The sequence below is a fragment of the Neorhizobium phenanthreniclasticum genome (assembly GCF_040066075.1).
In the GTDB taxonomy this organism is placed as follows: Bacteria; Pseudomonadota; Alphaproteobacteria; order Rhizobiales; family Rhizobiaceae; genus Neorhizobium; species Neorhizobium petrolearium.
The window spans coordinates 288,358-344,582 of the sequence record NZ_JBEAAL010000003.1; the positions used below are offsets into that span (position 1 = coordinate 288,358).

The window sequence follows — 56,225 nt, forward strand, 5'->3', positions numbered from 1 at the left end:
ACAAGGGCGGGCCGCTCAGCCAGGGCATTGTGCATGGCAAAGCCGTCACCTGTCCGCTGCATAACTGGGTGATCTCGCTCGAAACCGGAAAGGCGCTCGGTGCTGACGAGGGGGAGGTTCGCACCATCCCCCTCAGAAACGACAACGGCAGGCTCTTCATCGCGCTTGAGACTCTGATGACGGTGGCGGCGGAATAAATGGCAACCGATGTGAAGACTACCTGTCCTTATTGCGGTGTCGGCTGCGGTGTCATCGCTTCCGTGGCGGATGACGGCGTCGTTACGGTAAGAGGCGATCCGGAGCATCCGGCCAATTTCGGCAGGCTCTGCTCCAAGGGCTCCGCGCTCGCGGAAACCATCGACCTGGACGGGCGCGGGCTTTTTCCCGAGATCGGGGGCCAGCGCGCCAGTTGGGACGCGGCACTTGATCTCGTCGCGCAAAAATTCTCGAAGGCGATTGCCGAATACGGACCGGATTCAGTTGCGTTCTACGTCTCCGGCCAATTGCTGACCGAGGATTATTACATTGCCAACAAGCTGATGAAGGGTTTCATCGGTTCGGCCAATGTCGATACCAATTCAAGGCTTTGCATGTCGTCTTCCGTCACCGGCCATCGCCGCGCCTTCGGGTCCGACACAGTGCCAGGTGCTTACGAGGACCTGGAGCTTGCAGATCTTGTAATCCTCACCGGCTCCAATCTCGCCTGGTGCCATCCGGTGATCTATCAGCGATTGGGCGCAGCGAAAGCTGCACGGCCAAGCATGAAGATCGTGGTCATTGATCCGCGCCGCACTATGACCTGCGATATTGCCGACCTCCATCTTGCGATCCGGCCCGATGGCGATGTTGCGCTGTTCATGGGGCTGCTTGCCCATCTGGCGGCCAGTTCCGCGATCGATCAGAACTACATCGCCGCTCATACACAGGGTTTTGCCGAAGCCTTTGCTACTGCTTCGGCGCTCTCTCTCATCGACCTTATGGAGCGCACCGGTCTGCCATCCATGCAGATCCGCGAATTTTTCCGCCTGTTCGAGACGACGAAAAAGGTCGTCACCTGCTATAGCCAGGGCGTCAACCAGTCCTCTTCCGGCACGGACAAGGTCAATGCCATCATCAATTGTCATCTGGCGACAGGCCGCATCGGCCGGCCCGGCATGGGGCCTTTCTCGCTGACCGGCCAGCCGAATGCGATGGGTGGGCGCGAAGTGGGGGGGCTCGCCAACATGCTGGCAGCCCATATGGCAATCGAGAGCGCCGAGGATCGCGATCGCGTGCAGCGCTTCTGGGTCTCTCCAACCATTGCGTCTAAGCCCGGGCTCAAGGCTGTCGACATGTTCCGTGCTGTCGCCGATGGACGCATCAAGGCGCTCTGGATCATGGCGACCAATCCGGCCGTTTCTATGCCGGATGCCGATGCGGTCGAGGCGGCAATCAAGGCCTGTCCGTTCGTCGTGGTCTCGGACATTCTGAGGGAAACCGATACTGCCCGCCATGCGCATGTGCTGCTGCCTTCGCTCGGCTGGGGCGAGAAGGACGGCACGGTCACCAATTCCGAACGACGCATCTCCCGTCAGCGGCCGTTCCTTCCCACGCCTGGCGAAGCGAAGGCTGATTGGTGGCAGGTAGCAGAAGTCGGACGTCGAATGGGCTTTGCCGGCTTCGATTTCCATTCGCCGGCCGACATCTTTGCCGAGCACGCGGCGCTCTCGGCGTTCGAGAACGATGGCGGCCGTGATTTCGATATCGGTGCCTATGTCGGAATCGACCGTCCCGCCTATGACGCCATCGCTCCTTTTCAGTGGCCGCGGTCTGCCGGCATGAAACCCGGCGTGACCCGTTTCTTTGCAGACGGCGGATTCTATCACTCCGATCGCATCGCGCGGTTCATAGCCGTGCAGGCCCCTGCCACCAGCCGCACCAATGAACAATACTCGCTGACACTGAACACCGGCCGTATCCGCGACCATTGGCACACGATGACGCGGACCGGCAAAAGCGCCCGGCTTAGCAGCCACATCGCCGAGCCCTTCGCGGAGATGCATCCAGCAGATGCGATGGAACTTGGCATTCGGGATGCCGATCTGGTCGAACTCGAAAGTCCGTATGGCAAGGCGGTGGTCCGGACACTGGTGACCGAACGGCAGGCGCGGGGAAATATCTTCGTGCCGATGCACTGGAACGACCAGTTCGCCGCCAAGGCCCGTATCGATGCGCTGGTCGCACCCGTTACCGACCCCTTCTCCGGTCAGCCGGCTTCCAAGAATGTCGCAATTGCTGTCCGCCCCTTCAAGGCTGCATTCTATGGTTTCGCGATTTCCGTCGATAGGCCAGCTGTTTCGCAGGCAGAATACTGGGCGCTCGCCAAGGCGGCCGGCGGCTGGCGAATAGAGCTCGCTTTCATGGATGCGATGGAGGACTGGGTGGGCTGGTGCCGTACCGCGTTCGGCATCCCTGAAGAGATCGAACCGCTGGGTTATGCCGATGCTCAGTCCGGGGATCTACGGCTTGTCTTCTTCGAGGGCGAACGACTGATTGCCGCGCTTTTTCTCGCACGCGAGCCGGTTGCAGTCGCGCGCAATTGGGCGGTTGATCAGCTTGCCGCCAAGCATGTCGATCTTCGCAGGCGCTTTGCCGTCGTTGCCGGGCGCCCGGGCGCCGATCAGCCGGATCCCGGTGCGACTGTCTGTTCCTGCTTCTCGGTCGGTGTGAACCGCATCATCTCCGCCATTCGTGGCGGTTGCCACAGCGTTGAGACGGTGGGGAGAGAAACCAAAGCCGGGACGAATTGCGGCTCGTGCCGCGCCGAGATCAGAGGGATCATCAATGGCTGCCTTGCGGCGGCAGCGGAATGACCCGACGAGATCGTCGAGGCGATTAATGTGTGCCGTGGATCGTGGCGTTTGCCGGGCAGGCGTTTTCCTGCGTCGGTTATTGAACTCCAGCGTCGGGCGCCGGCTTTTCCCTGCGGCCCTGATGATCGAAGAAATGCAGTTTTTCCGCTTGCGCCGTGAGTCCGATCTCGCTGCCGAGGGGTGGCGCCATATGGTCATCGCTGGTTACCAGGCACAGCTGTCCATCCGGCAGCGTGACATGGAGAAGCGTGATGGCACCGGTATATTCGCAGAGACTGACTTTGCCGCGCAAGATGCCGTCTCGAGCTTCGCTCACCTTCAGATGCTCGGGGCGCACACCCACGCTCTCAGCCGAAGCCGGAACAATGGCCGCGGGAGTGAGCAACTGCGCATTGGCTGCCGGCAGCACGTTCATCTTGGGACTGCCGATGAACTGGGCGACGAACATATTGGCGGGCCTTTCGTAAAGCTCGCGTGGTGAGCCTACCTGCTCGATCCGCCCGTCGCGGAGCACCACGATCTTGTCGGCCAGTGTCATCGCTTCGATCTGGTCATGAGTGACATAGATCATCGTGGTCGACAGCCGTTTGTGCAGGGCTGCGATTTCCGAGCGCATGTGCACGCGCAACTCGGCATCGAGATTGGAAAGCGGCTCGTCGAAAAGAAACACGTCCGGATTGCCGACGATAGCGCGCCCGATCGCCACGCGCTGGCGTTGACCGCCGGAGAGTTCGCGCGGGTAGCGATCGAGCAGGGCGTCGAGCTTGAGCGTAGCGGCCGCCTCGTTGATGCGCCGCTGGCGCTCCCCTGCCGGTACTTTGCGCACCTTCAGTCCGAAGCCCATGTTGTCCCTGACTGTCAGATGGGGATAAAGGGCATAGGACTGAAAGACCATGGCAACACCGCGCTCGGAGGGTTGGACCTCGTTCACCAGCCGGTCTCCGATCATCAGCTCCCCGTCGCTGATATGTTCGAGCCCGGAAATAAGCCGCAGGAGCGTGGATTTTCCGCAGCCGGAAGGGCCGACGAACACGACGAACTCGCCGTCATCAATCCTTAGATCGACGCCGCGGATGACGTTGACGCTGCCAAAGTGTTTTTCGATGCCTTTGAGCAATAGACTGGTCATGGGAATAGCTTTCTCATCCCTTCACGCCGGAAAGCGCGAAACTCTCGATGATTTGTCGTTGCGCGATCAGATAGACGATCAGGATCGGCACCACGGCGAGACTGGTTGCGGCGAGCTGCAGGTTCCAAAGGGGTAAACCGTAGCTGTCGTTGAAATTGGAGAGCGCGAGCGGCAGTGTGAACATCTCCAGCGAGCTCACGAAAATCAGCGGCTCCAGGAACAGGTTCCAGGAGAAGAGGAAGGTGATGATGGCAACGGCCGCCAGCGCCGGGCGCGACATCGGCAGTGCGATCTGCCACCAGACGCCGAAGCGGGAAAGGCCGTCCATCTTGCCGGCTTCCTCCAGTTCCTTCGGCAGCGCGAGGAAATACTGTCGCATGAGGAACGTCGCCATCACGCCATGGGGGCCGAAGGTCGGCAACAGGATCAGCGGCCAGTGCGTGTCCACCAGACCCGCCCAGCGCATCAGGAAGAAGTTCGGGATGATCGTCACCTCTTCCGGCACCATCAGCGCGGAGATGAGGAACAGCATCAGCAACCCGGCACCCGCAAAGCGCATGCGCGCCAGCGCGTAGCCTGCGAGCGAGGCGATGAGGAGGGTGAGCACCGTCACCAGGATCGCGATATAGAGCGAATTGAAATACTGCCGCGCAAAGGGCTGATAGGTGAAGACCTCGATGAAATTCTGCCAGCGCCAGACACGCGGGATGAGCGTGGGCGCGCCGAAAATCTCGGTCACGCTTTTGAAGCCCGCGGAGACCATCCAGATAAACGGAAAGACGAAGGGAATTGCGGCAATCAGCAAGGCTATCGTCCAGCAGGCGCGATAAAGGATCTGGATCTGGCGCTGTGTCATTCCATGCCCTTTCGTCTCAGCATCACCTGCACGATGGTCAGCGCCATGACGATGACGAACATGATCATGGCGAGCGTCGAGGCGTAACCGACGTTGAAGAACTTGAAACCCTGCTGGTAGATGTAGAAGGCGAGCACCAGTGTGCCGTTTTCCGGACCACCACCCGTCATCTGGTAGATGTGGTCGAACACCTTGAACGAGCCGATGGTGGTGATGACCATGATCACCAGCGTCGTCGGCGCGAGAAGCGGCCAGGTGATCATGCTGAAGATCTGCCGGCGTGAGGCACCTTCAAGACGCGCGGCCTCCTCGTAATCCCGCGGAATGGCCTGCAGCGCCGCAATGTAGAGGATCATGTTGAGGCCGACCATCTTGATGACGCGGGTGATGATCACCGCTGCCATCGCCCAACCGGGCTCGCGCAGCCAGTTGGGTCCGGTGATGCCCACCAGAGCCAGCACCTGATTGATGAAGCCGCCTTCACCCTGCAGCAGGAATTTCCACACGATCGCCCAGGCGATCGCCGAGGTAATCACCGGTGCGAAAAACACCGTGCGGAAGAATACGACCCCGAAGAAGGGTCGCGAGAGCGCAAGCGCAAGCGTCAGGGCCAGCGCCATGTTGAGCGGCACGAGGCCGAGTGCGAAGATGACCGAATTGCGTACGACATGCCAGAAATCGGGGTTCTCCAGCAACGCATTCTCGAAGTTGCGCAGGCCGACGAAAGTCGCCTGCTGGGTCAGCAGGTTCCATTCGGTCAGCGAGTAATAGACAACAGCGCACAACGGGCCGAGGAAGAAGATAAGAAAGCCGATGAAGGACGGGCTGACAAACAGCCACGCCTCCATCATCTCCCTTGCTTTCAGCGTGAGCCAGGGCTTCTGGCTACTGCGCGTCGTCTTGAGGTTGTGAATGATATCGGTCATCTTCGGTCGTGTCAGAGCAGCGGCTGGATCGCCGAGCAGATTCCCTTGATGGCTGCGTCGACATCGGCATTGGCCTTCCACAGGGCATCGACGCGGGGCGCCATGGCGGCGAGAATCTGCGGCGATTTTTCGTGAGCCGGATGCACCCGACCGTTGGCGATTGCCGCTGCGACGTTCTTCATCATTTCCGGCGGAATGAGCTTGTTGCCGTTAATGAAGGCGTCGCTTTCAAGCACGCTCTTACGCGCCGGCGGGAAGAACTGCGCCATGATGGCGACATTCTCCTTGCTGGTCATATGGGCTATGAATTCGGCAGCAATGTCCTTGTTCTTGCCCTGTGCGAAGACGACGAGACCGGCCTGGCCGATCACGGGCGATTCACCACCGGGTCCGGACGGCAGCGGTGCGATGCCCCACTTGAAGCCGGCTTCCGCCATCTTCGATGCGCGCGAGATCTGGTTCACCGTCATGGCCGAATTGCCGGAGAAATAGTCACCCTGTTCGCCGGGCGGCACGATCGACTTGTCCTTGAACACCATATCGTGCAGTTGCTTGACCGCTTTGACCGCCTCGGGCTTGTCGAAGCCGCATTCATGGTTCGACCAGATGTCGCCACCATAGGCCCGGATCGGCGGCAACAAGGCGTGGGTCATGCGCGACGCATAACCTTCGCCGTCCTTGAACTCGAAACCCCATTTGCCGGGATTGGCTGCGGTCAGCTTTTTGGCGACCTCCTGGAACCTGTCCATGTTCCAATCGCCCTTTGCCGCGAGCGCCAATGGGTCATCGAGGCCGGCTTTGTCGAACATGTCCTTGTTGTAATAGATCATAAACGGCGAGGTGGAGAAGGGAATGCCGTATACCGTATCGCCCTTCTGCCAGAGCCCCATTGCCGGTTGAGAAAAGTCGGCGAAGTCATAGCCTTCGGTGGCTTTGAGCGTCGGACCGAGATCCATCAGCAGATTGGCGTTCTCGAAGGCCGGCGCGGCATCCTCCATCATCCAGGCGATGTCGGGCGGATTTCCGCCGGCAACCTGGAAGGTCAGCTTCTGGGTGTAGTCGTTGACCGGCACCGTCTCGAACTTCACGTTGACGTCAGGATGCTTGGCCTTGAAGCCTTCGGCGATGCCGTTGAGCATCTTGAGATGCACCTCGCTGCCTGTCCATACCGTCATGCGAAGATCCGTCGCGAAGGCGGTGGACGTCATTGCGTATAATGTCAGAGCGGATGCTGTTATACCAGCTAGTGTGGCCCTCATGGTTTCCTCCCCTTTGGTCGCTGGTCATCGGCCCTCATCGAGTGAATGCCTTGGCATTCCCTCCGATTGTGGGCAGTTAGCTGCGGCCTGTTTGAACAGGCCACCCTTGCGGCGAATAGATCCGCCACAGTTGTCTTCAAATCCCGCGCGCGCCGATCATCCGGACGCTCCGGGAAGAGTGCCGGGCGCATCACCGATCGACCATCCTCCGTCGACTGGAATGTTCGCGCCCGTGATGTAGCTTGCAGCATCACTGCAGAGAAAAACGAAAGCTCCGACCAGATCCTCCGGCTGGCCCTGTCGGCCCACGGGGATTTTAGCCGTAACCGCCTTGAGGAATTCCGGATCACTGTAGCGTTCGGCGTTGGCCTCGATTTGGATGGCGCCCGGCGAAACGACATTGAGCGTAACGCCGCGATGCCCGACGTCACGGGCAATGGCGCGCACCGCCGTCAATTGTGCCGCCTTGAGCGATGCGTAGACCACGGTTTCGGCCCGGGGCCGTGCCGCCATGATGCTGCCGGTCGCAATCACCCGGCCCCAGCCGCGTTCAGCCATTGGCGGAACAAGCTTGCCCGTGAGGGCCAGCAGCGCCGAAAAGTTGGCTGCGACATGGGCATTGATATGGGCTTCATCCACCTCCTGCCAGGGCAGGCGGCGTTCGATGGCGGCATTGGCGATCAGGATATCGATCGGGCCGTACCGGTTGACCACATTATCTGCAAATGCCGCTATGGCCCGCTGATCGGTAAAGTCCGCCTCAAGCACCGGGGTGTCATCGCCGATCGCGCGCGCTACTTCTCTTGCACCCGTTTCGTTGCCGAAATGGTGAAGGATGACGCCGGCGCCCTGCTCGGCGAGTCCGAGCGCCACAGCCCGGCCAATGCCGGAACTTGCGCCGGTCACCAGCGCACGCCTGCCTTTCAGCGAGAAACACGGCGATGTCATGACGCACCGCCACCTAACTTGTCGGCAACTTCCAGCGATGCGATGTCGGCAGCGTCGAAATGAACCCGTATGCTCTGCTCGGCCAGATCGGCATCGCCGGCGGCAATCGCGTCATAGATCGCCTGGTGGCGGGCGATCGTGGCGCGCCAATCGGCATCGCTGCGGTTGGCCCGGCGCGAAAACAGTTCGGAAACCTCGCGCTGCACGGAGCGCATGCCCTCCATCTGCACGCGGATCATGGCGTTGCCCGTGGCCATGGCAAGGCCGAGGTGGAAAAGAATATCGGCCGCAGTGAAGCCGGCTGGTTCATGCAGCGATGCCTGCATGTCGACCAGTCCCTGCCGCATGGCTTCAAGACCTTCCGGATCGCGACGCTCGGCGGCGAGCCGGGCGATGCCCGTCTCGATTACCCGGCGCATTTCGTTGGCTTCCTGCAGACGCTTCAGGCTGGAACGTACCGCGTAGCCATAGATGCGATCCATCGGCTCGCCGCTGAGCGCCTTGGCGCGCGCGACCTTGCCCTGCTGGGTGAAAATCAACCCGGCTGCCGTCAACTGGCGCAGCGCCTCGCGCGCAATCGGCTTGGAGACGCCGAATTCCCTGGCGATTTCACCTTCCGGCGGCAGAGGTTCGCCGGGCGAAATGCGACCATCGAACAGGGCGGCTGCGATCGCGTCGGACACCCCGTCCGCCAGTCGCGACGGGCTGGCTGGCTTGGATGTGAATACGGGTTTCCGTTCCGGGTTGTCGGTCATTTGTGTCCTCATATTTTTAACACTAGCACAACGGTTTATAACTTAGCAACTAGGTTTATCAGTTGCCAAGATGATAGCTGATCGCTAAAACTAACAAAATCGCCCGAAAGCGGCGACTGAATTGTGGAGGACGACAACGCCGATGGAGCCCGCGCATCCTGCAACCAAGGAGGCGATCCGCATAACGGATGTGATCGCCCATCCCCTGAGTCAGACGCTGCCGAAACCAACGGTAACGTCCTGGGGCACCTACAGTCAGGTTTCGATCGTGCTGGTCGAGGTGCGAACCGATGCCGGTATCATCGGCGTCGGCGAGACGCTCGCGCGGTTCTCACCCAAGGCTTATGCGGAACTGATAGAAACCTCGCTCAAGCCTCGCCTTGTCGGGCAGGATGCACGCAACATCGGTGCATTGTGGCAATCCATGCGCCGCTCGCTCTCCGGCCGCGCCGGCGGCATGCTGATTGAAGCGATCGCGGGAGTCGATATCGCGCTTTGGGACATTCTCGGAAAGGCGGCGGGCCTTCCGGTCGCCAAACTGCTCGGCGGCATGGGGGGCGAGCGAATCGATGTCTATGCCGCCGCCGTGAACTGGGTAGACGACGCCGAAGCCGACAGGGAACTGGAGCGCTATATCAACGAAGGGTTTCCGCGTATCAAGGTGAAGGTAGCGAACCCGGTGAAGGAAGCCTGCCGGCGTATCGAGCGCCTGCGCAAGCGTGCCGGCGATGACATCGGCCTCTGCGTCGATGCGAACTGGGCCTACAATCTCGATGAGGCGATCGAGGTCGGACGGGCACTGGGCGCCAATGGCTATTTCTGGTTCGAGGAGCCCTTGGCGCCGGAAAACGAGCAGGGCTACGAAGAACTGCGCAAGCGTTGCGACGTGCCGATCGCTGCTGGCGAGAGCAACTTCACTGCCGATCAGGCACAGCGGCTCGTCGCCAACCGCACCCTTTCCGTCCTCCAGCCGGATGTCGCCCGCGCCGGCGGCATATCCGAGACGCGGCGCATGGCCGATTATGCCGGCCTGCATGATGTCGCTTATGCTCCCCATATCGGCATGTCCGGCATTATCTGCGAAACGGCAAGCGTTCATCTGGCGGCTGCACTTCCGAATTTTCGGGTCATGGAATGCGAATGCGACCTGAGCCCCTTCAAGCGCGAACTCGCCGATCTCGATCCGGGCTGCCTGCGGCAGAGAAATGGCACGCTTGATGTTCCGACCGGCCCCGGCCTCGGCATCGAAATCAATTGGGACGCCGTAAAGCGGCTCCGCGTGCAGTGAGGCCATGACACGATGACGACACCCTTTCACTCCCCCATGGCCGAAATGACCGAAGCAATGCGCCTGGCCATGCTCCGGGCCGATCCCGCGCTGAGCCGCTTCGACCCGCTGCCGCGCATACTCTCCTTCGACGACTTTTCGCGCGGCCATTGCGGCTGGTCGCAGCTGGTCGGCAATTATGAGGACAGTCTCGATTCCATGCTGCCGGGTTATGCGCAGCATTCCAGCGCCATGCTCTCTACTCTGGGGCATTGGGATGCCGGCTCCCATGGCGGAATGGATTCCTCCTATGCGTTGAAAATTGCCACGAGGGCGCGGCCCGGCGCGCAGAACGTTGCGATCAAACGCCACACGTTTCGGAGGCGCGGACCGATCCGCTTCGAGCTCTTCTTCACCTTCAAGCCTGAAGCGACGGAGCTGAAACTCTCTGAGACCGATGTGCGCTCGATCGGTTTGCTGTTCGACCTTCAATGCGGCGACCGTGACGGCGACGGCGAACGTGTCATGCCTCATCTGCGTTTTCTGAACGCGCTCGACGGCAAGCATTTGCAGAAATGGCAGTACAAGCGCGAAACCACGCGCCTCATGCCGATCGGTAGCGAGGACAAGACCGTCAGCCACTATCACCTTGCCCCCGGGGGATGGCTCGATCTGCCGGATGGCGAGCAACGACTCTGCTACAACGAAATTCCGACCAAAGTGAACTGGAGCTACCTGCGCTTCGACTTCGATCTCGTCTCGATGAAGGCGCTCGGTCTTCAGTGCAACGACCGCAGCTTCGATCTCTCGAACTTCGATTCGATCCGCATTCCGGCCATGAAGAACCTGTGGTGCATGCTGAATTTCTGCCTGTTCGCCGAGACGGACGTCGCCAAGCGCGCCTTCCTGTATGTCGATTCCATCTGCATTTCCGGGGATTTCTGATGCTGCCCGAAAATATCACCGCCGTCGTCTCCCGCAACGAGCGCTGGAGCGGCGATGCCGCGAGCGAGCCCTATGAAGCCGGCTGGGCGCATGAAGCTGTCTTCTTTGTCCGCGCCCTTAAAGATCCGGTCGGCAAGATGCCCAAGGGCTGGGTCGAGATCTCCCCCGATGGCATGCATTGGGTGCCGGAGGGAACGGAATTCGCCATGCCTTTGCAGCGCGACGGCATCGCTGTCGCCCGTCTCAAAGGCTTCGGAAACTGGTTGCGCGTCGCGACGCGTTTCGAGGATGGCGCAGAATGCACCGTGCTGGTTACGCTGCATCTAAAAGCCTGAATGATAAAGGGCAGAGATCTCTCCCCCCTTTATCGTTTCATTCAGCCGAGATAGGCGCCCTGCGCCAGAAGCTCGCGTCGCAGGTCTTCATAATCGACATGTCGAGGGCTCGCCCGGTTGCCCACCGAGAGCGCGGCAGCAATCCCGGCGGCCTGTCCGAGTGCGAAACAGGGCGGCATGACGCGGATGGCGCTCAGTGCCTCATGGGTGGCTGAAACTGCCCGGCCTGATACGAGAAGGCCATCGTGATAGCGCGGCAGCATTACACGGTAGGGTATCTGGTAGATATTGGCTGTGGCCGGTGCATCGCCACCCGTCCCGCCGCCCGATCCTGTCGGATCGTGAATGTCGAGGGGATAGCCGCAAAGGGCAATCACATCTTCGAACGAGCGGCCCGAACGGAGGTCGTCCAGGGTCAGTTCATAGTCGCCATCGATGCGGCGCGTCTCCCGAACGCCGATCTGCGTTGCGGTATCTCTGAGTTCGACCTTTTCGAAGCCGGGGAGATTGTTGCGGAAGAAATCGAGCAATGCCACGGTCTGCTCGCGGCCTTCGATCTCCGCCAGGGTCAACTCCTTTGCATCAGCACCGTTACGGCGGAGCACGCGGCCGGTATTGATGCGCCAGACGCCGGGCTCCATGGTCTTGTAGAGCCCGATGCCACGCCGTGGCGCCGGGAAGCGGCCTTCCGCGGTCGCCTTCGCGACAATCGAGGCGTAAGGCCGGTAGTCCTCCGGGTGAGACCGGACGTATTCCTCAACCACCTGATCGTTGACGTTCTGGACGCGGAAGAACAGGGTCTGCGGCTGGGCAAGGCCGTCGCTGTCTCGCCCCTGTCGCGTGTGCACGCCTGCGAAGTGGGCGACGTCGCCATCGGCGGAGCAATCCACCACGACCTTCGCTCGGGCGGCCCTCAGGCCGCCTTTGCCCGCGCAGACGACACCCAATATCCGCGGATTGACCGCCTCGCAGTCGTCGACAATGGCATCAACGACCATCGTATGCAGCAGCAGGTCGACACCGGCTTCCAGACACATACGCTGCGCCACCACCTTTGCCGCCTCCGGCTCGAAGGGCGTGACCTTGTCATGACCATAGACGATGAAGCCGCAGTAGGCCGATCCGGCCGGAATGGTGCTCGGATGCAGGGCACCCCCAATCGCCATCATGCGCTGCACGAATTCCTCGTATACGCCGCGGATGAGTTGCTGGCTCCCGTCGAGCGAATAGGATGTCATGCACGGGCCGACGAGGCCCGCTGTCAGGTTTCCTCCGAGAAAGCCGTAGCGTTCGATCAGGCGAACTCGCACATTCAGGCGCGCCGCTGCCACGGCGGCCGATATTCCCGAAGGTCCGCCTCCGATGATGAGTACGTCGACGTCATCGAGTTCGGGAATATCGGCCGAATAGGCGTAGCGCTGCTCAGTCTCCTCCATCCCATTGCCCTCCGGTATCAGCGAAACATCGAGCCGCCGTCGACGTCGAGCGCTGCGCCGTAGACGAAGCTGGCCGCGTCCGAGCAGAGGAACAGGATGGCGGCGGCCATATCTTCCGGCCTGCCCATCCGCCGCACGGGCAGATTTGCAGCGATGCGCTCCTTCAGCGAAGGATCGATATGAGCATGCATGGGGGAATCGGTCGGTCCGGGGTTGAGGGCATTGATCCTGACCTTCTTGCCGGCAAGTTCACGCGCTACGGACTTGACCAGCGACAGTGTCGCAGCCTTCGATGCTGCATAGGCGGTGTCGGCGATCAGCCCGCCGCCCCCGTGAACGCCGGCATCCGAGGCCACGCAGACGATGTTGCCGCCTGCCGGATTTTCGAGCATGCGCTTCACGCCGGCCTGCACCGTAAAGAAGGTCCCGAGCAGATTGACGTTCAGCACGCGCTGCCAATGGGCCCAATCCTGTTCGAAGAGGCGCTTGGCGGTGATGATTGCGGCGCAGGTGACGACATTGTCCAGCCGCGCGAGATGAGCATCGCAATAGGCGAAGGCCTCTGCGATGCTCTCGGGATTGCTGACGTCCACCTTAACGGTATGGATCTTCGCTCCGCCTTTCCGCAGCTCCGAACCATAGCGTTCAAGCCCCGCCTCGTCGCGATCGGCCATCACCACTTCTGCTCCTTTGGCGGCAAAAGCGCGGGCGGTTTCCAGCCCCATGCCGCTCGCGGCTCCGGTGATCAGAACGGTTCGTCCGGCGTAACTGTCATCGGCAAAGGGCGTATAGGCTTGGGTCATCGTTAAATGTCCTTGATTGGAGCGCGGCTGGGAAAGACAGAGATGGATGAACAGCACCGATCCAGGGTTGATGTCGTTCAATCTGGGAGATAACTTAGCAACTATGTTTTCTAGTTGTAAAGAGTGCTTTCCGCGGTTTTTGCACGCGTGATCCAGCGGCACCGCCGCGGATACCTATGAGCCGCAAGTCGGCCTGTATTTGAAGCTTGAGTGCCAGCTTTTATTGCGGCATCCATCCCGCCGCCAAGGGATGATCCGAGCCAAGGGGCAGCCGCACGATTTGACTATGGCGAGCCGATGCGTAGATCGCGGTAATGAGCTCGATTGAGTGATAGCTCTCCTGAAGCGTCGGCAGATAGAGGTCGGGCTGGCCCGTGAGGCAGGCATGGATGTCGGCAAACAGGCCGGGGAATCTCGAAAGGGTCTCGGGAATATCGGAGAGGGCCGCATCGATCTCTGCCTGTCGTGGCGGATCGGTGGCCGTGAAACTCCAGGGACCCGCGCCGATCTGGTAAGGTTCCGTGCCCGAGGTTACGGTAACGTGCTCGAAGCACATACGAAGTCGTGAGCTGTTCCCCGCGGCACCCAAAGTGACCGAGGAGGTGACCAGAGCCCCCTCGCTGGTGCGCATGGAAAGGGCGGCGCAATCCTCGGTCTCCACGGGATTGACGCGCGTGTCCAGAAAGGCTGCTATTTCGGTGACATCGCCGACAAGGTGGGTCATCAGATTATGGATATGGCAAGCGTGGCTGACGAGGACGCCACCGAGCTCTCCCTTCCAGGTGCCTCGCCACCGCTCCTCATAATAGGTGGGGCCACGCTGCCAATGGGTCTCCAAGGCCACCAAATAGGGCTTTCCCAACAAGCCGCGTATCTTCAACTCGTGCGCTGCACGATAGCCGGCTCCATAGCGATACTGAAATACTGGGAAGACCTGTCTGCGCATCTCCGCCGCGAGGTTCGCAATGCGCCGAACGTCGGCAATCGAACCTGCCAACGGCTTTTCGCAGACCACGTGCTTCCCGGCCTCCAGCGCGGCCAGGGTCATCGAGGCATGCAGTTGAGGCGGCAGGCAGATGTCGACGAGATCCACTTCGGGATCTGAGAGGACCTGGTTTATGTCCCGAATGGAGCGGCTGCCAGGCGCCTGTTCGGCGGCCTCTACCGCGCGGGCGAAGTTGAGATCGCAGACATAACGCACCTCGAATAGTTCTGGCAGCGTTGCATAAGCGGCCACGTGGGCTTTGCCGATGCCCGCCCCGACGACTGTCACCCGGATGCGATCGCTCATCGAGTTGCGCCGCCTTCCGCCAAAAGCTGTGCCTGCAGCGCCAGTTCGGTCGCAAGGAACGCATGGGATTGAGACATGGCGGTCTCGGTTCGGTTTTTCACATCCGCGGCAAATCTTCCGAAGAAAGGTTTGCCCGCGCCTTTGGCATCGAACCGCTGGACGCCGGATTTGTCGGCGAGAAAGACGTGATCCCCACCGGGTTGGCCCGCGATATCGATATATTTGCGCAGTTCGATATAGCCGTCGGTCCCGAGAATTGTCATCCGCCCGTCTCCCCAGACGGGAAGGCCATGTGGCGTCAGCCAATCCACCCGTGCATAACCACGGCCCCCATTGCCTTCCAGCAGCGCTTCGCCGAAGTCCTGGAAATCCGGCCGATCCGGATTCGCAACATTGGCCACATGAGCGGAGATCACCCGAACTTCGGTCGACCCGGTAAAATGCAGGAACTGGTCGAATTGGTGGGCGCAGATATCGGTCAGGATGCCACCGCATCGCGCCCGGTCCCAGAACCAGCCCGGCCGGAGATTTGCATTGAGACGGTGCGGCCCGAGCCCCACCGTCTGGACCACCCTTCCAATTCGGCCTTCGGCAATCAGGCGGTCCGCCAAGGTGGCGCTTTCAACGGACACACGCTCGGAGAAAGAGACAAGCCAACGGCGTCCGGTCTCCGCCACAGTTGTACGGATATCCGCAAGCTGCTTCAGGCTCGTGCAGCCGGGTTTATCGACCAGCACATCCTTTCCATGGATCATGGCCGAGACGGCAATTCCTCCACGCTCGCTGTTGATGCCTGCAGAAAGAATGAGATCGATACTCGCGTCTTCCAGAATGGCCTGCATCGGTCGAAGCGGCATATCCGGATAGGTGTCCTGGAATGCCGTGCGTGCCTCATCAGGGGTCTCATCGCCCGTTGTCCACGCGACGAGCGTGGCGCCGGCCTCCCGCATGCCATCTATCATGCCGTAGATATGCCCGTGGTCTATGCCGATGACGCCGATGCGAAGGTCGAAGGCCATGAGGACTATCCTTTGAGGTGGATGCCGCGAGCCCGCAGCATCGACTGGATATTGACGAGCGAGCCAGTTTCGATGGAGGCGTTGGCGGCGATGCCGGTGAGAATGGACCATGCGCCGGCGACATGGTCGGAAGCGCGGCCATAGCGGTCCGGCTCCATGCCTTCCGGATCAAAGATATATCCGAGCATGACCGGATCGGCACCGCCGTGGTCGCCCTTCGCCTTTGGAACCTGGACCAGGCGTGGCGGCTCTCCAGCCAGGTGCAGTTCGGTGGTGATGGCATCTTCGTCCGCATGCGCGCGCTTGCCGCCGAACACGCCGTGGACTTCCACATGGCGATGGGTGATGTCGCCCTTGGTTCCCTGGAATTTGATCTCCAGCCCTTCCCATGGCGAATAGGCGGTCAGGGTGTAATTGGCCGTGACGCCGGACGCATAGCGAATATGCGCCTGCATCGTATCCTCGATGCCGATCTCCTCGTCGAAGACGCAGCGATCGCGGAAGTAGCCGTCTTCGCCTTCGGCCTCGAGGTAGAGCGCGCGAAGGTTCTCGTCGGCCGACAGATCGAGCTCGAAATCGCATCTGGCGGCCACGGGACAGCCCGTGCAGCGTGGGCCGCGGCCTGCAAGCCCCAGTTCGACCGCCGTTTCCGGGCGATAGAAAACCCGCTTGCCGGATGCCAGAACCTCGGTCGGCACCGAGCCGAGCCACCAGTTGAGCAGATCGAAATGATGCGTGGATTTATGGACCAGCAGCCCACCGGAGTTCTCCTTCTGCCGGTGCCAGCGTCGGAAATAGTCGGCGCCATGAACGCGGTCGAGATGCCAGCGGAAATCGACGGCCGTCACCGTTCCGATCGTGCCGGACGCAATGAGCTCCTTGATCTGGGTGCGGGCAGGAGAATACCGGTAGTTGAAGGTGACCGTGACCTTCCGGCCGGTCCGCCTCTGGGCATCGACAATCTGCTTGAGGCGGGAAAGGTCGATCGTCAGCGGTTTTTCACAGATGACATCGCAGCCGGCCTCGAAAGCACGGACGATATAGTCGGCATGCAGGAAGTCGGGCGTTGCCACGACCACCGTATCCGGCTTCTGTTCCGCAATCAGGCGGTCGAAATCGGAAGCAAGATAGGTCGCGACGCCGTTCGTTCCCGGTTTGGGGACTGCCTTCGCTGCTTCTCCCAATCGACGGGCATTGCTGTCGCAGAGCGCGACGATCTTGTGCTTGTCTGCGTAATCTTCGATCACGGAATCGCGGAACATCTGATGCCGCGAGCCACATCCGACAATGGCAATCTTCACTGGACCAGGCTTTCGTTCTGAGTGGGCTCGACGCGCTGACCGGCGCTATCGAAATAATGGAGGTCGAAGAGGTCGAAGCCGATCGTCACCGGATCGCCCATGCGACAGGGATTGCGGCCGCTATCGCTGGCAAGCAGAACCTGGCCCGAAGGCAGGGCCACATGCAGCAGTGTCTCGCTACCAAGATATTCCACAAGCCGGATCGTTCCCTCGGTCGTGACATCGCCGCCGCCCACCCGCAATGACGAAGGGCGTACGCACAGGGTCATGACTTCGCTCGTGGCTGTAAGAGCAGGAATGGCGAACCGGGGCAGGTCGGCAATGTCGACGAGGGTTTCACCTGCCTCACGCAACACCTTTGCCTGCAGCATGTTGATCTTGGGCGAGCCGATGAAGCCGGCAACGAAAAGGTTCTGGGGCCGGGTGTAGAGCTCCTGCGGCGTTCCAACCTGCTCGATCTTGCCGCCTCTCAGCACCACGATGCGGCTTGCCATGGTCATGGCTTCCACCTGGTCATGCGTCACATAAATCATTGTCGTTCCGAGACGCGTATAGAGTGAAGCCAGTTCGGCCCGCATCTGCACACGCAGCTCGGCATCGAGGTTGGAAAGCGGTTCGTCGAAGAGGAAGAGCTGCGGCTCGCGCACGATAGCGCGACCGATCGCCACGCGCTGCTTCTGCCCGCCTGAAAGCTGGCGCGGCTTGCGGTCCATCAACTGCTCGATCTGCAGGATGCGAGCTGCCTCGGCCACCCGGTGTTCCACTTGCTGGCGTGGAACGTTGAAATTCTGCAGGCCGAAGGCGAGGTTTTTCCTGACGTTCATGTGGGGGTAGAGAGCATAGCTCTGAAACACCATCGATAGCTCGCGTTTGGACGCGGGCAGGTCGTTGACGATCCGTCCGCCGATGGCGATTGTTCCTTCGCTGATGTCCTCCAGGCCGGCGATCATGCGAAGAAGGGTGGATTTCCCGCAGCCCGAAGGGCCGACAAGGACAAGAAATTCGCCGTCGCGAATATCGAGGTTCAAACCCTGGATGATGGACAGCGCCCCGTAGCGCTTGCCGACGTTTCGAAGCGTCAATCCTGCCATGCGTCTTGTTTCCTATTTCATGCCGGAGGTGGCGATGCCACGAACGATGAGTTTCTGGAACAGGACGAAGAAGATCACGACCGGCACCAGCGAAAGCACGGACATCGCGAACATCTGGCCGTAGGCCGACTTGCCTTCCTGATCGAGGAAGAGGCGCAGCGCCAGCGGCACGGTATAGCTCTTGATGTCGTTGAGGTAGATCAGCGGCGCGAGGAAGTCCTCCCAAACCCAGATCAGCGAAAAGATAGCGGCCGTGCCCATCGCGGGCAGGGAAAGCGGCAGGATAATCGCCCAGTAGATCTTGAAGGGCGAACAGCCGTCGATCATCGCAGCCTCGTCCAGCTCCCGGGGCAGCTGACGAAAAAACTGCACCATCAGGAAGATGAAGAAGGCGTCGGAGGCCAGGAAGCGAGGCACGACCAGCGGCAGATAGGTATCCACCCAGCCGAGCCGAAGGAACTGCACATATTGGGGAATGAGGACCACATGATAGGGGATCATCAAGGTCATCATCATCAGCGCGAAGAGGAAACGGCGGCCCGTGAAGCTCAACCTGGCGAAGGCATAGGCCGCGAAGGAGCAGGAGATCAGGTTGCCGATCACCGAGAGCACAGTGACGATCGCCGAATTGACGTAGAAGAGTGTGAAGGACTGCGGCAGCGCGTTCCAACCCTCCGTGTAGTTGTCGAAGCGGAACTCCGACGGCCAGAGCGTCAGGCTTCCGAAAATCTCGTTTTCCGGCTTGAAGGAAGAAGCGAGCAGCCAGAACAGCGGGTAGAGCATCACACAGGAGACGCCGATCAGAAAGATGTGCTTCAGGATGCGTCCGTTGCGTGCCCGCTTGCCTCGGCGCAAGCGCATTTCATGCGCAATCTTGGCGGCTTCCTCCATCTCGACGGACAGGTCCATATCAATCGCGCTCGTTCTCATAATGCACCCAGTATTTCGAGGTGAAGAAGGCGATCGCCGTAAAGACCGCGATGATGACGAGAAGCACCCAGGCAAGCGCAGAGGCATAGCCCATGCGGAAGAATTTGAAGGCCTCGTTGAAGAGGTACACCGTATAGAACAGCAGGCTGTCGGCCGGCGCTCCGGTGCCGTTGGAGATGATGAAGGCACTCGAAAAGGTCTTGAAGGCTTCGATCGTCTGCAGCACCAGGTTGAAGAAGATGACCGGCGCGAGAAGGGGCAGGGTGATCCGCGTGAACTGGCGCCAGCGCGGCGTTCCATCGATCTCCGCTGCCTCGTAGAGGTCGCGCGGTATGCCCCCGAGGCCGGCGAGGAAGATCAGCATCGGTGAGCCGAACTGCCACATGGCTAGGATCACTAGAGTATAGAGCGAGGTATCGGGATCGGTGATCCAGGCGGCGCCTTGAATTCCGACGAGGGCCAGAACCTGGTTGACGACGCCATCCTCGGCAAAGAGCTGGCGCCACAATATGGCGATCGCGATCGAGGCGCCGAGCAGGGACGGCAGGTAGAAGATCGCCCGATAGAGGCCGATGGTGCGCAGGCCGTGGTCGAGCAGCATGGCGACGCCGAGCGCCACGATCAGTCGCGCCGGCACCGCCAGCACCACATAAGTGAAGGTCACATCCAGCGCCTTCCAGAAGCGCCGGTCCCGCGTGAACATATATTCGTAATTACCCAAGCCTATCCAGCGCGGGTCGCTCACCATGTCATAGCGGGTGAACGAGAAATAAAGCGACGCCAGGATAGGCCCCAGGGCAAGCAGGAAAAACCCGACCAGCCAGGGCAGAAGAAAAACATAAGCCGGCGCATTGCGGGCAAAGAAACGCTTCATCGAGACAACCTTGTTGTCGGAAGGGAGGTCCCGGATGGAACAGCCGGGGCCTCGGTTCAGGCGGTCACTACTGGGCGCGGTCGACGATATCCTGTGCATCCTGGATGAACATGCCAGCGGCTTCCGCGACCTCCATCTTACCGAGCACTACGTCGGTGCCGGTGCGCATGAAGGCGTCTCGAACCTCGCCGGCACCCTTGGGCGCGGGGAGGGGGAGCGGCCCGACCTTGCTCTGGATCGCATCGAAATAATCGACCGAGAGCTTCTCGACTTCGGTGAGTTTCGGCGCCAGCGCGGCACGGACCTTCGGCGAGCAGGGGATGCCGCGCTCCAGGCCCAGAATGCCGGTGATTTCCGGATCGTTGACCCAGGCGTTCATATAGGCGATCGCAGCCTCGGTGTCCTTTGCGTCACGAGTGAGCGACAGGAACATGGACGGCTTGATGAACTGGCCCTGCTTGCCGCCAGCCTTGTGGGGTATCATCGCGGCGCCGATCTTGTCCTTCGATACTGCCTGAATTCCGACAAGCTGGTTGGACCAGAAATGCGACATGGCGGTGTCGCCGACGGGGACGCCCGACTCGGCAATCGGCGGATCGAGAATGACGGTCTTGTTCTTGTCGCGCACGACGTCGGCCTTGCGCAGGTCGGCCCAGAACTGCCACCATCCGGACACGTCCTCGGCCGTCGCGGTGACCTTCCCCTCCGGCCCATAGAATTCCCGGCCGTTCTGGCGCACCCAGGCTTCGAAGGCTTCGATCATCAGGGAAAGATCGTCCGAGCCCTTCATCTTGCCGCCGGACTTGGAGGTGATCGCTTCGCAGGTCTTGGAAAAGTCATCCCAGGTCCAGTTGATCAGATCCACATCGATGCCGGCCTCCTGGAAGGCACGGGTATTGTGGACCATCACCTGGCTGTTGGAGCCGATGTTGAGTGCATAGAGCTTGCCGTCGACCTTGCCGCCGTCGAGCGGCCCCTGATCGAAGTCTGCGATCATGAGGCTCTTGCCGGCGAATTCGTCAAGCGGCTTGAGCGCGCCGCGATGGACGTATTCGAACAGGAACCGGTAATCCATCTGCACCAGATCGGCCATGTTCCGGCCGGCTGTCTGGGTCGCCATCTTGGTCCAGTAATCGCCCCAGCCGATCGTCTCGCCGGAAACTTCGATGCCGGGGTTCTTCTTTTGGAAGGTGTCGATTACGGCAAAGGTGCGTTTGTCACGTTCGGGATTCCCCCACCAGTAGTGTCGGATCGACCGATCCGCGGCGATCACTGGCATCGGAAATGCAGCAGCGGCGGTCGCCGCGCCTATCGTGCCCAAGAGGGCTCTTCTTGTCAGTTTGGTCATGTCATCCTCCTCCTCTAATCCGACGTGCCTCATTCGCACCGGGTGTTCGATATCATTCGAGACTTCTTGCGCTCCGGCCCCTCCTGCCGGAAACGCTCCAATCTTCCTTCGGGCAGTTCGCCTAGATGTAACTGCGCAGAAGTTCGGTCAGGCAGAGCATGGCCATCGCCTGCCCATAAGGCATGGAAGTCAGCTTGATCTGCCGGTAGAAATCGAGGTCGTGGCCCATGGCAGTGCCGAAGGACACCTGCTGCAATTCGCCGTCGGGACCGATGTTGTCGATGACCCCTTTCATGGCGCGTTCGGCGGTTTCCAGATAATCCGTGGTAAGATATCGCTTACGCACACCTTTCATGAGGCCGTAGGCGAATCCGGCCGTCGCCGATGCCTCCAGATAGCTCGATGGGTCGTCGATCAGCGTATGCCAGAGGCCTGACGCGTGCTGGTATTGCTGCAGGGACGTTGCCTGGCGCCGAAGCAGCGACACGAGATGACGACACAGAGGATCGCTCTCCTTCAGGTCCAACAACTCGATGAACTCGGGAATGGCGATTGTGATCCAGCTATTGCCGCGGGCCCAGCGGGCGCGGGCGAAATTGTGATTGCCGGCGAAGGTCCAACCGTGAAACCAGAGGCCGGTCTCCGTGTCGCAGAGATATTGGGCATGGACCAAGAACTGGTATTTCGCCTCTTCGACGAATTCCGGGCGATCAAGGACAAGGCCGATCTTGGCGAGCGGCAGCACGCTCATCATCAGCGTGTCGTCCCACATCTGCTGGTCGTTGACGTTGTTGTAGACAATGTGCTGAAGGCCGCCTTCGCGGGTCCGCGGCATGTCATGCATCACCCACTCGGCCCAGGTCTCCAGATAAGGCCGCCAGTGCGGGTTCTGTTTGAGTTCGTAAAGATAAGCCAGTATCAGGAAGGGGGCCATGGTGTTGACATTCTTGGTGGGCGTGCCCCCTTTCAGCCGGGCGTCGAACCAGTCCGTGATGATGCCCATCGTGTCCTGGTTACCGGTCAATTGCCAATACTTGAACAGGCCATAAAGGCCGATGCCGTGGGTCCATTCCCATCCGGCCCAGCCCTTCGTATCGATGACACGTCCGTCATCGAGGCGCAGGAGGAATTCGCCGGTACGATCCTCGATATGGATGAGGTTGTCGGTCAGCCGATCGATGAGATCGCACACATCATTGCGCTGGATAAGGGGTTGCTTCTGCCTCAGCAGCGGATGCATGTCTGATGTTCTCCCCAATATTTCGGAACGCTATTCCGGAAATTAGGAAACCATACTCCTAAAGGCTTTTCAACCTTGTTTTTTGCTGCTTTGTGCGATGCTGCAAAAGCTCATGGACCTGCCCGACCACGTCTTGACATAGGCGAGGTCAAATTTCAGAATATGATTTCGAAAAATCCAGAACACTTAAAATGTCAGACCCCAGCTCCAAAACGGAAAATGTTGCCGCTGTCCTCAAGGTCTTCGCCGTTGTGGAGGCTCTTGTCGAGGAAAAGAGGGTAAGTCTTGCTGACCTCGCTCAGCGGGCGATGACATCCAAGACGACCGCGCATCGCTTGCTGCAGACGATGGTAGACCTCGGTTATGTGGAGCAGGATCCGGAGACGGAGAAATATGGTCTGACACTGAAACTGTTCAGTCTCGGAGCCAGATCCTTGAATGAACAGGCAGACCTGTTGCGGGCAGCCGACAAGGCGATGGGTAAGCTTTCCCGAGCCACGGGCGAATCCATCAACCTCGGCATTCTGGATGATCGGGACCAGAAGGTCGTCTACATCCATAAATATGATTCCGCCTACAGTCTTTCGATGAAGTCGACGCTTGGACTTCGCAATCCACTGCACAGTACCTCGCTTGGAAAGGCGTTGCTTGCCTGGCGAGACGACGATGAGCTCCGCGAGCGGCTGGGCAAGATGGAACTGATCAAACTGGCGCCTCGGACCATCACGGATCGGGAAGAACTGTTCGCCCAATTGCGACTCACCCGCGACCGAGGCTTTGCCGAAGAAGTGGAAGAGAGCGAGGCGGGCGTGCGCTGCATGGCGGCGCCAATCTTCAATTATATGGGCAAGCCGATCGCTGCCATGTCGATTTCCTTTCCCCTCTTTCGCTTCGATGAAGGAAGGAAGTCGGAATATGTGAACCTGCTCACAACCGCGGGCATGACAGCTTCCAGCGCCCTGGGCTACCGGCCGAAGAGTTGAGATGATGTGCAGTCGTTAGCCGAGAGCTACGCCATTGGTCGCCACGTAGACGGAGTAAAGGGAGGTGGTGGCGGTTATGAACAGGCGGTTTCTCCGCTGTCCGCCAAAAGTGAGGTTCGCCACCGACTGCGGCACGAGAACCTTGCCGAGAAGCCTGCCTTCCGGTGAGAAGCAGTGCACGCCATCTCCAGCGCTCGTCCAGACATTGCCTTCGACGTCCACCCGGAAACCATCCGGCAGACCATTGTCGAGACTGCAGAAGACTCTGCCATTGTTGAGCCGCTTGCCCTCGATGACATCAAAGACACGGATATGGCGGGGTGCCTTGACGTCATGGCTTGACGCCGAGTCCGCCACATAGAGCTTTCTTTCGTCGGGCGAAAAAGCGAGGCCGTTCGGCTGGCCGAAATCGGTCACCACAGCTTCGAGTTCTCCTGTCTCGGGATCGAGCCGGTAGACGTTGCGCGTCTCCTGTTCGGGCTCCGACCGATAGCCCTCGTAGTCCGACTTGATGCCGTAGGTCGGGTCGGTGAACCAGATGCTGCCATCCGAGCGCACGACCACGTCGTTTGGTGAATTGAGCTTCTTGCCCTGATAGCGGTCTGCCAGCACCGTCAGTGTGCCATCGATCTCTGTGCGGATGACGCGGCGGCCCCCATGCTCGCAGGAAATGAGCCGACCCTGTCGGTCGCGCGTGTTGCCGTTCACGAAATTGGAGGGCGAGCGGAAGACCGAGACCCCGCCGTCCGGTGTCCAGCGTAGCATTCGCTGGTTGGGGATGTCGCTCCAGATCAGGCAGTTGAGATCGGAAAACCAGACCGGTCCCTCGGCCCAGCGGCACTCTGAATAAAGCTCTTCGAGGCGCGCGCTGGAGACGATCAGCTGTCGAAAACGTTCGTCGTGGATTTCGTAAATGGAAGGCGTTTGCGGCATGGTTGTCGTCCGATTGGGAGGGTGTTTCATCGGGTGGATTGGCGGCCGCCGGCCATGAGGATGACGGCAATGATGATGAGGCCGGTGAGGATAAGGCGGAACCCCGCGCCGAAACCATAGGTGTTCAGCATCGATACCACCAGGAACATGAAAAGCGAGGCGCCCCAGATGCCCGGAATATTGGAATTGCCGCCAGCGACCGCAGTGCCGCCAATAACGACGACCGCAATCGACATCAACAGGTATTCCGCTCCCATGTTAAGCGCGGCACCGCCCGAGAAGCTGGCGAGCAGATAACCGCAGATCGAGGCGAGCACGGCGCAGAGCATATAGGTCACAAGCCGTGTGCCATCGACGGGAATACCGGTCATCCGGGCCGCGAACGTGCTCTGTCCGATCGCCGATATCCAGCGGCCGTAGATGCTTTTTTCCAGCAGCAACCATGCGATAGCGGAAAGGGCGAGGGCGACGATTGCCACGTTCGGGATGCCGAAGAGGCTGGATGTAGTGAAGCTTGCAAGAATTTCCGGGGGCTTGATGCGCAGGCCCCGGTTCGCCCAGATCGCCGTCGACTGAACGATGAAGCTCATGGAGAGCGTCGCGATGATCGGCGGGATGCGAAGCAGTTTTATAAGTGCGTAGTTGCCGATGCCGATCATGGTGCCGAGCAGAACGGAGAGCAACAGGCCGACGACGATCATGCTATCCTGAACATCCATCAGCTTCAGTGCCAGCGTACCGGAGAGTGTCATGGTGGCGGGCACCGAAAGGTCGATATTGCCGGGACCAAGCGTGATGACGAACATCTGGCCGATGCCGACGATGACCGAGAAGGCGGCAAAGGTGAGGGCCGCTTGAGACAGGCCGAGCGAGCTTGCGCCACCGGTGAAGAGCACCGTAATGATCCAGACCGTGATGGTGGCGGCGAAAGACCAGATCCAGGGCTTGGAGAGAAGGAGGCGGGGCGCGTTCATTGAATTTTCTCCCGCCGCTCCAAACGGTTCAGGAAGAGGCGCAGCGCCAGCACGACGATCAGGATCGCGCCTTGCGCACCGATCTGCCAGTCCGGCGAAATGCGCATGAAGGACAGGAAGGAGCCGGCCAGCGCCAGAGTCAGCGCACCGATGACGGCCCCGATCGGCGAAACCCTGCCACCGACGAACTCTCCGCCGCCAAGGATCACTCCGGCGATCGACAGCAATGTGTAGCGGAGAGCGATGTTGGCGTCGGCCGAGGTTGTCAGGCCGACGAGCGCGATGCCCGAGAGTACGGCGAAGACAGCAGCCAGGGCATAGGTCGCGGCCCGGATGCGGATCACCGACCAGCCCGCACGCTCGACAGAGCGGAAATTGCCGCCCACGCCACGGATCAGCACGCCGAAGGAAGAGCGCATGATGAGGAAATGGGTGACGGCCGCGATCACGACGCTCGCAACGATTGCCATCGGCACGAAGGGCGGCTTCGAAGTCATCAGCCAACGCACCCAGCCCGGCACTTCACCGCCCGGAGACGGTAGCATCAGCACGGCAAGGCCGCCCCAGAAGAAGCTCATGCCGAGAGTCACAACAATCGAGGGGAGTTCCCGGACATGGATGATCACACCCATGGCCGCATAGGCGGCGATCGCACCCAGGAAGATCAGGACGCCGATTAGGGGCGAAGCTTGCAGGAAGGTCGCCGTGACGCAGGCACAGAAGCTGACGAATGTACCCATCGACAGGTCGAGGTCGTTGACCGCCATGATCAGCATCTGCGCCACGGTCGCGAGCGCGATCGGCACGGCGAGATTGAAGAGCAGATTGAGACCCGTATAGCTCATGGCGCGCGGCTGCATGTAGAAGACGGCCGCGAGCAGCAGTGCGAGCGACACTGCCGGGATGATCAGGCGGAGGGTGCCGGAGGAAAGCTTCATGCAGCCTTCTCCTCGCTGAATGACGCGGCCAAGATGTTCTTTTCGGTGATGTCATCACGAACAAGCTCGGCGACGATTGCGCCTTCGCGGAAAACATAGACCCGATCGCAGAGGCGTATTTCGTCCATTTCGGTCGAGTACCAGATGAAGGTTCGGCCTGACATCGCCTCGGTGCGCAGGATTTCGTAGACTTCCTGTTTGGTGCCGACATCGACTCCCCGCATAGGGTCGTCCATCAGCACGATCCCTGCCGTCGTTGCCAGTGCCCGGGCGAACAGGACCTTCTGCTGGTTGCCGCCTGAAAGCGACAAGATGCGGTTTTGCATGTCGGGGGTACGGATCTCGATGCGTTTCTTCCAGTCTTCCCCGAGCCTGTCCTCACGGCTGCGGTCGATCATGCCGCGGGAGGAGAGCTCTCCAAGCGAGGTAATGCTGAGGTTTTTCAGGATGCTCCACAGCGCAAACGTACCGTTGAGACTGCGGTCGCCCGCCACAAACGCAGTTTCCCGTCGACGGGCCGCCCACCAGTTGCTGTTACGAGAGAGATAGAGATCGAGAAGCGCCTCCGTCTGTCCATGACCGCCGAGGCCCGCAAGACCGACGATCTCGCCACGATAGGCTTCGAAAGCCAGGCCATGGCCGCGCCGGGGCGACATCGAAAGAACCGGCGAGCCTGCTTTCATGGCGGTTGAACGTTGCCACTCCCGCTCGCGCACCACGCTGCCCATGGCTTCAACGAGGCTGCGGCTATTGAATTCGAAGGCCACGCGATCAGCGACAACGCGTCCATCCTTCATCACCACGATACGGTCGGAAGTCGAAAGGATTTCGCCCAGGATATGGGAGATCAGCAGGACTGAGCCGCCTTCGGCGACGAAACGGCGGACAAAGGCCATGAGCTGAGCCGCAAGCCCGGCATCCAGCGACGACGTCGGTTCGTCGAGGATAACGAGCTTCGGTCTTTGGCCGACGCCGGCGAAGCTGATGGCGATCTCGACCATTTGCCGCTCGGCGATCGAGAGATCATCGATCGTACTGTCACAATCGATGTTGTGACCGGGGAATATCTCCTTGAGCTGCGCCTTGATGAGGGAGAGCGCCCGACTGCGCCAGTTCCAGCCTTTGAGGTCTCCATGCATGATCCTGACGTTCTCGCTGACCGTCAGGTTGGGGCAAAGCGACAACTCCTGGAATACGCACCGTATCCCATTGGCACGCGCCGCCGAAATCCCGTGCTGCCCGGCATCGCCGCCATAGCTGACGGTGCCGGCATGTGGGGTGAGGCTTCCGTTAATCACATTGACTATGGTCGACTTGCCTGCGCCGTTATGCCCGACCAGACCGACACACTCGCCGGCGTGTATGGTGAGATCCACGCCGTCCAATGCCTTGACGGCGCCGAACGTCACCTTGATGCCTCCAGCTGCAACCACCTCTGTTTTCGGCATTCCGTCAGTCATATGCGTTCGTCACGGAGGGTTGGTCGGCAGGCCGGTGAATATCCGGACGCGGCTTTGAGCTGCGCCGCGTCCGATCTATAGGGCCGCTGGCGCTATTTAGCGCTTGCGATCACCTTCTGGGCGTCTTCCAGCGTGTATTCGACATTCGCCACGCCACCCTTCTGGGTGCCGGCGAGGTTGGTTTCGAGGTTATCCTGGTCGATGCGCAGGAAGGGAACGACGAGATCTTTCTTGACTTCTTTCCCGTCGAGGATCTGCTGAGCGACCCAGAACGCGAGCGTCGAGACGCCCGGCGCGATCGAGACGGACATCGTCTCATAGCCGTTCTTGTCCTTCTGCTGTTTCCACCAGACGAGTTCGTCTTCGCGATTGCCCATCACGATGGTCGGAGTCGGGCGATTGGCCGCGGCAAAGGCCTGAGCGGCGCCATAACCGTCCCCGCCCTGAGTCACCACGGCTGCGATTTCGGGAAGGCTCGGCAGGATGCCCGCGACCGCGCGCTGCGCAACGTCCTGCGCCCAGTCTCCGTTGACTGACCCCACGACCTTGAACTGCGGGTTCTTCTTGACGCCCGCTTCGATGCCCGCATGGATTTCGTCATCGACCGAAACGCCGGCCAGACCACGGATTTCGAGAAGGTTGCCGCCCTTCGGGAGTTTCTTTGCGAGATAGTCCAGCTGGCTCTCACCCATTGCCTTGAAATCGACGGCGATCCGCCAGGCGCAGGGCTCGGTCACGATGCCATCGAAGGAGACGACGATGATGCCCGCGTCGCAGGCTTCCTTGATCGCGCCATTGAGAGCGGTCGGAGACGCCGCATTGACGACGATCGCATCATATCCCTGCAGAATGAGGTTCTGGATTTGCGCGGCCTGTTCGGTCGCCTGGTTTTCTGCAGTGGTGAACGGATCAGCGGCTGCCACGACGCCCTTGGCGACGGCATCCTTGGTGATCTTGTCCCAGCTTGTCAGCATGGCCTGTCGCCAGGAATTGCCGGCATAATTGTTTGACAGGGCGATTTTCTTGTCGGCGGTGTCGGCCAGGGCAGAAATCGGCCCAGCGACGCAAGCGACGGCGACAGATACAAAAAGCATCTTCCTGATGATCATGATTTCCTCCCTAGCACCCACGAGATCTTCTCCGTTCCGCTCCTCAACGGTATTTCGGAGATAGTGATTGCACTGAGCTTCATTTGCCCAGTAAAGCGAGCATGGAGGAGAAATCAGGTGTTGTATAGGCGCATTCAAGCAACCTTTTTGCGGGCATTCGCGCAGAATCTGCGGGTTCCCGCAAGACAAGTCCGACAGCAAGGCGCTTAATGAGGTTGAGGACTGGGAGGAGGTCCGACATGCTCGATTCGGCCCGAAGCACGCTTTTCGACCGCTATCTTGGTATATCGCGGCTGCTGGCGGGCCAGCTCGATTTCCATTCCATCATACAGGCGGTCGCCGCCGAGATCAGCCACATCATTCCGCATGACCATCTCGATGTCTGTATCAAGATGTTGGACGGCAAATATCACATCGCCTACGAAAGCGGCCTTGAAACCGCATGGAGCAGACAGCCGCCGGCGCTGCTGACCGGTAGCCCCATCCGGACCCTGTTGTCGGGGGAAGTCGATTTCCTGCTGTCACCAGACGCCTGCTCCGACCCCCGGTTTCACTTCGAAGGAGCCTTTTCGAGCCCGATCATCGAACTGTCGTTGCGCAGCCGTCTGCATGTGCCGCTGAGGGTGCAGGGCGATATTATCGGTGCGTTGAGCTGCTCCATCCACGAGGCTGACAGCTATACGATGCAGGATGTCGAGAATGCTCGTTCGATCGCTGACCTGCTCGCTCCCTATTTCTTCGCCTTACGTGCCGCCGAGCAGGCCAAGCATTCGGCGATCGTTGAAGCCGAAGCGCGTGCCCGCGAAGAGGGGCTCAGACTCGGCGCCTTGAAACTGACCGAGGCGCTGGAGATCGAACGGCAGAGGATCGGCATGGACCTGCATGACCAGACCCTTGCCGACCTGACGCGCCTGACGCGGCGAATGGAACGGCTGACGAGCCTTTCGGAAATATCGGGTGAAACGCTGGAACCGCTCTGTCGCATGTTGCAGCAATGCCTTCACGACCTTCGCCAGATCATCGAAGAGGCGAAACCGTCGGTTCTGCAACTGTTCGGAGTGACGGAGGCGATCGAAAACCATCTCGATCGTTCCGTGCGCGAGAGCGGTCTGCCAGTCGAGTGGAGGATACTCGATGAGAGCGACGGGGCGCTTCTCAATATCGGGCAGACGGTGGCGACGGCGCTTTTCCGGATCGTCCAGGAAGCCGTCAACAACGCGATTCGCCACGGGCAACCCACATCAATCCTCGTGCATCTGCGCACATTCGAACGGATGTTATCGATCGAGGTAATCGACGATGGCGGAGGGATAAAAAAGCTGCGTGACAGGGCAGGCCATGGAATTGATAACATGAAAACGCGCGCACGCTTGATTTCCGCGCGGTTTGAAATCGGGCGGAACACCGGCGGTCGGGGGACAGTGGTTAGAGTAACGCTGCCGATCGATCAGAGCGACACTTCGGAGAACTTACCATGAAAGTGCTGATCGTCGAGGATGATCCGCTGCATCGGTCCTACCTGCATGAGGCAGTGCGTGCCGCACTGCCGGAATGCGACATGGTGCTGGAGGCGGAAAACGGTCTAAGCGGTGAGATCGAGGCCCGAAAGTCGCGCATGGAACATGTGATCATGGACCTGCAGATGAGCGAACGCAATGGCATCGAAGCGGCCAGAACGATCTGGCGGGAGAGGCCAGATACCAAAATCCTGTTCTGGTCCAACTATTCCGATGAGGCCTATGTCCGGGGTGTTTCAAGGATCGTTCCGGAAGGGGCGACCTATGGCTATGTCCTGAAATCCGCATCGGACGAGCGGCTGAAGTTGGCTCTTAGAAGCGTCTTCATGGAATCCCAATGTGTGATCGATCGCGAAGTGAGGGGAATTCAGCAGAAAAGCCTCGGAAACGCCCACGGATTGAGCGACGCGGAATATGAGATTCTGGTGGATGTAGCACTTGGCTTGACAGACAAGGCAATCGCCCAACGAAAGAAGCTTTCACTGCGAAGCGTTCAGAACCGCCTGCAGCAGCTTTATGAAAAACTTGATATCTATCAGATACCGAACGCGCAGAATGAAGGCTGGTACAATCTCAGAATGCGAGCCGTCGCCGTGGCGCTTCTTCGAAAGATCTTGAATACAAGCGCACTGGAAAGGGCGGAACGCGAGTTACGAGATTTTGTACAGTCCTGATTGGATATGGTTAGGCGCCGGTGCAGATCTCGCATCCAGTGGCCTCGACCGGCATTGATGTTGTTCTGCCGTCACTATTTTGCAGCGACTAAGTTTTGTGACGGATTTTCGAAGGAAATCGCCTTCCAGTATCGGCGATCTTCCCCTAGCAAGGTCGCGCGTGAATTTCATCAAGGAGGAGAGCCATGAAGATCACCAGACTGGAGACTGTGCGGGTGGCGGAGCGCTCGAACCTGCTCTGGGTTCTCGTCCATACTGACGAGGGAATCACAGGTCTCGGTGAAACCTTCTTTGGTGCGGAAACGGTTGAAAGCTATATCCACGAATATGTCGCGCCGCGCGTGATTGGCCGCGATCCGCTGCAGATCGATCTCCTCGCGCAGGACCTTGTCGGTTATGTCGGCTTCCGGTCATCCGGAGCCGAGGTGCGCGGCAATTCCGCCTTCGACATCGCGCTGTGGGACATCTTTGGCAAGGCGACAGGCCAGCCGATCGCGCAGCTTCTCGGTGGTTTCAGCCGTAGTGAAATCCGCACCTACAATACCTGCGCAGGCACCGAATATATCAAGAAAAACACCGGCCAGGCGACAGCCAATTACGGACTGACGGGCGGCACGGCCTATGATGATTTGAACGGCTTCCTGCATCGCGCCGACGAATTGGCGGAGTCGCTGCTCGAAGAGGGCATCACAGCAATGAAGATCTGGCCCTTCGATGCGGCCGCTGAGAAGACCAAAGGCCAGTATATCTCCGCTTCCGATCTGAAGCTTGCGCTGCAGCCGTTCGAGAAGATCCGCAATGCAGTCGGCGACCGGATCGATATCATGGTGGAATTCCACTCGATGTGGCAGCTGCTGCCGGCCATGCAGATTGCGAAGGAGCTGGCGCCTTATAAGACCTTCTGGCACGAAGATCCGATCAAGATGGATAGCCTTTCCAGCCTGAAGCGTTACGCCGAAGTGTCGCCGGCGCCGATCTCGGCTTCCGAAACGCTCGCAACGCGCTGGGGTTTTCGCGATTATCTTGAAACTGGCGCGGCGGGCATCGTCATGCTCGACATTTCCTGGTGCGGCGGGCTCTCCGAGGCGCGCAAAATAGCGTCCATGGCTGAGGCCTGGCATCTGCCGGTCGCTCCGCATGATTGCACCGGTCCGGTCGTTCTCTGCGCCTCCACCCATCTTTCGCTCAATGCGCCGAATGCGCTGGTGCAGGAGAGCGTCCGTGCCTTTTATCGCACCTGGTATCGCGATCTCGTGACGGCGCTGCCGGAGGTGAAAAACGGCATGATCACCGTGCCGCCGGGGCCTGGTCTCGGCATGGCGCTCAATCCAGAGCTCGACCGTGCCTTCACCGTCAGCCGCCGGACCTCTGAAGCATCCGATCTCTAAGGTGAATCCGAATGAATACTTCGACCGCGACGGCGCTCAGGATCACGAGCATGACCGGCCCGTTTCTCATGCTTCTCGGCATGCTCATGTTCGCCCTGAACGATGCGATGGGGAAGTGGCTTGTCGCGAGCTACGGGCTCGGCCAGGTCATCCTGATCCGCAGTCTTGCTGCGCTTGTTATCCTTGTTCCCATGGTCTGGATGGCCGGTCTGAGCAATCTTCTCAGTGTCGACCGACCGGTTATGCAGTTTGCCAGGGTGGCGTTCTCAACAGCCGAGGTCTTCTGCTTCTATTACGCCGTGATGTATTTGCCGCTCGCAGACGTCATGACCTATTGGCTGGCTGCGCCCATCTATGTGGCGGCCGCCTCACCCTTCCTGCTTGGAGAGAAGGTCGGCTGGCGGCGCTGGACGGCAATCGCTGTCGGCTTCATCGGCGTCATCATCACGCTCGAGCCTTCCAGCGCCATGTTCACGATGCCGGCAATCATCTCGATTGTCGGCAGTGCGGCCTTTGCGTTCATGCTGATTTCCGGCCGCTTCCTGCGGGGCACGCCGGACAGCACCCTCGTCTTCTTTCAGGTCGCGGGTGCAGGCCTGGCTGGTCTCGTTTTCGCGCCGGTGGACTGGTCACCGATCGCATCCAGCCGTGATCTCGTCCTTCTCGGACTGCTCGGCATCGTCGCCATGGCCGCACACATGCTGGTGAACCGGGCGCTCAAGATATCCGATGCAGCAACTGTCGCGCCGCTTCAATATACATTGCTGCTCTGGGCGGTGGTTTTCGGCTGGCTTTTCTTTGGCGATGTGCCCCGTTTCAGCATGCTTATCGGGGCTGCCTTGATCGTCGCTTCAGGTCTGTTCATCTTCATTCGCGAGCAGATGCTCAAGAAACGCGAGACAGTCCTGCCGTCCATCCCCGAATAAAAGCAGGAAGCCTGCGGTGGTGAAACCGCAGGCTTCCGATTGTCGAGTGGCTTGTCGCTTACTTGCCGCGGATCTGCTTCAATTCGGCGAGAATGCCGTCGACGACATCCGCCCCAATCTCCGCCTTGTGCTTTTCGTAGACGACCATGGACTTTTCACGGATGCGCTCCTGCTCCTCGGGGGAGAGCGCATTTACCTCGAGGCCTTCCGCCTTGATCTTCTCCAGCGACTTCTTGTTGAGTTCCTGGATGACCTTGCGCTCCTCATCGCGGCCGACAATCGCGCATTCACGCAGGGCAGTCTGTTCTTCTGGCGTATAGGTGTTGAAGATGGCCTTGGAGAAGAGGAACAGGAACGGCGTATAGGCGTGGTTCGTCTCGGTCACATATTTCTGCACTTCGAAGAATTTCGACGTATCGATCGTCACGTAGGGGTTTTCCTGTGCGTCGATTGCCTTGGTTTCAAGTGCGGAGAAGACCTCGCCAAAAGCCATCGGCGTCGCATTGGCGCCGAGATTCTGGAAGGTGTCGAGGAAGATATTGTTCTGCATGACGCGAACCTTCATGCCTTGCAGATCTTCCCATTTGTTGACCGGGCGGACCGAGTTGGAGAGGTTCCGGAAGCCGTTCTCCCAATAAGCCAGATTGACGAGGCCGGCGGCGTCGAGCTTCTCGTTCATCATGTCGCCGAACTTGCCGTCGAGCACCTTGTAGGCTTCCTCGGAATTGGCAAAGAGGAATGGCAGGTCAAAGACGCCGAGTGCCGGGACGATCCCCACAAGCGGCGAAGACGACGTTACGACAGCTTCCTGCACGCCGGAACGGAGAGCCTGGGTGGCCTGAAGGTCGCCGCCCAGCGCGCCGCCCCAGAAGGCGGTGAGCTTTAGCTTCCCGCCGGATTTTTCATCCAGGCATGTCTGCATCGCGTTGATGCCGTTGCCGACCGGGTGGTCGGCGTTGATGCCGTTCGAGACGCGGATATTGCGCTCGTTGAATTCGGCGAAAGCCGGAGCGGATGCCGAAACGGCGAATGCGAGTGCGGTTGTTGCAAGTAAAAGTTGTCTCATGAGTATCCTCCCGTGGATGGTTGATTGAGACGTTGAGACTTTATTCCCTCAATGCAGCCAGCGTGCTGGCACGATGACGATGTCTGGGAACAGGACGAGCAGCATAAGTACGCAGATCTGGGCTGCGAGGAACGGCAGAATGCCGGTTACCACCTTACCCAGAGGAATGCGCCCCACACCGCTGACGACGTTCAGCACGACGCCGACGGGCGGCGTGATGAGACCGATACAGCAGTTCATAATGAAGAGAACGCCGAAGTAGACCGGATCGATACCCGCCTGCTTGATGATCGGCATCAACACCGGCGTCAGGATCAGGATGGTGGGTGTCAGATCGAGTGCCGTGCCGACGACGAGGATCAGCAGCATGATGACGAACATGAGAAGTTTTGGCCGATCGATCAATGGCGCAATATAGCGTGTAACCTCGGCCGGAATGTTGGCAGCCGTAATCAGCCAAGCGGAGACGAGCGCCGCGCAGACGAGGAACATGATGATCGATGTCGTCTTTGCCGCTTGCAGGATGACGCGTGGGAGATCCTTTGGTTTCAGCTCCCGATAGACCACCATCCCGACGAACAGGGCGTAGGCCGCTGCGATGACGGCAGCTTCGGTAGGCGTCACCACGCCCGCTTTGATCCCGCCGAGGATGATGACCGGCATGCCAAGTGCCCAGAGGGCGCGACCGGTGGCACTGAGCCGGTCAGTGGTGGAGGCCTTCGGCAGCGGTGCGACATTGTCCTTGCGGACGACGACCAGCCACGTGGCGACAAGCGAGAGGCCCATGATGAGGCCCGGCACGATGCCGGCCATGAAGAGCTGCGTGATCGAAACGTTGGCGGCGACACCGAAGACGATAAAGGCCATGGAGGGTGGGATGACGGGTGCGATAATCCCGCCCGAGGCAATCAGGCCGCCAGATCGGGGCACGTTGTATCCAGCCTTGGCCATCATCGGGATCAGGATCGCGGCAAGGGCTGCCGTGTCTGCAGCTGCCGATCCGGAAATGCTGGCCATGATGACGGCCGCCATGATGGCGACGACACCGAGACCGCCGCGGATGTGGCCCACACAGGCGATCGCGAACTCGATGATGCGCTTCGAAAGGCCGCCGGAGTTCATCAGTTCGCCGGCGAGGATGAAGAACGGAATGGCGAGAAGCGTAAACGTGTCCGCGCCGATGATCATGTTCTGCGCTATGATCTGGCTGTTGAACATCCCCATGAACCACATGAGGATCACACCGCAGAACATCAGTGCAAAAGCGACAGGAACGCCGATCGCCATGGCTCCGAGCAGTGAAGCGATGAAGACAAGAAGGGTCATCAGCCACGCTCCGAAAGATGTTCGAGGGACATGTCTTCGCCGGCGAAGGCGGCGAGTTCCTTTTCGGTCACGCGACCGGTGACAAGGCGAACAAGGCGTTCAAGCGCGATTATCACGCAACCGGCGCCTGTAAAGAAGCCGATGCCATAGACCCATGCCATGGAAAGGCCGGTCACCGGGGCGCTCATGCTGGCATTGATAGGTAGTTGCTTCCATGTTCCCCAAAAGAAGATGCCAGAACAGCCGATGATCACGAGATTGCTGACGATCATGCAGACGATGCGGCCTTTGCGGCCGAACAGCGCAACCACCGTCTCCACGCCCATGTGGCCGTATTCCCTGAAGCCGACGACGGCACCGATGAAGGTCAGCCAGACGAAGAAGTAACGGGACATTTCGTCCGACACCGTCAGGCCGGAATTGAATGCGTAGCGGAGCACGACGTTCACGAAAACCATGAGTGCCATGCCCGACAACAGGAAGATCAGCAGCAGTTCCAGAAACTTATAAAAAAGATCGATCGTCTTTTGCATTCGCTCCTCCCTTTTCCTCACAAGAGGCCGCGTCCGGCAAGATTCTTCATCAACGCCGTCAAGCCGAAATTCCACTCGGGACAGTTGTCGCTATGTTCGACCCAGTTAACTAGGCGCCCCAGCTTCGGCGTCGAGATTTCCACGCGATCACCGATCTCATGGGTGAAGCCAAGGCCTTTGCCGCGACGGTCTTTGACCGGTGCAAACATGGTGCCAAGGAAGAACAGGACGCCGTCGGGATATTGATGGTTGCGGTTAAGAAGCTGGGAGACAAGATTTTCCGGCGAGCGGCTGATTGCCTGCATGGGGCTGATGCCTGTCATGATGAAACCGTCCGTACCCTCGACCGCCAGCGAGATTTCCGCTGATTTGATGTCATCGATGGTGAAGTTGCCATCGAAGAGGCGAACGAAGGGGCCGACGGCGCAAGAGGCATTGTTATCCTTGGCCTTGCTGAGAAGCAGAGCAGAACGGCCTTCGAAATCGCGCAGGTTGACGTCGTTGCCAAGTGTCGCGCCAACGATCTTGCCTTTGGATGTAACCGCGAGCACCACTTCCGGTTCGGGATTGTTCCAATCGGACTTCGGATGGATGCCGATGAGCGCCCCGCAACCCACCGACGACATCGGCTGTGCTTTCGTGAAGATTTCCGCGTCAGGGCCGATGCCCACTTCGAGGTACTGAGACCAGAGTCCCATTTCCTGCAGCAGGGCCTTGACGCTCGCAGCTTTTTCCGAACCCGCAACGAGACCTTTCAGATTATCGCCAAGGACTGGCGCCAGCCGGCTGCGGATATCCTGGGCGCGCAGCGGATCACCCTTCGCCTGCTCCTCGATGACGCGTTCCAGCATGCTATCGGCAAAGGTGACGCCGGCCGCCTTGACCGCTTGCAGATCAGCGGGCGCAAGGAGTTCGCCCGCAGTGCCGTCGAGAAACGATGCGAGGCTGCCAAGCTCGGCGAAGCGCGAGGTATCTTTCAGCTTGCTTGCGAGGTCCTCGATTTCCAGAAGCCCCGACATTGTCAGCGCGACCGGAGAAAGGTCGAACAGATGACCTGAGGAGAGAAGGACAGGGCAGGGACCGCCTAGGGCCTTGGACCAGGCGCGGCCGACAAGCAGCGCATCCGCCGCATCCAGGGGCAGTATGGATTCAGGAGCCAGCGCCCGTTCGATATTCACGCGATGATCCTCCTTCACTTGATCGATGCCGAGCCTCCACTCCATCGATCTATTGTCAGGATGTCTGACAACATTCTCTGCTAGGTTTTAGTGTGACTTTTTCACCGTGTCCAGCGCGTGTACCAAACCATCCCCGAAATTATAGATCGATCTAAGAGATGACGAGGCCCGAACGAAGGCCGGATGCTATTGCATTTCCAGCTGCAGATTGAGTCGGCTGGCAGCGCCCTCAAGATGATAGCGCATGACTTTTTTCGCCTTCGCAGGATCACGTGTGGCGATCGCATCGCGGATTGCGACATGCTCGGCGATGGTGATTTCCACAATCTCTTCCAATATGGCAGTCGCGCGTGCGGCATTGATGGCGACGTGGATACGCTCGGCAATGAAGCTGATGAACTGGAGAAAATATTCATTCCGGGTTGCGGACGCGACCAGACGGTGAAAGGCGAGATCGGCGACGATGCCTTGTTCGGTCCATTTCTCGGCTCCCGTCATCTGCGCCAGTGCTTCATCTAGCTTGGCGAGATCATCAAGCGTATGATGGATTGCCGCCAGTCCCGCAGCTTCAACCTCCAGGGCCATGCGCAACTGGAAGAGGCTGCGGAAGCTATCGGGGTCGGAGAGGTTGCCCTGTTCGATTCGGATCGACTGGCGCCGCTCGATCTCCGTGGCGAAGGCCCCGATGCCTTGTCGGGTCTCGACCAGACCTTCATTGCGGAGCTGCGCGATCGCCTCACGCACGACGGAGCGGCTGACGCCGAACGTCTTTGCCAGCAAATGCTCTGTCGGAAGTTTCTGTCCCGGTGCTATCCGGCCTTCGCTGATTTCGCGGCTTATCTCGGCGGCGATGCGCGCCGGGAGATGTTCGCTTCGCCTGATCTGACTGAAATCTGCCACCGCCACCTTCATCTTCCTTTCCCGAAAGGTCTTCTACGACTTCGGCTGGAAATTCAACTGGCATCCAGGGTTCATCATCAGGCCCGGATCGATGGCGCGCTTGACCGCGGTCAATAGCTTTCGGTGGGTCTCGGGTAGCCGTGCGTCGAAATCAGGCCGTTTGAGGCGTCCGATGCCATGCTCGGCGCTGATGCTGCCGTGATAACGGTCGACCACCTCGTTTAGCACCGTCTTTGCCCGGTAGATGCGCTCGGCCCGTTCATCCGGCGCCAGTCCGGCGGGCGGCAGAACATTCAGATGGACATTGCCGTCACCCACATGGCCGTAGGATACGCTGATGCAATCCGGAAGAGCCTGAAGGATAGCCGCTTCCGCATCGGCGACGAACGATGCGAGCTGCGAAAGCGAGACAGAAATATCGCTGCGCATATGCGATCCTCGCCTGGCTTGTCCTTCATTCATGCCCTCGCGGATCAGCCAGAGGTTCCGGGCCTGGGCCTGCGACGCGGCAATTGTGCCGTCGACCACCAGGCCATCCGTCATGACGCCCTCCAGGAAACGCTGCATAAGATCGTCAATGTCGACGAGGCCGGAACCCGATATCTCCATCAGGACATAAGCGGGGTAATCGGGGGCGATGGGAATCGGCAGATCGGGCATCGCTTCGCGCGCCAGCGTGAAGGCGAGCGGCGGCATGAATTCGAAGGCCGACATCAGGTCGCAGCAGTCCCGCCGCGCGCGACGATACAGGCTGATCGCGTCTTGCAGCGAAGCAAGGCCGAGGAGAGCGGTTGCGACCTTGTCCGGATAAGGCATCAGCTTGATGGAAACCGCTGTGATAATGCCGAGCGTGCCTTCTGCGCCGATGAAGAGCTGCTTGAGGTCGACACCACGGTTATCCTTGCGAAGGGTGGAAAGCCCGTCGAAGATCGAACCGTCCGGCAGGACGACCTCCAGCCCGAGGACGAGCTCGCGCGTCATGCCGTACTTGAGCACGTTGATGCCGCCTGCGTTGGTGGAGACATTGCCGCCGATCCGGCAACTTCCCTGCGCGCCCAGCGCCAGAGGAAAGAACATACCTTTCTCGGCGATTGCCTCCTTCATTTCCCAAAGGATGCAGCCGGCCTCTACCACGGCTGAAAAGTCGTCCGCGTCGATCTTCCGAATGCGATTCATGCGTTCAAGGCTTAGGACGACATGCCGTTCCGGCATATCGGGAATGGCACCCAGAACAAGGCCGGTGTTACCCCCCTGCGGAACGATCCCGAGCCCAAGCTCACGGCAAATCCTCACGGACGCGGCGACATCTTCCGTGGACCGCGGCCTGAGGACAGCGACCGCACCGCTTGTCACATCGCCGTGCCAATCGCGGCAATAGTGCGCCATCGCGTCGGCATCAGTCAGGACAATATCATCCCCAAGCGCCGACTGCAGGGCGAGGCGGTGCTCACCAATCCCATCCGTTTCCGCGACTGTCATGCTCTTAATCCTTCGGATCATTCGCCCCAAGGATGGTCGATTTCGTTCTGCGTCATGCGCGGCACGTCCAACTATCCTATTTCCAAATGAAGCATATAAGGTTATCAGACAACCATACAAGATAATTTCTCAAAGCTGCGAAGATGAGCGGCGCCAGCGGAAACGGGAGGTTTCATGCATATCTTGATTATCGGAGCGGCCGGTATGGTAGGTCGCAAACTTGCGGCGCGCCTCATTGCAGATGGCGGCATCGGCGAGAAACCCATCGAGAAGCTGACACTGGTGGATGTCGTGGAGCCGGAACATCCGGAAGGTTTTGGCGGAAGCGTCGTGACGCGGAAAGCCGATCTCTCCGCCCCCGGAGAGGCTGAGCAGCTCATCGAATCCAGGCCGGACATGATCTTCCATCTCGCAGCGATCGTTTCCGCGGAAGCCGAGCTCGATTTCGATAAGGGATACCGGGTGAATCTGGACGGCACGCGCTATCTCTTTGATGCTGTCCGCGTCGCGCATAACCAGGATGGGTACGGGCCGCGCGTCATCTTCACGTCATCGATCGCGGTTGTGGGCGCGCCACTACCTTTCCCGATTCCCGATGATTTTCACCTTACGCCGCTCACCAGCTACGGCACGCAGAAGGCCATATCGGAACTGCTTCTGTCCGACTACACGCGCCGCGGTTTCTTCGACGGCATCGGCATTCGCCTGCCAACCGTCTGCATCCGACCGGGCAAGCCGAACAAGGCCGCATCGGGTTTCTTCTCCAATATTCTGCGCGAGCCGCTGATCGGGCAGGAGGCAATCCTGCCGGTATCGGAAGATGTACGCCACTGGCATACATCGCCCCGATCGGCTGTCGGTTATCTGATCCACGCGGCAAAACTGGACCTTGATGAGGTCGGACCACATCGCAACCTTTCCATGCCCGGTGTCAGCGCCACGGTCGGCGAACAGATCGAAGCGCTCCGTCGTGCGGCAGGCGAAAGGGCGGTGCGACTGATCCGGCGCGTTCCGGACGAGATGATCATGAAGATGGTCGCGGGGTGGGCGCCCGGGTTCGAAGCGAAGCGGGCTACGGCATTGGGCTTTACGGCTGAGAAAAATTTCGACGAAATCATCCGGGTTCACATCGAGGACGAGTTGGTGTCCATTGGCGGTTGAACGCGAGAATGCGGCTGTTTCGGCTGGATCCGGCATTTGGAGATGAGAAGCCGCATAGCCGCGTTCTCGTATCAGCTACGACTGCGACACGTTCGATCCGCTGACGATGCCGGTGCTCATCAGTATGGTGCTGATTATCATCGGTAAGGCGATCGAAGGATCGGCGGCGCCATCCTCCTGACACCCATGTTGCTGCCGATCATGACGGAGTGCATATCGACATGGTGCATTCCGGTGGGGTCTTCATCACCAATCTGACGATCGCTGACACAACACCGCCCGGCGGTGGTGTGCCGTATGTTTCATCGATGGTGAGGAAATGCCGATGATGCCTATGGATGTGAGTATAGGCTGCGCCAAGACCTGCTTTTCAATCGGAAGCGAGATCCGATCGCTCTCTTGCTGCCGGCGGGTGATCGACCATGACGGCAGGCATAATTTTTCATAAGGCCTTCTTATCGCAACGATCAGTAAATCCAACTTAAATTTATCAGTCGCTTCCGATATGAAGGAAGGCAAGGGAAGGTGATCGCCGGTGTCTCTTGCTTAACCGAGCGGAGGCCCAAAATCTTGCACGTGTGAACTTCATACAAAAGGTCGATATTGAGCTGAAGCTAGCCGATTGGTCGGCGGACGCTACTCCCCTGGATGCAGATATTGAGAAATCAAGGAGGAAATGATGGACACCAAAACCGACAGCGCGGGCAAATGTCCCGTCGCACATGGCCATACACCTCGCGGCAGATCCAACCGCGATTGGTGGCCTAGCCAGCTCAACGTCCAGATTCTTCATCAGAATTCTGGCCTGTCCGATCCCCTGGGCAAGGCGTTCGACTATGCCGAAGAATTCAAGACGCTCGATCTCGACGCTGTGAAGAAAGACCTTCATGCGCTGATGACGGATTCACAGGACTGGTGGCCGGCAGATTTCGGCCACTACGGCGGCCTGTTCATCCGCATGGCCTGGCACAGTGCCGGCACCTATCGCATCACCGATGGCCGCGGCGGCGCCGGCGCCGGCCAGCAGCGTTTCGCTCCGCTCAACAGCTGGCCGGACAACGCCAACCTCGACAAAGCCCGCCGCCTGCTGTGGCCGATCAAGCAGAAATACGGCAACAAGATTTCCTGGGCGGACCTGATGATACTCACGGGCAATGTTGCCCTGGAATCGATGGGCTTCAAGACTTTTGGCTTCGCTGGCGGTCGCGCCGATGCCTGGGAGCCGGAAGAGCTCTTCTGGGGTCCGGAAGGCACCTGGCTGGGCGATGAACGCTATAGCGGTGAACGGCAGCTCTCAGAGCCGCTCGGGGCCGTCCAGATGGGCCTCATCTACGTCAATCCGGAAGGTCCGAACGGCAATCCCGATCCGGTTGCCGCCGCGCGCGACATCCGCGAGACCTTCGCCCGCATGGCGATGAACGACGAAGAGACCGTGGCATTGATTGCCGGCGGCCACACCTTCGGCAAGACACACGGTGCCGGCGATCCGTCCTTCATCGGCGCCGAGCCGGAAGGCGGCGCTATCGAAGACCAGGGACTCGGCTGGAAGAGCACGTTCGGCACCGGTGTCGGCAAGGATGCCATCACCGGCGGTCCTGAAGTGACTTGGACGCAGACCCCGACGAAGTGGAGCAACTACTTCTTCGAGAACCTCTTCAACTGCGAATGGGAACTGACGAAAAGCCCGGCCGGTGCGTATCAGTGGAAGGCGAAGAACGCGGAGGCGTCCATCCCGGATGCCTATGACGTGTCGAAGAAACATGTCCCCACCATGTTGACCACCGACCTGTCGCTGCGCTTCGATCCTGCCTATGAAAAGATCTCGCGTCGTTTCCTCGAGCACCCGGATCAGTTCGCCGATGCCTTCGCCCGTGCATGGTTCAAGCTGACCCATCGCGACATGGGACCGAAGGTGCGTTACCTCGGCCCGGAAGTGCCGGCCGAGGACCTGATCTGGCAGGACGTGATCCCGGCCGTCGACCACCAGCTCGTGGACGAAAAGGACGTCGCCGACTTGAAGGCCAAGGTCCTTGCCGCCGGCCTTTCGGTGCAGGAACTGGTCTCGACCGCTTGGGCTTCGGCCTCGACCTTCCGTGGTTCCGACAAGCGTGGCGGTGCAAATGGCGCACGCATTCGCCTTGCCCCGCAGAAGGACTGGGACGTGAACCAGCCGGCACAGCTCGCCAGGGTTCTTGGCGTCCTCGAAGGCATCCAGAGGGACTTCAACGCTGCCCAGACCGGCGCTAAGAAGATCTCGCTCGCCGACCTGATCGTTCTTGCCGGCGCTGCGGGTGTCGAGAAGGCTGCCAAGGCCGCCGGATACGACATCACCGTACCGTTCACGCCGGGCCGCATGGATGCATCGCAGGAACAGACCGACGCCGTTTCCTTCGCGCCGCTCGAACCGCGTGCCGACGGTTTCCGCAACTATGTCAATAACGGCAGGATACAGTTCATGCAGCAGGAAGAGGCTCTTGTAGACCGGGCCCAACTGCTGACGCTGACTGCACCGGAAATGACGGTGCTCGTCGGCGGCCTGCGCGTGCTGAAGGCCGGACAGCCGGAGCATGGTGTCTTCACTGACAAACCCGAAACCCTGACGAACGACTTCTTCGTCAACCTGCTGGACATGAGTACGGAATGGGCGCCGGTTCCCGGCAAGGACGGCGTCTATGAGGGGCACGATCGGAAGACGAAGGCGCCGAAGTGGACCGGCACGCGCGTGGACCTCATCTTTGGCTCGCATTCTCAACTTCGGGCCATCGCCGAAGTCTATGCCCAGTCCGATGCCAAGGAAAAGTTCGTGAGGGACTTCGTTGCCGCCTGGAACAAGGTCATGAACGCCGATCGTTTTGATCTGATCTGATGACAAAAGCCCTGCCTGGGCGCGGCTTCTCGGCCACGCCCAGGCATCCCTCGCCGGATTGGATTTCCTCCCCGGATCTCGCAGGCAGCCGGATCGTAAGGCGCATAGGCGGCGCGACGTGAAGAAGATGATGGTCAATCATCCCACATATGTCATCGGCAGTTTTGGACGAAGGTATCCGGGAGCTCAACCGGCTCCGCGCCTACAGGGAACATCCCGGTTGGGTTGGTGATCCCGGCGCGATTCGAACGCGCGACCCCCAGATTAGGAATCTGGTGCTCTATCCTGCTGAGCTACGGGACCACTCAGGCGACATCCATACAAAAGCCGCCCGATTTAGCCAAGTCTTTTCCGCAGCTTTACTCCGTCAATCGCTGCTCGGCGAGCCGCACCCAATAGGAAATGCCGTAAGGGATCGCCTCATCGTCGAAGTCGTAATGCGGATTGTGGAGAGCTGCCGTATCGCCGTTGCCAATGAAGATGAAGGCGCCGGGCCGCCGTTTCAACATGAAGGCAAAATCCTCGCCGGCCATCGCGGGATCGACATTGGTGTCCACGTTGGAGACGCCGACAACCCCGGTCGCGACACTGATTGCATGTTCCGTCTCCTGATCATGATTCGTGGTGACCGGACATCTGCGTTCATATTCGATGTTCGCTTCCGCGCCATGTGCACTGACGATACCCTCCACGATCTGGCGGATACGCATCTCAGCAAGATCACGCGTCTCCTCGCTCAGCGTCCTGACCGTACCCCAGAGGGTTGCCTCATCCGGGATGATGTTGTGCGTCGTACCGGCGTCGAAGCGCGTCACGGAGATGACGACCGAGCGTAGCGGATCGGCATTCCGGGCAGCGATCGCCTGCAGGCTGCCGACGAGCTGCGAGCCGATGAAAATCGGGTCGATCGTCTTGTGCGGCTGGGCTGCATGGCCGCCGCGGCCCTTGATGGTGATGGTGAAGCGGTCGGGCGCGGCCATGATGCCTCCCTTGCGGATGGCGAACTGGCCGACCGGAATGCCCGGCATGTTGTGCATGCCATAGACTTCCTCGATACCGAAGCGCTCCATCATGCCGTCCTCGATCATCGCCAGTGCGCCGGCGCCACCTTCCTCCGCAGGCTGGAAGATGAGGACAACGCTGCCGTTGAAGTTGCGGGTTTCGGCGAGGTATTTCGCCGCACCCAGCAGCATGGACGTGTGCCCGTCATGGCCGCAGGCATGCATCTTGCCGGGTGTTTTCGAAGCCCAGGCCTTGCCGGTGATTTCATCGAGCGGCAGAGCGTCCATGTCTGCACGAAGCCCGATCGTGCGGCTAGCCGGGCCTTTGCCGTGGATGATGCCGACGACGCCGGTCCGGCCGATGCCGGTGATTACCTCGTCGACACCGAATTCTTTCAGCTTCTGTTCAACGAAAGAGGCGGTGTTCTCGACGTCGTAAAGAATTTCGGGATTTTCGTGAAGATATCGTCGCCATCTGCTGACTTCGGTCTGAAGCTCGGCGGCCCGGTTCAAGATTGGCATAGGGTTCCCTGTTTTTGTTGCTCACGCGGTTATGAATCGTCCTCCCCTGCAGATAGTGCCTGTCCTGATTGACGCAATCAATCTTCTTTGCCATTGCTTGGCCACATAGGCCGCATATGCGCCACACTCGTTAAGCCGCAACAACGAGGGACGACCTTGCCGATTTCACCCGTTCGACCTGGGGCCACTGCCCGGCTGATTTCCGCTTTCACGGCCTTCGGCTTGCTCCTGTCGGCTGGAAGTGCCGCTGCCAAGCCGAAGATGGTGGTCGACGTGAGGACGGGCAGGGTGATTGCCCACGAGGATGCCTTCCTCAAGTGGTATCCCGCCTCGCTGACCAAACTCATGACGGCCTATGTCACCTTCACGGCGCTGAAGAGCGGCAAGCTCACGCTCGATACGCCGGTGGTCATGAGCAAGAAGGCGACCGAGCAGCCGGCAAGCAAGATGTATTTCAAGCCCGGCTCCAGGCTCACCATGGACAGCGCGCTGAAGATACTGCTTGTGAAATCGGCCAACGACATGGCCGTCGCGGTTGCCGAGACCGTTGGCGGTTCGGCCGACCAGTTCGTGGCGATGATGAATGCGCAGGCCAAGGCCCTTGGCATGACGTCGACGCATTTCATCAACCCGCATGGACTGCCGGGAAAGGGCCAGTATACGACAGCCCGCGACCTTGCACTGCTGGCTCTCCGGCTGAAACAGGATTTTCCGGAATACCAGGGTTATTTCTCGCTGGAAGGCATCGATACCGGCAACAAGCAGTATACCAACTTCAATACGCTGATCGGCCGTTTTGATGGCGCGGACGGCATGAAGACCGGTTTCATCTGCGCCTCCGGCTTCAACCAGGTCGGCTCGGCGACGCGTGACGGCCGCACGGTGATTTCCGTCGTGCTGGGGTCGGACAGCCTGGCCGGCCGTGCGGACGATACGGCCAATCTTCTGCAACAGGGACTGACATCTTCGCCGAGCCAGGGCGTGCCGCTTGCCTCTCTGGCTCCTTATGGCGACACGGCCGCCGTCAACGATGTCAGCGCGGAGATCTGCAATCCCAAGGCAGCCAAGGTGCGCAGCGAAAATCGCGACGATGCCGGCCGCATGGTGCTGCACTCGCCCTATATTCACGAGATGACCAGGCCGCCGGTCTACAGCTTCGCGGGCGTTCTGTTCGGAGGCGAGGACATTGCACCCGCCAAAGACAAGGTCGCATCCACCAAGGGCAGGAAAGAGATCGCCAATGTGCCGATCCCGCAGCCCCGCCCGACATTCTGAAGTGGAATAGTTGATGTCCTCTATCCGCGGCCGGATTCCGGTCTCCATCCTCACCGGCTTTCTCGGTGCGGGAAAATCGACGCTGCTCAACCGCATCCTCAAGGACCCGGGGACAAGCGACACTGCCGTCATCATCAATGAGTTCGGCGAAGTCGGTATCGACAATTTCCTGGTCGAGGCTTCGGGTGACGCCCTGGTGGAACTTTCCAACGGCTGCCTCTGCTGTACCGTCCGCGGCGAACTGGTCGATTCGCTGGCATATATGATGGATGGCATCCAGACCGGCCGGCTGAAGCCCTTCCGCCGCGTGGTGATCGAGACGACCGGCCTAGCCGATCCCGCTCCTGTCATGCAATCGGTCATGGGCAATCCCGTGATCGCGCAGAATTTCGAGCTTGACGGCGTGATCACGGTGGTGGACGCGGTCAACGGGCTCTCGACGCTTGATCGTCATCAGGAGGCGGTGAAACAGGCAGCGGTCGCCGACCGGCTCATCATCTCCAAACTTTCCATGGCCGATGCAGCCCAGATTGCCGCCCTCAAATCCAGGCTCGCGACGCTCAATCCGCGCGCGCCGGTCGTCGATGGTGACGGCGCGGAAGCCGGTACGGCGTCGATTCTGGAAAACGGGCTCTACGATCCGGCGACCAAGATCGCTGACGTGGATCGCTGGCTGCACGACGAGATAGCGAACGATGCCGAAGAGCATCATGATCACCATCACGACCATGAACATCACGGACACGATCATCATGGGCATGGGCACCATCACCACCATCATCATGATGTGACCCGCCACGGCGAGAATATCCGCTCGTTCTCGATCATCCACGACAAGCCGATCGATCCGATGGCGATCGAGATGTTCGTCGATCTGCTGCGCTCGGCGCATGGGGAAAAGCTGCTCAGGATGAAGGCGGTCGTGGCGCTCTCGGACAATCCGGACCGGCCGCTCGTGCTGCACGGGGTGCAGAGCGTATTCCATCCCCCGCAGCGGTTGCCGAAATGGCCGGAAGGTTCCGGTCGCCGCACCCGCATGGTGCTGATCACACAGGACCTGCCGGAGGCTTTCGTATCGGATCTGTTCGCCGCTTTCACCGGACAACCGCGTATCGACCGGCCAGATCGAGCGGCGCTGGAAGAGAATCCGCTCTCCGTTCCCGGGCTCCGGATGTAAATCCGCCTATCCCTTACGGATCAGGAAACGGTGGCCGGCTCCGGTCTTTTCCGAGCGGATGAGCGCATGACCTTCTTCGGTGCAGAAATGCGGGATGTCGATGCCGGCCAGCGGGTCGGTGGTTTCGATCAGGAGTTCCGCACCGCTTTCCATGCTTTTCAGCCGCCGCCGCGTTTTCAGCACGGGCAGGGGACACTTCAGGCCTCTCAGGTCGTAGAGGCCGTCAGCGGTGGAATTCATTCCGTGCTCCAGAATTTCCAGAACGGCTTCTTCTTGACTTCCGTGACCTGCTGCGGTGCCGCATAGGCAAGCGGGTTCTGTTCCGGGATCGGAACGGTTGTCGTCCCTTGAGCGGTTGCTACGGTGGGAGCCGGTGTCTGAGGCGGCGTGCTAGCTGTCGGCAGGCGGTCCTGCTTCATCCGCTCGGCGGCGGAGGAGGCACGCGGCGAGGGAGCGGCAGAAGCGAGCATGGTATTGGCCGGCTTGTTCTGCGCAGCCATGCGTTTCTCCATCATCGCCTTGAATTCCGATTGGCTCATCAGCTTGCCGGCTTCGAGCGAGGTACCGGTCGGCGCGTAGGCCAGGTCGCGGCCCTTGCGTTTCTCGGCGACAACCGCCTTGCGTTCCGCTTCGGAAGGCTCGTACCAGACCTTGCCGTCGAACTTGTCGAGGGCCTTCTGATAGGCGAGGTCATAGGTCTTTCCATAGGAGGCCAATGCGGCCACCAGCGCGGGCGGGGTCGACATGGCCGGGCAGGCGGACGCTGCGTTGAACGTGCCGTTGCCTTCCACCTGCTGGTTGAAGACGTATTTCTTTTCGCAGACGGCGACTTCCGGCGGGCGCTTGGTGACTTCGAAATTATCGTAGCCGGCCTTCAACATCTTCCAGAAGTCATAGTTCGAATTGTCGCGGTGGCGGACCATGTTCTCCGCGGTCATGCGGAAGGGAAGAGCCTGGAGCTGAATGGTCGTCTGGCCGCCCTTGAAGGCGTCGCGGGCGAAAGCATAGATTTCCAGAACCTGTTCGTCCGTCATGGAATAACAGCCGGATGACGAGCAGGCTCCATGGATCATCAGGTTGGATCCGGTGCGGCTGTTCGCCTGGTCGTAGCGGTTCGGGAAGCCGGTATTGATGGCGAGATAGTATTTCGAGTAGGGGTTCAGATGCGCCGGCGTCAGGTTATAGAAGCCTTCAGGAGCCTGGCGATCGCCTTCCTTGACCTTCGGACCAAGCTTTCCGGACCAGGCGCAGATGTCGTAGCTCTTGATCACCTCGAAGCGGTTGTCGGCCCTTGCCTTCCAAACCTCCAGCTTACCCTCTTCCTTGAGGATGCGGACCATGATCGGCGAATTGCGCGGCATGTTCTTCTTCTGCATCTCCGCAAGGATGCGGGAAGGCAGAGGCTGCTCGACCTTGTTCTTGACTCTCTTGAGATCGGTGCTTGCCGAATCGAGCGTGTCATTGCAGCCCGTCAGCGCGGTTGCCACGAGAAGAGCGAAGGCGATGTGTTTCATCAGACGCATCGGAACGGACCACATGGATTTCGAAAGCCGACCGGGATCGGTACGGGACTTCGATCAATAAAGCGGTAATCTTTACATCTTCTTAACCGCTTCTATCCGTCTGTCCAGCAAAACCGCCCAACATCACTGTTTACAGCAATGTGGCCAAATTTGGCAATTTCAGCGGCAGCCGTCCACGGATTAGAGATTGCGGCCAATATCGAGGAACTTCTGCCGACGCGCGGACCTGAGTTCGTCGCCGGACAGTTGCCCCAGATCGTCAAGGGCTGAAGCGATCACCTTGCCGGTCGAGGCGATCACGGTATCCGGTTCGCGGTGCGCTCCGCCGAGCGGTTCGGGAATAATGCCGTCGATGATGCCAAGCGCCTTCAGGTCGTCCGCCGTGATCTTCATGTTCGTGGCGGCTTCCCGGGCGCGGGTCGAATCACGCCAGAGGATGGAGGCGGCACCTTCCGGCGAAATCACCGAATAGATCGCATGTTCGAGCATGTAGACACGGTTACCCGTGGCGATCGCGATTGCTCCGCCGGAACCGCCTTCACCGATGACGACCGAAACCATCGGCACCTTCAAGGCCAGGCACATTTCGGTCGAACGGGCGATGGCTTCCGCCTGGCCGCGTTCTTCGGCGCCGACGCCCGGATAGGCGCCTGCAGTATCGACCAGCGTGATCACCGGCAGGCCGAAGCGGCCGGCCATTTCCATGACGCGGATCGCCTTGCGATAGCCTTCCGGACGGGGGCTGCCGAAGTTGTGCTTGAGGCGCGTCTTCGTATCATGGCCCTTTTCCTGGCCGATGATTGCGACTGGCATGCCGTTGAAGCGGGCAAGACCCGCCTGGATCGCGGCATCCTCGCCGAAGTTGCGGTCGCCTGCGAGCGGCGTGAAATCGGTAAACAGCCGGGTCGAATAGTCGGTGAAATGCGGACGCTGCGGATGCCGCGCGACCTGCGTCTTTTCCCAGGCTCCGAGCTTGGCGTAAACCTCCCTGGTCGCTTCCCTGACGCGGGCCTCGAGCCTCGTGATCTCCTCGGACGTATCGATGCTCTCGTCTTCCGAGGCGAGCTTTTTCAGCTCATGGATCTTCCCCTCGAGATCCGAGATTGGCTTTTCGAAATCGAGATAAGTCTGCATGAGATCCGGTTTCCCGTTACTTCTTAGCTCAGGAACGCGGAGTTCCCCGTTGCGGTCGGGCCTCTAATCCCGGTTTTTGGCCTGTTTTGCAAGAGGGTGATGCATTTCAACAAGCTCACGCAGCCGTTCTTCCAGAACATGCGTATAAATCTGCGTGGTGGAAATGTCTGAATGGCCAAGCAATTCCTGCACTACGCGGAGGTCCGCTCCGTTCTGAAGGAGGTGGCTTGCGAAGGCATGGCGCATCACATGCGGCGAGATTGTCGTGGTTCTGAGACCGGCCCGAGCGGCGACGCTTTTCAAGTCGCGCGCGAAGACCTGCCGGGGAAGATAACCCTCTTTGCCGGACGACGGGAAAAGCCAGGGGCTGTCTCCGGTCCTGGCAACCATGGCAGCGCGGGCTTCGCCATAGGATTTCAGCGCGGCAATGGCCGAGCGGGAGAGCGGTACCAGCCGTTCCTTGTTTCCCTTGCCACGGATCATCAGGAAACGGCCTTCCTGGTCCAGGACCTTGATGGGCAGCGAAACGAGTTCGCTGACGCGCATGCCGGTGGCATAGAGAAGTTCGAGCAACGCCAGCATCCTGAGGCGGGAAAGTTGGTCCGGCCCAGGCTCTGCCGCCTCCTTCGCCGCAAGTTCCAGCAGCCGGGTCACATCATCCTCGCTCATGGTCCTGGGCAGCGGGCGGCCCTTTTTAGGCGCTTCGAGGATTGCGGTCGGATCGTCGCCGCGCAGGCCTTCCGCATAGAGAAACTTGTAGAATTGCCGCATGGCCGACAACCGCCGCGCCTGGGACGAGGCCGCAAACCCCTGTTTGCTCAGATGAGCGAGATAGGCCGCAAGATCGGCACTTTCGGCGGTGAGCGGAGTTTTCCGGCTCGAGGCAAGGAAGGAATGCAGGTCTTCGAGGTCGCGCTCGTAGGAGGCGAGCGTGTTGCCGGCCGCGCCCCGCTCGGCGCTCATCATTTCGAGAAAGGCCTCGATATGGGCGCGGGAAAGATCGACCATGTCCGTTTGCCGTTATCGTTGAGGTGATGCCGGGTTCAGCCGCTCGGAAGGAATGCGCACCGTCACATCGCGTTCGCGCGGCTCCACCAGCATGACGAGCGCCACCATGCTTCCATAAACGATGCCTGCGATCACCGCCAGCACGAAGAGGAAACGAAAAAGGGTGGGCATCCGGAACTCCACAAGGTTGCGTCGCACTATATCGATAAAGGTTTATGGAAGAACAAGAACAAACAATCCTCCGCTGTCTTTAGGTATTGCGACGGCTTGACGCTGCCCCGGCATTTGTCGATACCGTGTTCGAAACGGACCTGACGATGACAGAAGCTGCAACCTCCGCCGCACCGACCCTCAGCGAAAAGGCGCGTGCCGTTCTCGGCAAGCGCAATCTCGTCTTTGTCGGTCTGATGGGCGCCGGCAAGTCGGTGATCGGTCGGCTTGTTGCGCAGAGCCTTTCCATCCCGTTCGTGGATACGGACGCGGAGATCGAGAAAGTCTCCCGCATGACCATCAGCGAGCTGTTCGCGGCCTATGGTGAGGCGGAGTTCCGCTCACTCGAGACCCGCGTCATCGAGCGCCTGTTGAGGAATGGACCGCGCGTGATCTCGACCGGCGGGGGCGCCTTCATCAACGAGAATACGCGAAGGCAAATCAAGAACGGCGGCATTTCCATCTGGCTGAAAGCCGATCTGGATGTCTTGTGGGAGCGTGTCAGCAAACGCGACCATAGGCCGTTGCTCAAGACCGAGAATCCGAAACAAACGCTCGAAAACCTGATGATCCAGCGTTATCCGGTGTATGCCGATGCGGATCTGACCGTCCAGTCGGGGAATGTCCGCAAGGATGTCATGGTCAACGAAGTGCTGTCCGCCATTGTCGGCATGGCCGATCATTCCAGTGAAAGTGAACTGCGATGAACGTATCTTCCCGATCTCCCGAGCGATCCCTGGAGCGGCTTGTGCATGTGCCGCTCGGCGACCGCGCCTACGACATTCTGATCGGTCCCGGCCTGATTTCGCGGGCCGGGGGCGAGATCACGTCGCGGCTCAAGGGCCGCAAGGCGGCGATCGTCACCGACGAACATGTGGATCCGCTTTATCTCGAAGCCCTGATGGACAGCCTGCAGACCGACGGTATCGAAGCGGTCTCCCTGACGCTGCCTGCGGGTGAGAAGACGAAGAGCCTCGAACATCTGGCAACCGTCACCGATATGGTGCTTTCGGCCCGCATAGAGCGTAACGATTGCGTGATTGCGCTTGGCGGCGGGGTGATCGGCGATCTTGCCGGCTTTGCCGCCGGCATCGTTCGCCGCGGGGTGCGTTTCGTGCAGATCCCGACCACGCTTCTGGCGCAGGTCGATTCCTCCGTCGGTGGCAAGACCGGCATCAACACCCATCACGGCAAGAACCTGCTCGGTGTTTTCCACCAGCCGAGCCTCGTGCTTGCCGATACCGCCGCGCTCGACTCGCTTTCCGAGCGGGAGTTCCGCGCCGGTTATGCGGAAGTCGCGAAATACGGGCTGATCGACAAGCCGGATTTCTTCGTCTGGCTGGAAAAGCACTGGAGAGAGGTCTTCGAAGGCGGTCCGGAGCGGATCGAAGCGATCGCGGTGAGCTGTCAGGCGAAGGCCGATGTCGTCGTCGAGGACGAGCGGGAAACGGGCCGCCGAGCGCTTCTCAATCTCGGCCACACGTTCGGCCATGCGCTGGAAGCGGCGACCGAATATGATAGCAAGAGGCTCGTGCATGGAGAGGGTGTTGCGATCGGCATGGTGTTGGCGCATCAGTTCTCGGCGAGGCTCAATCTCGCAAGCCCGGACGATGCCGGGCGGGTCGAGGCCCACCTGAAGGCCGTCGGTTTGCCGACTTCGATGAGCGATATCCCGGGCAAGCTGCCGCCGACTGAAAAATTGCTCGAGGCGATCGCGCAGGACAAGAAGGTCCAGGGCGGCAAGCTCACCTTCATCCTCACGCATGGCATCGGCCAGTCCTTTATCGCGAACGACGTGCCATCGTCCGAAGTCTTGAGTTTTCTGGAGGAAAAGCGACCGAAATGACGTCGATGGGAGGGCTGTTGTCGCGTGCCGTCAACGCGTTGATTCGCGGACTTCTCCGTCTGTTCGGTGTTTCGCTCTCTCCTGAGACGCTTGCTTTTTCGAACCACGACGACCTGCATGCTGCGCTCGACGCGATCCATCGCGAGGGCAATTTCGAGAGGCCGGACCGGGATCGATTGAGCAGCCTCTTCGAGCTGGAAGAGCTGGAAGTCTCCGATGTCATGAAGCATCGCACCGTGATGCGGGCGGTCAATGCCGACGATCCGCCGGACGTGGCTGTTCGCACCGTCCTGGAAAGCCCCTATACGCGCATGCCCGTCTGGCGCAATTCGACGGAGAACATCATCGGCATCGTGCATGCCAAGGATCTGCTGCGCGCGCTTGCCGAGCCGAATGCGCAGCTGGACAATATCGACATCGTCAAGATCGCCCAAAAACCGTGGTTCGTGCCGGACAGCACCAGCCTCAAGGATCAGCTCAATGCCTTCCTGCGCCGCAAGGTGCATTTTGCCGTCGTCGTCGACGAATATGGCGAGGTACAGGGCATCGTGACGCTGGAGGACATCCTTGAAGAGATCGTAGGCGACATTGCCGACGAGCACGACATCGAGATTCAAGGTGTGCGCCAAGAGGCGGACGGATCGATCGTCGTCGATGGATCGGTGCCGATCCGCGATTTGAACCGCGCGCTCGACTGGAACTTACCGGATGCCGAAGCGACGACGATTGCCGGCCTTGTCATTCATGAATCGAAACTCATCCCCGAGGAGCGGCAGGCCTTCACCTTCTATGACAAGCGCTTCATCGTCATGAAGCGCGAGAAGAACCGCATTACACGGCTGAGGATACGACCGGCGGACGAGGCTACATTGCCGGCGGAGTAGCCTTCAGTAATCTTGAGGGTCGTCGGGGCGGCCCCTGCGTATTCGCCTGCTGGCTACTTTTGTGCGACAGTTTCCGCGTAATCCGGTGCTCGCAGCCTGGCGATCTGGGGGGCGACGATTGCGATGAACAATCGGGTATCGTCGAAAGCTCTTGCGGATAGCATTGCCCCATGAACCGAGGCCATCAGCAATTGGGCTTCCTCTTCCGGTCGGTTGTCCAGCCGGAACAGGTCCTGCTCCACTCCTGCCTGCAGCACCGAGGTGAGCCATCCTGCAAGACCATGGAAATGGGCGCGGACGCGTGATGCAACGCCTTCCGGCAGCATCTGCATCTCGCTGGCGAGCATCGCGCAGACGCAGAAGGGTAACGAGGCATCCCGAATGCATGACTGCCAATAGTTCATGTAGGACTGCAGTTGTTCGGCAGGGTTTGAGACCTGCTCGCGCAAGGACTTCAAGCCCGCTTCCGCCTGGTGCCTGTAGCGATCCACCAGCGCCGAGACCAGCTCGGCCTTCGTCGGAAAATGATGGTGAATGCTCGCCTTCCTGATGCCGATCGCAGCCGAGATGTCGGCATAGCTGAACCCGTTATAGCCTCCCGTGACAATGAGAGACTGCGCGATGTCGAGAATTTTTTCCGAAGTCGAAGTCATTGATTTCATACCGATGCCTACCTTCTGATAGGCAGATTGTCAAGAATGTTGCGGCGCTCCCGCTTTTCACAAGGAAGTGTTTGAGCGTCGGGTTGATCTAGAGGATTCATCTTCCTACTAGTAGGTAGTCAACAATTAGGAGCCTGTCAATGCAAAGCCAATCTTCCACCCAATCCAACTGGCTGCGATCCTATTATTTCGTACGCGCCACATTCTCCATTGCCTGGATTGCCGCCGCCATTCTCTTCAGTGCGCAACCCGGCCCCGCCACGTTTCTGCTGGTGATCTACCCGTTGTGGGATGCGCTCGCCAATCTGGTTGATGCCCGGACAAACGGCGGCCTAAAGGTCAACCCGTCCCAGTCATTAAATGTCGTGGTCAGCATGATAACGACGCTCGCCGTCATCGTGGCGGTCAGTAATGGTACATACGCCGTCCTGGCCGTGTTTGGGGTCTGGGCGATCCTTTCGGGTCTGCTTCAACTGTACACGGGGGTAAGGCGCTGGCGTGCCTATGGCGCGCAATGGGTGATGATCCTGAGCGGTGCGCAGTCGGCCCTCGCCGGCGGCTTCATGATCAGCCGATCCCTTGGCACGGCGGCGCCGACCATCCTGGACGTCGTACCCTATGTCGGGTTCGGCGCTTTTTATTTCCTGCTTTCGGCAATCTGGCTTGTCGTCGCAGCCTATCGCAGAAAATATGCATAGGCACTGCCTGGTCCGGCGACGGCAAACTTGTTAATTGCCGCCGCCGGAAGAAGAAATACAGCTCATTTTTCCCCGCAACTCACCGGCAAGGCCCCATCAATCCGCTCGGCATTGATATGGCGCGATGATCGCTTTTGACGCAAAGCCACCAGCATCCACCCTAATCACGGGAGCGGTGATCCAGGCCGGCAACGCGTCTCAAAACGAGCGCTTAGGCCTTGGTCTCTCCCATGATTATTCCTATCTAAGCCCTGCTACCAGTTTGTCGG

Annotated in this window: 52 protein-coding genes, 1 tRNA gene and 1 pseudogene (2 of these 54 only partly in view); 18 read left to right on the top strand and 36 right to left on the bottom strand. The window is 59.8% G+C overall.

Translation table 11 applies throughout. The annotated features are described in order from the left end of the window. On the top strand, positions 1-197 hold the 3' portion of the coding sequence (nirD, locus tag ABK249_RS07480) for a nitrite reductase small subunit NirD (RefSeq protein ID WP_227704305.1). The gene continues 136 nt to the left of window position 1, outside the view; the window shows 197 of its 333 coding nt (coding positions 137-333); its start codon lies off the left edge, out of view; the stop codon is at positions 195-197. Then, a complete protein-coding gene (locus ABK249_RS07485; protein WP_227704304.1) occupies positions 198-2,852 on the top strand; it encodes a nitrate reductase in 2,655 nt (884 codons plus the stop codon). Between the two features lie 76 nt (positions 2,853-2,928). Here ABK249_RS07485 and ABK249_RS07490 read toward each other — a convergent pair whose 3' ends face one another. The 6 genes from ABK249_RS07490 to ABK249_RS07515 form a co-directional block, all read right to left on the bottom strand. After that, positions 2,929-3,981 carry an ABC transporter ATP-binding protein gene (locus tag ABK249_RS07490; protein ID WP_227704303.1) on the bottom strand — a complete coding sequence of 351 codons (1,053 nt, stop codon included), beginning with the start codon at positions 3,979-3,981 and terminating at the stop codon, positions 2,929-2,931. Between the two features lie 13 nt (positions 3,982-3,994). Beyond that, positions 3,995-4,837: a carbohydrate ABC transporter permease gene (locus tag ABK249_RS07495; RefSeq protein WP_037156919.1), complete on the bottom strand. Its 843-nt coding sequence runs from the start codon at positions 4,835-4,837 to the stop codon at positions 3,995-3,997. Continuing rightward, positions 4,834-5,763 (bottom strand): carbohydrate ABC transporter permease, encoded by a 930-nt coding sequence (locus tag ABK249_RS07500; RefSeq protein ID WP_037156920.1) that lies wholly within the window; start codon positions 5,761-5,763, stop codon positions 4,834-4,836. Before ABK249_RS07500 ends, ABK249_RS07495 begins: the two co-directional genes overlap by 4 nt. Before the next feature lie 11 nt (positions 5,764-5,774). Then, entirely contained in the window at positions 5,775-7,022 is a 1,248-nt protein-coding gene (locus ABK249_RS07505) for an ABC transporter substrate-binding protein (RefSeq protein ID WP_320443040.1), read from the bottom strand. A 156-nt stretch (positions 7,023-7,178) separates the two neighbouring features. Next, positions 7,179-7,970: an SDR family NAD(P)-dependent oxidoreductase gene (locus ABK249_RS07510; protein ID WP_227704301.1), complete on the bottom strand. Its 792-nt coding sequence runs from the start codon at positions 7,968-7,970 to the stop codon at positions 7,179-7,181. Next, complete coding sequence (locus ABK249_RS07515) at positions 7,967-8,725, bottom strand: FadR/GntR family transcriptional regulator (protein WP_037156926.1); 759 nt, start codon at positions 8,723-8,725, stop codon at positions 7,967-7,969. The genes ABK249_RS07510 and ABK249_RS07515 overlap by 4 nt, the downstream gene beginning before the upstream one ends. A 142-nt stretch (positions 8,726-8,867) precedes the next feature. Between ABK249_RS07515 and ABK249_RS07520 the strand changes: the two genes are divergently transcribed. The 3 genes from ABK249_RS07520 to ABK249_RS07530 are packed head-to-tail and all read left to right on the top strand — an operon-like array spanning position 8,868 to position 11,272. Then, the gene (locus ABK249_RS07520) at positions 8,868-10,013 is read left to right on the top strand and encodes a mandelate racemase/muconate lactonizing enzyme family protein (protein WP_227704300.1); all 1,146 of its coding nucleotides are present in this window, start codon (positions 8,868-8,870) and stop codon (positions 10,011-10,013) included. A 57-nt stretch (positions 10,014-10,070) separates the two neighbouring features. After that, positions 10,071-10,937, top strand: coding sequence for a DUF6772 family protein (locus ABK249_RS07525; RefSeq protein WP_227705229.1), 867 nt, complete (start codon positions 10,071-10,073; stop codon positions 10,935-10,937). Continuing rightward, positions 10,937-11,272 carry a hypothetical protein gene (locus ABK249_RS07530; RefSeq protein ID WP_037156931.1) on the top strand — a complete coding sequence of 112 codons (336 nt, stop codon included), beginning with the start codon at positions 10,937-10,939 and terminating at the stop codon, positions 11,270-11,272. The genes ABK249_RS07525 and ABK249_RS07530 overlap by 1 nt, the downstream gene beginning before the upstream one ends. A 41-nt stretch (positions 11,273-11,313) precedes the next feature. Here ABK249_RS07530 and ABK249_RS07535 read toward each other — a convergent pair whose 3' ends face one another. The 10 genes from ABK249_RS07535 to bglB all read right to left on the bottom strand — a co-directional run bounded on the left by ABK249_RS07535 (position 11,314) and on the right by bglB (position 22,605). Then, positions 11,314-12,708, bottom strand: a complete 1,395-nt coding sequence (locus tag ABK249_RS07535) for an FAD-dependent oxidoreductase (protein ID WP_227704299.1) — start codon at positions 12,706-12,708, stop codon at positions 11,314-11,316. A 17-nt stretch (positions 12,709-12,725) separates the two neighbouring features. Beyond that, positions 12,726-13,511 (bottom strand): SDR family NAD(P)-dependent oxidoreductase, encoded by a 786-nt coding sequence (locus ABK249_RS07540; protein ID WP_227704298.1) that lies wholly within the window; start codon positions 13,509-13,511, stop codon positions 12,726-12,728. A 220-nt stretch (positions 13,512-13,731) separates the two neighbouring features. Then, positions 13,732-14,802, bottom strand: a complete 1,071-nt coding sequence (locus ABK249_RS07545) for a Gfo/Idh/MocA family protein (protein WP_227704297.1) — start codon at positions 14,800-14,802, stop codon at positions 13,732-13,734. Continuing rightward, positions 14,799-15,821, bottom strand: coding sequence for a Gfo/Idh/MocA family protein (locus ABK249_RS07550; protein ID WP_227704296.1), 1,023 nt, complete (start codon positions 15,819-15,821; stop codon positions 14,799-14,801). Before ABK249_RS07550 ends, ABK249_RS07545 begins: the two co-directional genes overlap by 4 nt. A gap of 5 nt (positions 15,822-15,826) precedes the next feature. Then, the gene (locus ABK249_RS07555) at positions 15,827-17,083 is read right to left on the bottom strand and encodes a Gfo/Idh/MocA family protein (protein WP_244446955.1); all 1,257 of its coding nucleotides are present in this window, start codon (positions 17,081-17,083) and stop codon (positions 15,827-15,829) included. A gap of 35 nt (positions 17,084-17,118) precedes the next feature. Next, positions 17,119-18,213: an ABC transporter ATP-binding protein gene (locus tag ABK249_RS07560; protein ID WP_037156940.1), complete on the bottom strand. Its 1,095-nt coding sequence runs from the start codon at positions 18,211-18,213 to the stop codon at positions 17,119-17,121. Between the two features lie 12 nt (positions 18,214-18,225). After that, positions 18,226-19,104 carry a carbohydrate ABC transporter permease gene (locus ABK249_RS07565; protein ID WP_407722148.1) on the bottom strand — a complete coding sequence of 293 codons (879 nt, stop codon included), beginning with the start codon at positions 19,102-19,104 and terminating at the stop codon, positions 18,226-18,228. A 19-nt stretch (positions 19,105-19,123) separates the two neighbouring features. Continuing rightward, a complete protein-coding gene (locus ABK249_RS07570) occupies positions 19,124-20,017 on the bottom strand; it encodes a carbohydrate ABC transporter permease (protein ID WP_348862530.1) in 894 nt (297 codons plus the stop codon). A 67-nt stretch (positions 20,018-20,084) separates the two neighbouring features. Continuing rightward, positions 20,085-21,365, bottom strand: a complete 1,281-nt coding sequence (locus ABK249_RS07575; protein ID WP_037156946.1) for an ABC transporter substrate-binding protein — start codon at positions 21,363-21,365, stop codon at positions 20,085-20,087. Positions 21,366-21,486: 121 nt separating this feature from the next. After that, positions 21,487-22,605 (bottom strand): beta-galactosidase BglB, encoded by a 1,119-nt coding sequence (bglB, locus tag ABK249_RS07580; RefSeq protein ID WP_227704294.1) that lies wholly within the window; start codon positions 22,603-22,605, stop codon positions 21,487-21,489. A 191-nt stretch (positions 22,606-22,796) separates the two neighbouring features. Here bglB and kdgR point away from each other — a divergent pair, with 191 nt between their 5' ends. After that, the gene (kdgR, locus tag ABK249_RS07585) at positions 22,797-23,588 is read left to right on the top strand and encodes a DNA-binding transcriptional regulator KdgR (protein WP_227704293.1); all 792 of its coding nucleotides are present in this window, start codon (positions 22,797-22,799) and stop codon (positions 23,586-23,588) included. Between the two features lie 15 nt (positions 23,589-23,603). On the opposite strand, the gene ABK249_RS07590 is transcribed toward kdgR, so the two are convergent. From ABK249_RS07590 to ABK249_RS07610, 5 genes are all read right to left on the bottom strand, one after another. Next, entirely contained in the window at positions 23,604-24,521 is a 918-nt protein-coding gene (locus ABK249_RS07590; RefSeq protein WP_227704292.1) for an SMP-30/gluconolactonase/LRE family protein, read from the bottom strand. Between the two features lie 26 nt (positions 24,522-24,547). After that, entirely contained in the window at positions 24,548-25,495 is a 948-nt protein-coding gene (locus ABK249_RS07595) for an ABC transporter permease (protein WP_227704291.1), read from the bottom strand. After that, complete coding sequence (locus tag ABK249_RS07600) at positions 25,492-26,433, bottom strand: ABC transporter permease (protein WP_227704290.1); 942 nt, start codon at positions 26,431-26,433, stop codon at positions 25,492-25,494. Before ABK249_RS07600 ends, ABK249_RS07595 begins: the two co-directional genes overlap by 4 nt. Then, the gene (locus tag ABK249_RS07605) at positions 26,430-27,893 is read right to left on the bottom strand and encodes a sugar ABC transporter ATP-binding protein (protein ID WP_348862531.1); all 1,464 of its coding nucleotides are present in this window, start codon (positions 27,891-27,893) and stop codon (positions 26,430-26,432) included. Before ABK249_RS07605 ends, ABK249_RS07600 begins: the two co-directional genes overlap by 4 nt. Before the next feature lie 92 nt (positions 27,894-27,985). Next, on the bottom strand, positions 27,986-29,002 hold the full coding sequence (locus ABK249_RS07610; RefSeq protein ID WP_348862532.1) for an ABC transporter substrate-binding protein: 1,017 nt from the start codon (positions 29,000-29,002) through the stop codon (positions 27,986-27,988). Positions 29,003-29,241: 239 nt separating this feature from the next. Between ABK249_RS07610 and ABK249_RS07615 the strand changes: the two genes are divergently transcribed. From ABK249_RS07615 to ABK249_RS07630, 4 genes are all read left to right on the top strand, one after another. After that, the gene (locus tag ABK249_RS07615) at positions 29,242-30,480 is read left to right on the top strand and encodes a GAF domain-containing sensor histidine kinase (protein WP_037156964.1); all 1,239 of its coding nucleotides are present in this window, start codon (positions 29,242-29,244) and stop codon (positions 30,478-30,480) included. After that, complete coding sequence (locus tag ABK249_RS07620; protein ID WP_037156966.1) at positions 30,477-31,193, top strand: response regulator transcription factor; 717 nt, start codon at positions 30,477-30,479, stop codon at positions 31,191-31,193. Before ABK249_RS07615 ends, ABK249_RS07620 begins: the two co-directional genes overlap by 4 nt. A 185-nt stretch (positions 31,194-31,378) precedes the next feature. After that, a complete protein-coding gene (locus tag ABK249_RS07625) occupies positions 31,379-32,581 on the top strand; it encodes a mandelate racemase/muconate lactonizing enzyme family protein (protein WP_348862533.1) in 1,203 nt (400 codons plus the stop codon). Positions 32,582-32,631: 50 nt separating this feature from the next. Next, positions 32,632-33,507, top strand: coding sequence for a DMT family transporter (locus ABK249_RS07630; protein ID WP_348862556.1), 876 nt, complete (start codon positions 32,632-32,634; stop codon positions 33,505-33,507). Between the two features lie 58 nt (positions 33,508-33,565). Here the strand turns inward: ABK249_RS07630 and ABK249_RS07635 are convergent, their stop codons facing one another. The 6 genes from ABK249_RS07635 to ABK249_RS07660 form a co-directional block, all read right to left on the bottom strand. Continuing rightward, the gene (locus ABK249_RS07635) at positions 33,566-34,573 is read right to left on the bottom strand and encodes a TRAP transporter substrate-binding protein (protein ID WP_348862534.1); all 1,008 of its coding nucleotides are present in this window, start codon (positions 34,571-34,573) and stop codon (positions 33,566-33,568) included. A gap of 48 nt (positions 34,574-34,621) precedes the next feature. Beyond that, entirely contained in the window at positions 34,622-35,899 is a 1,278-nt protein-coding gene (locus ABK249_RS07640) for a TRAP transporter large permease (RefSeq protein ID WP_348862535.1), read from the bottom strand. Next, a complete protein-coding gene (locus ABK249_RS07645; protein WP_227704283.1) occupies positions 35,899-36,432 on the bottom strand; it encodes a TRAP transporter small permease in 534 nt (177 codons plus the stop codon). Before ABK249_RS07645 ends, ABK249_RS07640 begins: the two co-directional genes overlap by 1 nt. A 17-nt stretch (positions 36,433-36,449) precedes the next feature. Continuing rightward, positions 36,450-37,655 (bottom strand): fumarylacetoacetate hydrolase family protein, encoded by a 1,206-nt coding sequence (locus tag ABK249_RS07650; protein ID WP_052183094.1) that lies wholly within the window; start codon positions 37,653-37,655, stop codon positions 36,450-36,452. A gap of 141 nt (positions 37,656-37,796) precedes the next feature. Continuing rightward, positions 37,797-38,516: a FadR/GntR family transcriptional regulator gene (locus tag ABK249_RS07655; RefSeq protein ID WP_152601270.1), complete on the bottom strand. Its 720-nt coding sequence runs from the start codon at positions 38,514-38,516 to the stop codon at positions 37,797-37,799. 27 nt (positions 38,517-38,543) lie between these two features. Then, positions 38,544-39,989, bottom strand: a complete 1,446-nt coding sequence (locus tag ABK249_RS07660) for an FAD-binding oxidoreductase (protein ID WP_348862536.1) — start codon at positions 39,987-39,989, stop codon at positions 38,544-38,546. A 174-nt stretch (positions 39,990-40,163) separates the two neighbouring features. Between ABK249_RS07660 and denD the strand changes: the two genes are divergently transcribed. Both denD and katG read left to right on the top strand, forming a co-directional pair. Beyond that, on the top strand, positions 40,164-41,150 hold the full coding sequence (denD, locus tag ABK249_RS07665; protein ID WP_348862537.1) for a D-erythronate dehydrogenase: 987 nt from the start codon (positions 40,164-40,166) through the stop codon (positions 41,148-41,150). A gap of 679 nt (positions 41,151-41,829) precedes the next feature. Beyond that, positions 41,830-44,016, top strand: coding sequence for a catalase/peroxidase HPI (gene katG / locus ABK249_RS07670; RefSeq protein WP_348862557.1), 2,187 nt, complete (start codon positions 41,830-41,832; stop codon positions 44,014-44,016). Positions 44,017-44,242: 226 nt separating this feature from the next. Here the strand turns inward: katG and ABK249_RS07675 are convergent. Continuing rightward, a tRNA-Arg gene (locus tag ABK249_RS07675) sits at positions 44,243-44,319 on the bottom strand. Between the two features lie 56 nt (positions 44,320-44,375). Further along, complete coding sequence (locus ABK249_RS07680) at positions 44,376-45,539, bottom strand: M20 aminoacylase family protein (protein WP_227704280.1); 1,164 nt, start codon at positions 45,537-45,539, stop codon at positions 44,376-44,378. 156 nt (positions 45,540-45,695) lie between these two features. Here ABK249_RS07680 and ABK249_RS07685 point away from each other — a divergent pair, with 156 nt between their 5' ends. Both ABK249_RS07685 and ABK249_RS07690 read left to right on the top strand, forming a co-directional pair. Beyond that, positions 45,696-46,814, top strand: a complete 1,119-nt coding sequence (locus ABK249_RS07685; RefSeq protein WP_227704279.1) for a D-alanyl-D-alanine carboxypeptidase family protein — start codon at positions 45,696-45,698, stop codon at positions 46,812-46,814. A 13-nt stretch (positions 46,815-46,827) separates the two neighbouring features. Next, on the top strand, positions 46,828-47,991 hold the full coding sequence (locus ABK249_RS07690) for a CobW family GTP-binding protein (protein WP_348862539.1): 1,164 nt from the start codon (positions 46,828-46,830) through the stop codon (positions 47,989-47,991). Between the two features lie 6 nt (positions 47,992-47,997). Here ABK249_RS07690 and ABK249_RS07695 read toward each other — a convergent pair whose 3' ends face one another. From ABK249_RS07695 to ABK249_RS07715, 5 genes are all read right to left on the bottom strand, one after another. Then, positions 47,998-48,231 (bottom strand): sulfurtransferase TusA family protein, encoded by a 234-nt coding sequence (locus ABK249_RS07695; RefSeq protein WP_227704277.1) that lies wholly within the window; start codon positions 48,229-48,231, stop codon positions 47,998-48,000. Then, positions 48,228-49,514, bottom strand: a complete 1,287-nt coding sequence (locus ABK249_RS07700) for a L,D-transpeptidase family protein (protein WP_348862540.1) — start codon at positions 49,512-49,514, stop codon at positions 48,228-48,230. The genes ABK249_RS07695 and ABK249_RS07700 overlap by 4 nt, the downstream gene beginning before the upstream one ends. A gap of 180 nt (positions 49,515-49,694) precedes the next feature. Then, positions 49,695-50,648, bottom strand: coding sequence for an acetyl-CoA carboxylase carboxyltransferase subunit alpha (locus ABK249_RS07705; RefSeq protein WP_348862542.1), 954 nt, complete (start codon positions 50,646-50,648; stop codon positions 49,695-49,697). Between the two features lie 63 nt (positions 50,649-50,711). Then, positions 50,712-51,656, bottom strand: a complete 945-nt coding sequence (gene xerD, locus ABK249_RS07710) for a site-specific tyrosine recombinase XerD (RefSeq protein ID WP_348862543.1) — start codon at positions 51,654-51,656, stop codon at positions 50,712-50,714. Positions 51,657-51,668: 12 nt separating this feature from the next. Next, positions 51,669-51,827, bottom strand: coding sequence for a hypothetical protein (locus ABK249_RS07715; RefSeq protein ID WP_037157047.1), 159 nt, complete (start codon positions 51,825-51,827; stop codon positions 51,669-51,671). Positions 51,828-51,973: 146 nt separating this feature from the next. Between ABK249_RS07715 and ABK249_RS07720 the strand changes: the two genes are divergently transcribed. The 3 genes and pseudogenes from ABK249_RS07720 to ABK249_RS07730 all read left to right on the top strand — a co-directional run. Further along, complete coding sequence (locus ABK249_RS07720; protein ID WP_037157333.1) at positions 51,974-52,573, top strand: shikimate kinase; 600 nt, start codon at positions 51,974-51,976, stop codon at positions 52,571-52,573. Beyond that, positions 52,570-53,712, top strand: a complete 1,143-nt coding sequence (gene aroB / locus ABK249_RS07725; protein ID WP_037157049.1) for a 3-dehydroquinate synthase — start codon at positions 52,570-52,572, stop codon at positions 53,710-53,712. The genes ABK249_RS07720 and aroB overlap by 4 nt, the downstream gene beginning before the upstream one ends. Positions 53,713-53,723: 11 nt before the next feature. Continuing rightward, positions 53,724-54,596, top strand: a pseudogene (locus tag ABK249_RS07730) (HlyC/CorC family transporter); the annotation flags it as partial. 53 nt (positions 54,597-54,649) lie between these two features. On the opposite strand, the gene ABK249_RS07735 reads toward ABK249_RS07730, so the two are convergent. Next, positions 54,650-55,258, bottom strand: coding sequence for a TetR/AcrR family transcriptional regulator (locus tag ABK249_RS07735; RefSeq protein ID WP_037157053.1), 609 nt, complete (start codon positions 55,256-55,258; stop codon positions 54,650-54,652). A 140-nt stretch (positions 55,259-55,398) separates the two neighbouring features. Between ABK249_RS07735 and ABK249_RS07740 the strand changes: the two genes are divergently transcribed. Continuing rightward, positions 55,399-55,956 (top strand): DUF308 domain-containing protein, encoded by a 558-nt coding sequence (locus tag ABK249_RS07740; protein WP_227704273.1) that lies wholly within the window; start codon positions 55,399-55,401, stop codon positions 55,954-55,956. A gap of 254 nt (positions 55,957-56,210) precedes the next feature. Here ABK249_RS07740 and ABK249_RS07745 read toward each other — a convergent pair whose 3' ends face one another. Further along, positions 56,211-56,225 carry the final stretch of a BolA family protein gene (locus ABK249_RS07745; protein WP_037157335.1) on the bottom strand. The gene runs 267 nt beyond the window's last position, so only the last 15 of its 282 coding nucleotides appear in the window; the start codon falls outside the window, past its right edge — the gene reads right to left on this strand; its stop codon occupies positions 56,211-56,213.

What these genes read in the sequence shown, in the direction of transcription:
- ABK249_RS07485 (WP_227704304.1), top strand. Translation starts at nt 198, where the DNA reads ATGGCAACCGATGTGAAGACTACCTGTCCTTATTGCGGTGTCGGCTGC.
- ABK249_RS07490 (WP_227704303.1), bottom strand. Translation starts at nt 3,981, where the DNA reads ATGACCAGTCTATTGCTCAAAGGCATCGAAAAACACTTTGGCAGCGTC.
- ABK249_RS07495 (WP_037156919.1), bottom strand. Translation starts at nt 4,837, where the DNA reads ATGACACAGCGCCAGATCCAGATCCTTTATCGCGCCTGCTGGACGATA.
- ABK249_RS07500 (WP_037156920.1), bottom strand. Translation starts at nt 5,763, where the DNA reads ATGACCGATATCATTCACAACCTCAAGACGACGCGCAGTAGCCAGAAG.
- ABK249_RS07505 (WP_320443040.1), bottom strand. Translation starts at nt 7,022, where the DNA reads ATGAGGGCCACACTAGCTGGTATAACAGCATCCGCTCTGACATTATAC.
- ABK249_RS07510 (WP_227704301.1), bottom strand. Translation starts at nt 7,970, where the DNA reads ATGACATCGCCGTGTTTCTCGCTGAAAGGCAGGCGTGCGCTGGTGACC.
- ABK249_RS07515 (WP_037156926.1), bottom strand. Translation starts at nt 8,725, where the DNA reads ATGACCGACAACCCGGAACGGAAACCCGTATTCACATCCAAGCCAGCC.
- ABK249_RS07520 (WP_227704300.1), top strand. Translation starts at nt 8,868, where the DNA reads ATGGAGCCCGCGCATCCTGCAACCAAGGAGGCGATCCGCATAACGGAT.
- ABK249_RS07525 (WP_227705229.1), top strand. Translation starts at nt 10,071, where the DNA reads ATGCGCCTGGCCATGCTCCGGGCCGATCCCGCGCTGAGCCGCTTCGAC.
- ABK249_RS07530 (WP_037156931.1), top strand. Translation starts at nt 10,937, where the DNA reads ATGCTGCCCGAAAATATCACCGCCGTCGTCTCCCGCAACGAGCGCTGG.
- ABK249_RS07535 (WP_227704299.1), bottom strand. Translation starts at nt 12,708, where the DNA reads ATGGAGGAGACTGAGCAGCGCTACGCCTATTCGGCCGATATTCCCGAA.
- ABK249_RS07540 (WP_227704298.1), bottom strand. Translation starts at nt 13,511, where the DNA reads ATGACCCAAGCCTATACGCCCTTTGCCGATGACAGTTACGCCGGACGA.
- ABK249_RS07545 (WP_227704297.1), bottom strand. Translation starts at nt 14,802, where the DNA reads ATGAGCGATCGCATCCGGGTGACAGTCGTCGGGGCGGGCATCGGCAAA.
- ABK249_RS07550 (WP_227704296.1), bottom strand. Translation starts at nt 15,821, where the DNA reads ATGGCCTTCGACCTTCGCATCGGCGTCATCGGCATAGACCACGGGCAT.
- ABK249_RS07555 (WP_244446955.1), bottom strand. Translation starts at nt 17,083, where the DNA reads ATGTTCCGCGATTCCGTGATCGAAGATTACGCAGACAAGCACAAGATC.
- ABK249_RS07560 (WP_037156940.1), bottom strand. Translation starts at nt 18,213, where the DNA reads ATGGCAGGATTGACGCTTCGAAACGTCGGCAAGCGCTACGGGGCGCTG.
- ABK249_RS07565 (WP_407722148.1), bottom strand. Translation starts at nt 19,104, where the DNA reads ATGGAGGAAGCCGCCAAGATTGCGCATGAAATGCGCTTGCGCCGAGGC.
- ABK249_RS07570 (WP_348862530.1), bottom strand. Translation starts at nt 20,017, where the DNA reads ATGAAGCGTTTCTTTGCCCGCAATGCGCCGGCTTATGTTTTTCTTCTG.
- ABK249_RS07575 (WP_037156946.1), bottom strand. Translation starts at nt 21,365, where the DNA reads ATGACCAAACTGACAAGAAGAGCCCTCTTGGGCACGATAGGCGCGGCG.
- bglB (WP_227704294.1), bottom strand. Translation starts at nt 22,605, where the DNA reads ATGCATCCGCTGCTGAGGCAGAAGCAACCCCTTATCCAGCGCAATGAT.
- kdgR (WP_227704293.1), top strand. Translation starts at nt 22,797, where the DNA reads ATGTCAGACCCCAGCTCCAAAACGGAAAATGTTGCCGCTGTCCTCAAG.
- ABK249_RS07590 (WP_227704292.1), bottom strand. Translation starts at nt 24,521, where the DNA reads ATGCCGCAAACGCCTTCCATTTACGAAATCCACGACGAACGTTTTCGA.
- ABK249_RS07595 (WP_227704291.1), bottom strand. Translation starts at nt 25,495, where the DNA reads ATGAACGCGCCCCGCCTCCTTCTCTCCAAGCCCTGGATCTGGTCTTTC.
- ABK249_RS07600 (WP_227704290.1), bottom strand. Translation starts at nt 26,433, where the DNA reads ATGAAGCTTTCCTCCGGCACCCTCCGCCTGATCATCCCGGCAGTGTCG.
- ABK249_RS07605 (WP_348862531.1), bottom strand. Translation starts at nt 27,893, where the DNA reads ATGACTGACGGAATGCCGAAAACAGAGGTGGTTGCAGCTGGAGGCATC.
- ABK249_RS07610 (WP_348862532.1), bottom strand. Translation starts at nt 29,002, where the DNA reads ATGATCATCAGGAAGATGCTTTTTGTATCTGTCGCCGTCGCTTGCGTC.
- ABK249_RS07615 (WP_037156964.1), top strand. Translation starts at nt 29,242, where the DNA reads ATGCTCGATTCGGCCCGAAGCACGCTTTTCGACCGCTATCTTGGTATA.
- ABK249_RS07620 (WP_037156966.1), top strand. Translation starts at nt 30,477, where the DNA reads ATGAAAGTGCTGATCGTCGAGGATGATCCGCTGCATCGGTCCTACCTG.
- ABK249_RS07625 (WP_348862533.1), top strand. Translation starts at nt 31,379, where the DNA reads ATGAAGATCACCAGACTGGAGACTGTGCGGGTGGCGGAGCGCTCGAAC.
- ABK249_RS07630 (WP_348862556.1), top strand. Translation starts at nt 32,632, where the DNA reads ATGACCGGCCCGTTTCTCATGCTTCTCGGCATGCTCATGTTCGCCCTG.
- ABK249_RS07635 (WP_348862534.1), bottom strand. Translation starts at nt 34,573, where the DNA reads ATGAGACAACTTTTACTTGCAACAACCGCACTCGCATTCGCCGTTTCG.
- ABK249_RS07640 (WP_348862535.1), bottom strand. Translation starts at nt 35,899, where the DNA reads ATGACCCTTCTTGTCTTCATCGCTTCACTGCTCGGAGCCATGGCGATC.
- ABK249_RS07645 (WP_227704283.1), bottom strand. Translation starts at nt 36,432, where the DNA reads ATGCAAAAGACGATCGATCTTTTTTATAAGTTTCTGGAACTGCTGCTG.
- ABK249_RS07650 (WP_052183094.1), bottom strand. Translation starts at nt 37,655, where the DNA reads ATGGAGTGGAGGCTCGGCATCGATCAAGTGAAGGAGGATCATCGCGTG.
- ABK249_RS07660 (WP_348862536.1), bottom strand. Translation starts at nt 39,989, where the DNA reads ATGACAGTCGCGGAAACGGATGGGATTGGTGAGCACCGCCTCGCCCTG.
- denD (WP_348862537.1), top strand. Translation starts at nt 40,164, where the DNA reads ATGCATATCTTGATTATCGGAGCGGCCGGTATGGTAGGTCGCAAACTT.
- katG (WP_348862557.1), top strand. Translation starts at nt 41,830, where the DNA reads ATGGACACCAAAACCGACAGCGCGGGCAAATGTCCCGTCGCACATGGC.
- ABK249_RS07680 (WP_227704280.1), bottom strand. Translation starts at nt 45,539, where the DNA reads ATGCCAATCTTGAACCGGGCCGCCGAGCTTCAGACCGAAGTCAGCAGA.
- ABK249_RS07690 (WP_348862539.1), top strand. Translation starts at nt 46,828, where the DNA reads ATGTCCTCTATCCGCGGCCGGATTCCGGTCTCCATCCTCACCGGCTTT.
- ABK249_RS07695 (WP_227704277.1), bottom strand. Translation starts at nt 48,231, where the DNA reads ATGAATTCCACCGCTGACGGCCTCTACGACCTGAGAGGCCTGAAGTGT.
- ABK249_RS07700 (WP_348862540.1), bottom strand. Translation starts at nt 49,514, where the DNA reads ATGCGTCTGATGAAACACATCGCCTTCGCTCTTCTCGTGGCAACCGCG.
- ABK249_RS07705 (WP_348862542.1), bottom strand. Translation starts at nt 50,648, where the DNA reads ATGCAGACTTATCTCGATTTCGAAAAGCCAATCTCGGATCTCGAGGGG.
- xerD (WP_348862543.1), bottom strand. Translation starts at nt 51,656, where the DNA reads ATGGTCGATCTTTCCCGCGCCCATATCGAGGCCTTTCTCGAAATGATG.
- ABK249_RS07715 (WP_037157047.1), bottom strand. Translation starts at nt 51,827, where the DNA reads ATGCCCACCCTTTTTCGTTTCCTCTTCGTGCTGGCGGTGATCGCAGGC.
- ABK249_RS07720 (WP_037157333.1), top strand. Translation starts at nt 51,974, where the DNA reads ATGACAGAAGCTGCAACCTCCGCCGCACCGACCCTCAGCGAAAAGGCG.
- aroB (WP_037157049.1), top strand. Translation starts at nt 52,570, where the DNA reads ATGAACGTATCTTCCCGATCTCCCGAGCGATCCCTGGAGCGGCTTGTG.
- ABK249_RS07735 (WP_037157053.1), bottom strand. Translation starts at nt 55,258, where the DNA reads ATGAAATCAATGACTTCGACTTCGGAAAAAATTCTCGACATCGCGCAG.
- ABK249_RS07740 (WP_227704273.1), top strand. Translation starts at nt 55,399, where the DNA reads ATGCAAAGCCAATCTTCCACCCAATCCAACTGGCTGCGATCCTATTAT.